This is a genomic window from Arthrobacter sp. OV608, assembly GCA_900110595.1.
Lineage (GTDB): Bacteria > Actinomycetota > Actinomycetes > Actinomycetales > Micrococcaceae > Arthrobacter.
This window is the reverse complement of sequence record FOEZ01000019.1, coordinates 1-55,894: the sequence shown is the minus strand read 5'-3', so window position 1 is coordinate 55,894 and position 55,894 is coordinate 1. Positions and strand designations below refer to the sequence as shown.

Here is a 55,894-nt window from a genome sequence, read left to right as displayed (position 1 = left end):
CTGCCGTGTTGTCCTGCCGGACTCCACGCCCACCGCGGTACCACCTCACTTACCGGCGCGCTTCCGGCTCCCTGGGGAACCGTCCTGCTCCGGCCGCTCATTGACTGCTGTGACGGGCTTACCCGTCCGGTTCTACTGACGCCGTCCGCGTGTGTGGCGGTTGGTGCGTTCTTCCGGAAGCTCGCCGGTGATAGCCGGGTCGTAGCCGCTTCCGAGTCTACTATTTCCATGGCCGGGCCACCAATAATGGAGCGTATGCAGAAGAACGGCACCGGATGGCGTGACGGACCGCGTCCGCGCAAGGTGTCCTGGTGGTCGGTGTCCGCCGCCGTCCTGGCAGCGCCGGGTGCCGTCCTGCTGGCTCTGCGCCTGGTTCCGTGGGACATCGGGACCCCGTGGATCCAGCTTTTGGCCGTCTTTCCCGCTGCGCTCATCACGACGACGGCCGGGCTGGCCGCCGCCGTCGTCGCACTGCCCGCCAAGCCCCGCCCGGGCCGGACGTTGGTGGCCGCACTGGCTGCCGTGGTGCTCGCGGCACAGTTCGGCCTGGTGGTGGACCGTGTCCTGCCTTCAGCCGCGGTAGGCCACCTGGAGTCCGCGGCTCGCGCGGGCGGGCAAGCTGCTGGAAACCCGCCTGCCGGCAAGCGGACACTCACGGTGATGGCGGTCAACGTGGGGTCCACCGGCATAGACACCGCGGCCCTGCTGGCCGAGATAAGAAACCGGAACATCGATGTCCTTGCCCTGCCCGAACTGGCTCCTGCCGGTTTGGAGGCCCTGGATGATGCGGGTCTGGCAGCCGTTCTGCCCGGCCGGGCGCTCGACGTGGACTCTGCCGGTACCGGAAACGCCCTCTTTGCACGCTTTCCGCTGGAGCAGGCTGAACGGGTACCCGGGTGGGTGTTCTACCAAAGCCGGGCAGTGGCCATGATCCCCGGGGTAGCGGCGCCGCTCCACCTGACAGCCGTCCATATCGATTCCCCGCGCCCGGGACACACGCCCATGTGGCGGGCGGAACTGCAGCAGCTGGGCATGCTCTGGCAGGGCGCGCCCGGGCACTCCATCCTGCTGGGCGACTTCAACGCCACCGGGGACCACCGGGAATTCCGGGACCTCCTCGCCCGGGGGTTGACCGATGCCTCGCAGGCAACCGGCAAGGGGCTGGTGCCCACCTGGCCGGTGAACTCACCGGCACCCGCGTTCGCGGCCCTGGACCATGTGCTGGTCAGCCCGGGAATAGACGTGGCGGGGGTGGACGTCGTCACCCTGCCCGGAACCGACCACGCCGCGGTGGCGGCCCGCCTGGTCCTGCAGTGAAAGTGGTCCTGCAGTGAAAGCAGGCTCTGCCCGTGCGTCAGCCCTTGCGGATCAGTTTGTGGTTGGCGGCCTGTGCCACCGGCCGGATCACGATCTGGTCCAGGTTCACGTGGTGGGGGGCGCTGACGGCGTACTTGACAACATCCGCCACGTCGGCAGCGGTGAGCGGTTTTTCCACTCCCTGGTACACCTTTTGGGCGGCCTGTTTGTCACCGAGCCGGTTCAGCGCGAACTCCTCCGTGTACACCAGCCCCGGAGCCACTTCGATGACGCGGACGTTGTTCTCCGCTTCCTCCAGCCGAAGCGCACCGGTCATGGCCTGCTGGGCAGACTTCGCAGCGTTGTAGCCGCCTCCGCCTTCATACGGAGCCAGCGCGGCAGTGGAGGTCAGGTTCAGCACGGTTCCCTCGCCGTGGGCGCGGAGCATCGGCAGGAACGCCCGGATGAGCTTCATGGTGCCCAGCACGTTGACCCGGTACATCCATTCCCAGTCCTCGGTGCTCGCCTGGCCCACGGTGTCGGCGCCCCGCGCGCCGCCGGCGATATTGACAAGCGTGTCGATACCCCCCGCTTCTGTGACCCGGGCAAGGAGCCGGGACACGTCGTCGTCCGCGGAAATATCCGCAGGAATGGCGACGGCGCCGGTCTCGGCTTCCAGCTCGGCGAGCCGCTCAGCGCGGCGGGCCACAGCATAAACTGTCCACCCTTCCGCCGTCAGGGCGCGGACGGTTGCCTCCCCGATTCCGCTGCTCGCACCGGTCACCAAAGCTGCATTTTTCCGGAAGTCAGAAGTCATGGCACCACACTAACCTTCCCTGCCCGAAGACCACCCCGGCGTGTTTCCCCGGATGAACCGGCCCTTCCAGTCTGCTGCCGGGCAGGGAGACACGCGCGGCCATGAAACAATTGGCAAATGGCTGAAGACAAACAGGGTACAGACACGCCCAACACCGCCCCCATCAACGTTCCGGACAAGCCGGCCCTCGAAGGCCTCGAAGCCGCCTTGACGCAGCGCTGGCTTGCCGAGGGGACCTACAAGTTCAACCCGGACACTACCCGGGAGCAGGTCTACTCGATCGACACTCCCCCGCCCACCGCCTCCGGATCGCTGCACGTGGGACACATGTTCTCCTACACACAGACCGATGTGCTGGCCCGCTACCAGCGGATGATCGGCAAGAACGTCTTCTACCCGATGGGCTGGGATGACAACGGCCTGCCTACCGAACGCCGGGTGCAGAACTACTACGGTGTACGCTGCGACCCGGCCATCCCGTACAACGCGGACTACCGTCCTCCGGCCCAGCCTGCCAAAAACCAGCGGGATTTCGACGTGGTCTCCCGCCGGAACTTCATTGAGCTGTGCGAAGAACTGGCCGTCGAGGACGAGAAGGTCTTCGAAAACCTCTTCCAGACGCTTGGCCTGTCCGTGGACTGGGAACTGACCTACCGCACCATCGACGACAATTCCAGGGCAGTCTCACAGCGGGCATTCCTGGCCAACCTTGCCGCAGGCGACGCCTACATGGCCGAGGCGCCCACCCTCTGGGATGTCACCTTCCGCACCGCCGTGGCGCAGGCCGAGCTCGAGGACCGCGAGGTGCCGGGCGCCTACTACCGCTACCCGTTCTTCACCGAGGACGGCGAGCGGATCTACATCGAGACCACCCGTCCCGAACTGCTGGCCGCCTGCGCGGCCCTGGTGGCAAATCCCGACGACGAACGGTACCAGCCGCTGTTCGGCAAGAAGGTCACGTCCCCGGTGTTCGGCGTCGAGGTGGAAGTGAAGGCCCACCCGCTCGCCAAGGCGGACAAAGGCTCCGGCATCGCGATGGTGTGTACCTTCGGCGACCTGACCGACGTCACCTGGTGGCGCGAACTGCAGCTGCCCACCCGGGCCATCGTGGGCAGGGACGGCCGGATCGTCAGCGAGGCCCCGGAGTGGATCACCACCGACATCGGCCGTGAAGCCTTTGCCGCCATCGCCGGCAAGACCGTGTTCAGCGCCAAGGAGGAGGTGGTGAAGCTCCTCACCGCCGCCGAGCTGCTGGACGGCGAGCCGAAGAAGATCATGCACCCCGTGAACTTCTACGAAAAGGGCGACAAGCCGCTCGAGGTTGTCACCTCCCGCCAGTGGTACATCCGCAACGGCGGACGGGACGAGGACCGCCGCGAACGGCTCATCGCGCGCGGGCAGGAAATCGACTTCCACCCCGCCTTTATGCGCTCCCGCTATGAGAACTGGATTTCGGGCCTGAACGGCGACTGGCTCGTATCGCGCCAGCGCTTCTTTGGTGTGCCCATCCCGGTCTGGTACCCACTGGATGCCGACGGCAACCCGGACTACGACTCCCCCATTGTTCCGTCCGACGAGCAGCTGCCGGTTGACCCGGCAGCGGATGCCGCCCCGGGCTTCGACGAGGCGCAGCGCGATGTTCCCAACGGGTTCACCGGCGACGCCGACATCCTGGACACGTGGGCCACGTCCTCCCTGACGCCGAACATTGTGGGCGGCTGGAAGCGTGACGAGGAACTGTTCGCCAAGGTATTCCCGTTTGACGTCCGCCCGCAGGGCCACGACATCATCCGCACCTGGCTCTTCTCCTCGGTGGTCCGCGCCGATGCCCTGGAGAACAGTGCGCCCTGGAAGCACGCCGCCATCTCGGGCTGGATCCTGGACCCGGACCGCAAGAAGATGTCCAAGTCCAAGGGCAACGTGGTGGTCCCCACCGATGTGCTGGAGGAATACGGCTCCGATGCCGTCCGCTACTGGGCAGCCTCAGCGAAGCTCGGCGCGGATACCGCCTACGAGATTGCCCAGATGAAGATCGGCCGGCGCCTGGCCATCAAGCTGCTGAACGCCTCGAAGTTCGTGCTGAACCTCGGCGCCACCGAAGCATCAGTGCTTTCCGGTGACCTCTCGGTGCTGTCCAACCCCCTGGACCGGGCCGTCCTGGCCCAGCTCGCCGAGGTTGTGGCGCAGTCCACGAAAGCGTTTGAGAACTACGACTACGCCCGCGCACTGCAGATTACCGAAAGCTTCTTCTGGCAGTTCACGGACGACTACGTGGAGCTCATCAAGGACCGGGCCTACGGCGCTGCCGGCGAAGCCGAACAGGCTTCGGTCCTCGCGGCCCTGGCCACCAGCCTGGACACCCTGCTGCGCCTGTTCGCGCCCTTCCTGCCCTTCGCGACCGAAGAGGTCTGGGGATGGTGGCGGAACGGTTCGGTCCACCGCGCCCATTGGCCTGCTCCGCTGGACGTGCCGGGCGGGGACACCACCATGCTGGCAACCGTGGGCGTTGCGCTCAGCGGCGTCCGCAAGGCCAAGTCCGAAGCCAAGGTCAAGCAGCGCACAGAGGTCCTGTCCGCCACCATCACGGCCTCGGAGGCCCTGACCACGCAACTGAAGGCTGGGCTTGCGGACCTGAAGGCTGCGTCAAACGCCCGCGAGATCACCCTGGTGGTGGGCGACGGCGAACTCACCGTGAGTGATGTGGCCCTGGCTGCCACCGAGGAGCCCGCACAGGCCTGACAGGGTGCGCCCCCTGTTGGGCGCTCCCTGCTGCAGGGCAACCTGTTTCAGGGCAACTTGTCTCTGGGAAACTTGTTTCAGGGCAAAGGGGAAGCCCCATCAGCGTTTTGCCGTTGGTGGGGCTTCGACTTTTCGGCCATCTGGTGACGTCTTTGATGGTCTGGCAAGATCCTAGGAAATTTCAGGTCTTCCTACCTCGTCACTGGTAGCTTGTATCCGGCTTTGCCGATGGCTGCGTCAAATACATATCACTGAATCTTCGGTTCCTGCGTCTCTCTTCTTTCGAAGAGGGTAAGAACCATCATTGTCCTGCCCGTCCGGATGCGCAAGAGCTCCGGCAGAACTACAAACGAGTAGTTCTGCCGGAGCTCTTCGGCTTTCCTGCCGGACCGCCGGCAGGGCATGTCTCAGCTGAACTCAGGGCGTTCTGTGCGGCTGCGCTTCAGCTCGAAGAAGTGCGGGTAGGAGGCCAGGGCGGTGGTGGCGTCCCACAGCTTGCCTGCCTCTTCACCGCGTGGAATCCGGGTCAGGACGGGGCCGAAGAATGCGGTTCCATTGAAGGCCACCACGGGTGTGCCAACATCCTGGCCTACCAGCGAGATGCCTTCCTCGTGGCTGGCCCGCAGCTTTTCGTCGAAGGCGTCTGTGGTGGCCGCTTCAGCCAGTGAGGCGGGGAGGCCGCATTCGGCGAGGGCCTTGGTGATGACCAGGGCCCTGTCCTTCTCGCCGCGCTCGTGGATCAGGGTGCCCATGGCGTCATAAAGGGCCTTGACCGTTTCCTGGCCGTGCTCCTGCTGGGCCGCGATAATCACGCGGACCATGCCCCAGGCGTTGTCCATGGACTCGCGGTAGGCGGGCTCCAGGTCGCGGCCCTCGTTGAGGACAGCAAGACTCATCACGTGCCACACCGTTTCGATGTCGCGGACGTCCTCCACTTCGCCGATCCAGCGCGAGGTGATCCACGCGAACGGGCACAGCGGGTCAAACCAGAAATCGGCCTTGTTTCGTGCAGTGTCAGTCATGGGTGTGCTCCTTCAGGTGCAGGCGGCTGCGCAAGGGGCAGCCGCCTCTGACGGTGTATAACGGAAGGTTTTCAGGCGGTCTTACGCCGCTTCGTGACGTGCGGGATCATGGTGGGTTCCGCGCCCCGGAGGACCACGTCCTCGGTGATCACCACGCTGGCCACATCCTCGCGGCTGGGGAGATCGAACATCACGGGAAGGAGCACTTCCTCCATGATGGCTCGCAGCCCGCGTGCGCCGGTGCCGCGCTCCAGGGCCTGCTCGGCAATGGCATCCAGGGCGGTGTCGTCAAACACGAGTTCGACGCCATCGATCTGGAACATCTTCTGGTACTGCTTCACCAGGGCGTTCTTAGGCGTGGAGAGGATCTGGATCAGGGCGTCCCGGTCCAGGTTGGAGACCGTGGTGATTACGGGGAGGCGGCCAATGAATTCCGGGATCAGACCGAATTTCAGCAGGTCCTCCGGCATCACTTCGCCATAGGAATCAATCTTTTTGCTGGCCTCGTTCAGGGGTGCACCGAAGCCAATCCCCTTCCGGCCGGAGCGGGAACCAATGATCTCCTCCAGTCCGGCGAACGCACCGGCCACGATGAACAGGACATTAGTGGTGTCGATCTGGATGAATTCCTGGTGCGGGTGCTTCCGGCCGCCCTGCGGAGGAACGGAGGCAACAGTGCCTTCCAGGATTTTCAGGAGCGCCTGCTGGACGCCTTCGCCTGAGACATCGCGGGTGATGGAGGGGTTTTCGCTCTTGCGGGAAATCTTGTCGATCTCGTCGATGTAGATGATGCCCTGCTCGGCTTTTTTGACGTCATAGTCCGCGGCCTGGATGAGCTTGAGGAGGATGTTCTCCACATCCTCACCCACGTAGCCGGCCTCGGTCAGAGCGGTTGCGTCGGCCACCGCGAACGGAACGTTCAAGCGGCGCGCCAGCGTCTGGGCCAGGTAGGTCTTTCCGCAGCCGGTGGGACCGATCAGGAGGATGTTGGACTTGGCGATCTCGACGTCGTCGTGGTGGCCGCCGTCGGCGAGGCTGCCCGACTTGGGGGCGTGGCCGGCCTGGATCCTCTTGTAATGGTTGTAGACCGCGACGGCGAGGGAGCGCTTGGCAGGCTCCTGGCCGATGACATATTCCTGCAGGAAGTCGAAGATCTCCCGCGGCTTGGGCAGTTCGAAGCTGCCAAGATCGGCGACTTCGGCAAGTTCCTCTTCGATGATTTCGTTGCAAAGCTCAATGCACTCATCACAGATGTAGACACCGGGCCCGGCAATGAGCTTGCGCACCTGCTTCTGGCTCTTTCCGCAGAAAGAGCACTTCAGCAGATCCGTGCTCTCGCCAATCCGAGCCATATGTGAACCCCTTAGTATCTTGCTGCCAGGCAGCCTTGCACCGTTGCTGGAATCTCCACCAGCCTGCGTGGGCCGGTTGTGACAACATCCACTCTAGGTCACATTCGCTTCCGAGGGTGGAAGGAAAAGGCCGGTGGAGCCAAATGATTGGCGCCACCGGCGCTTTACTTTACCGCTACCTGGTAATTGCCTGCGGTTTGATCTTGCGGGAATCCAGGACCTGGTCGATCAGGCCGTACACCTGGGCTTCTTCCGCGGTCAGGATCTTGTCGCGCTCGATATCGTTGTTGACCTGCTCGGACGTCCGTCCCGAGTGGTGCGCCAGGGTGTCCTCAAGCCAGGACCGCATGCGCATGACCTCGGCCGCCTGGATCTCCAGGTCGGAGGCCTGGCCGCCCTGGCCGCCGGAGAGCGCGGGCTGGTGGATCAGGACGCGGGCGTTCGGCAGTGCCAGGCGCTTGCCGGGCGTTCCGGCCGCCAGAAGGACAGCGGCAGCGCTGGCTGCCTGCCCGAGGCAGACAGTCTGGATCTCAGGGCGGATGTACTGCATAGTGTCGTAAATTGCCGTCATGGCGGTGAAGGAACCACCCGGCGAGTTGATGTACAGGGTGATGTCGCGGTCCGGGTCCGTGGATTCCAGCACCAGCAACTGCGCCATGATGTCGTCCGCGGAAGCGTCGTCCACCTGGACGCCGAGGAAGATGATGCGGTCCTCGAAGAGCTTGGTGTATGGGTCCTGGCGCTTGAAGCCGTAGGGCGTGCGCTCCTCGAACTGGGGCAGGACGTAGCGGCTGGACGGAAGATTACCGGCAGACCACCCGAAGTTGTAGTTCATTTTTATTGCTCCTGATCTGAGTGTTCTTGTGCCGGTTAGTTCGCGGAGGGGGTCTCGCCCGTGGCGCCGTTGCTGTTCGATGTACCGCCGCCGCCGGCAACCGAGCCTGCGTGGGCGGCGATCTTGTCGAAGAACCCGTATTCCAGGGCTTCGGTGGCCGTGAACCACTTGTCGCGGTCGTTGTCCTTGAGGATGGTGTCCACGGTCTGGCCGGTCTGCTCGGCCGTCAGCTCCGCCATCACCTTCTTCATGTGCAGGATCAGCTCAGCCTGGATCTTGATGTCCGAGGCGGTGCCGCCAATGCCGCCGGAGGGCTGGTGCATCAGGACGCGGGCGTTCGGGGTGGCGTAACGCTTGCCCTTGGTACCCGAGGAGAGCAGGAACTGGCCCATCGAGGCGGCGAGGCCGGTGGCGACGGTGACGACGTCGTTGGGGATGAACTGCATGGTGTCGTAGATGGCCATGCCTGCGGTGACCGAGCCGCCCGGGGAGTTGATGTAAAGGTAGATGTCCTTTTCCGGGTTCTCGGCGGACAGGAGCAGCAGCTGCGAGCAGATGGCGTTGGCGTTCTCGTCACGCACCTCTGAGCCCAGCCAGATGATCCGCTCTTTGAGGAGGCGGTTGTAGATGTAGTTGTCCTGGGCTGCAGGATCGACAGTCGCCATCCGGGGGGCCTCTGCGTGCTGTGACATGTGTACTTACCTCTCACTGGTGACGGTGACATCACTGAAAATCTCTACTTGGACACTAACCGGTTTCACTGACGTTTTGTTCGCGCGCCGTGGGCTGTTCGCTGACGGCGCACGATCGGCCGGCCCCCGGAGGGACCTCCAGAGGGGCATTCAGTTGGGCCTGCGGCCGGACATGCGGTTGGGCATGCTGGCGCAAAGCAAACGGCCCCCGGATCCTGGGATCCGGGGGCCGTTCAATTCTGGATTACCGCGTGGCTAGGCCTTGGCCTCTGCCTTGTCTTCCTCGCCGGCAGCCTCGGGTGCTTCTTCGGCTGCTGCTTCTTCGGCCTCGACGGCGGGAGCTTCCTCTGCCTCCACGGCGGGAGCTTCCTCTTCGCCGCCGGGACGGACGAAGTCGCTGAGGTCAACGGTGTTGCCCTCAGTGTCGGTCACCGTGGCCTGGCCCAGGACTACAGCCAGGGCCTTGCGGCGGCGAACCTCGGACACCATCATGGGGACCTGTCCGCTCTGATCGATGATCTGGGCGAACTGGTTGGGGTCCATGCCGTACTGGCTGGCCGTGCTGACGATGTAGTCGATCAGCTCGTTCTGGCTGACGTTGACTTCTTCCTTTTCGGCGATGGCGTCAAGGATGATCTCGTTCTGGAAAGCGCGGGCCGTGTTGGCGCGCACCTCTTCACGGTGTTCCTCGGTGTCGTGCTCACCTTCGCCGTGGCCGTTGCCCTCCTTGAAGTGGGCTTCGAGCTGCTCTTCGACGACGGAGTCCGGAACCGGAACCTCCACCAGCTCAACGAGCTTGTCCAGGACCTTGTCGCGGGCCTCGACGCCCTGCTCAACAACCTTGGAATCGGCAGCCTGCTTGGCGAGGTCCTCGCGGAGCTCGGCAAGGGTGTCGAATTCGGAGGCGAGCTGGGCGAAGTCGTCGTCCGCCTCGGGGAGTTCGCGCTCCTTGACGGCCTTCACAACCACCTTGACCTGGGCTGCTTCACCGGCGTGGTCGCCACCCACCAGGGTGGTGTTGAAGATGGCGTCTTCGTCGGCGCTCAGGCCGGTGACGGCTTCGTCGAGGCCTTCGAGCATGGTGCCGGCGCCAACCTGGTAGGACAGTCCGGCAGCGGAGTCAACCTCTTCGCCGTCGATGCTGGCGGTGATGTCGATGGTGAGGAAGTCGCCATCGGCGGCGGGACGGTCAACGGGCTTCAACGTGCCGAAGCGGCCGCGCAGTTCGTCCAGGGCCTTGTCCACGTCCTCGTCGGAGGACTGGGCTGCGGCAACCTCGACCTGGATGCCGGCGTAGTCCGGGAGTTCGATCTCGGGGCGGACGTCAACCTCGGCGGCGAACTTCAGGCCACCGTCGGTGGCGGAGGGGTCCGGAACCTCGGTGATTTCAACCTCGGGACGGCTCAGGGGGCGGATGCCGGATTCCTGGACGGCAGCCTGGTACCAGCCGTTGAGGCCTTCGTTGATGGCCGTCTCCAGGACGTAGCCGCGGCCGACGCGCTGGTCGATGAGCTTTGCGGGGACCTTGCCCTTACGGAAGCCAAGGACCTGGATCTGCGAAGCAACGGTCTTGTAGGCCGAGTCGATGCTGGGCTTCAATTCCTCAAAGGGGACCTCAACATTGAGCTTGACCCGCGTGGGGGTGAGGTTCTCGACAGCGCTCTTCACGGTCTAAGTACTCCTGGGATTGTGGGATGGGTTTCTGCAAACGCAATGTTTTGTCCAGGCCGAGAGGTCCGGGCCGCAGAGTCGGGGTGACAGGATTTGAACCTGCGACTTCCTGCTCCCAAAGCAGGCGCTCTAGCCAAGCTGAGCTACACCCCGTAAGTGCACAGGCAAGTCTACGGTGATACGCGCCGTCTTTGCACATTTGACACGTAGCCCATGGATTAGGTTTAGTTATATCCGGCTTGAACAGCCAGCCCGAAGTTCCCATCAGTGAAGGCCTGAAGTACTAGGCTTACAGATGGATCTTCCTTCGGGGACGTAGCTTAATGGTAAAGCCTCAGTCTTCCAAACTGATTACGCGGGTTCGATTCCCGTCGTCCCCTCCATAGCAGAAGGCCCCTCTCCGGAGGGGCCTTCTGCGTTAAACCACGTTTTGCTTTAGTCCACAGAGCCGGTGGCGTTTTGGCTCAGCCCGGATGCTGGCACTTCGGGCACCAGTAGAGTTTGCGGCCCACCAGTACTGCCATCAGTACCGTGGTCCGGCAGACACGGCAGGGCAACCCGTGGCGTTTGTAGACAAAATGGGCGTCTTCGCGGGCAGGGTAGGAATCGGTCCTGACGACGGCGGCACTGACCGCAGCCGGGGTGGTGACCGGGGTGCGCGCGGCGGCTTTCCCGTTGCCGCCTAGCCCGTTGTCCGTCCAGTAGCGCGGCGTGGTGGTGATGATCCGGCCGTCGGCTACTCCGTCGTTCATCAAGGAGACGACGTCGCGCCACAGCTTGCGTGCCTCGGCGTCCGGAACGTCCCTGCCAGGCAGCCAGGGGTCCAGCCGCCGCCGGAACAAGACTTCGGCGCGGTACACACTGCCCACCCCGGCGATGATTTTCTGGTCCATGAGCAGGGCTGCCAGCGGTGCTGTACGGCTTTGCAGGTTGACGGTAAACCGGCCGGCGTCTCCCCGCCGGTTCCGCAGCGGGTCCGGGCCCAGCCGGGCAAGCACGGCTTCTGCTTCCGCGGCGGTGATGGTTTCGCAGGTGGTTGCCCCGCGCAGGTCCGCCCACCCGTTGGTGCCCACCAGCCGGACACGCACTGCTCCAACGGGCTCGGGGGGACCCGCGTAGGGGCGGCCGCCGTCGCCATCGTCGAAGCTCTCCTGCTCCCCCACCCGGCGCGGCGCTCCGATGCTTGATGACCCGGCAAAGGTGCTGTCCCCGCCGAAGCTCCATGCTCCGTAGAGGCCCAGGTGGACGTGCAGCACCAAAGAGTGGTCAAAGTGCAGGAACAGGTGTTTCCCGTGGGCATCCGCGGCAACCAGGACACGCCCGTCCAGGAGCGCCGCTCCCCCGCTAAACCGGCCCTGCGGGCTGGAGACGGCCAGCCGCTGGCCGCCGAAGACGTCCGAGAACTGCCGCGCCAGGCGCCGGAGTGTATGGCCTTCCGGCACTACTCGATGACCTCGCCGGTGGTTTCGTAGGCGGCGATCTTGCCGATGCGGCGCACGTGCCGCTCGTCATTGCTGAACGGCTCGGCCAGGAATGCCTCGATCAGCTCAGTGGCTTCCTCTACCGTGTGCTGGCGGCCGCCCACGGCCACTACGTTGGCGTCGTTGTGCTCACGGGCCAGGGTGGCGGTGGAGTGGTTCCAGGCCAGGGCCGCGCGCACACCTTTTACTTTGTTGGCGGCGATCTGTTCACCGTTGCCGGATCCGCCGAGCACGATGCCCAGGGCGTGGACGCCGGCCTGCTGGTCCGCGACCACGGCCAGGGCGGCGTTGATGCAAAACGACGGGTAGTCATCCTGGGCGTCGTAGACCTTGGGGCCGTGGTCCACCACGTCGTACCCCTTGGCAGTCAGGTGGGTGACGAGGTGGGCGCTGAGTTCCATGCCTGCATGGTCGGTGGCGATGTGGACCCGCGGGAAGGCAGGGGAAGAAGTCACGAGCAGAATCCGTTCGGTGGGCGCTGGCGGCCGGCACGGACGGTGCAGGCCGGGGTCAGGACAACACGGACAAGGATACTAGGACTCAGCCTGCCCTGCCGCGGGGTTCCCGCCGCCCCGTGCCCTCGCCGCCACCCGGGTCAAAACCTCCGCGAGCCGCGCTGCCGAGTCGTGGCTCCCGCCGCTGACCGCCAGCCGCTGCCCGTCGGTCTTCTTAACCACGACGGCGGGGCCGCTGCTGACGAGCATCGCGGCGGTTCCGCTGTGGTGCCGGTAGCCCCACCCGCCAAAGTCCGCGGCGCGGATGTCGGCCGCGCTGGCTGCGGAAATCGCCCCGGCGGGCACGTCCATCACCGGCACCACGCCGGCCAGCAGCACCCGAAGGCCTCGGCGGTCCGCTTTGATGCGGGCAAACAGGAACGCAGCACCAATCACTGCCAGGACCACAAGCAGGGCTCCGAGCCAGGGCACGGCGATGGCAATCAGCATGGCAGGAAACACCGAGGCAATGCCGATCATCACAAAGACCGAGCTGCGGGCATGGACCCAGAGCCTGATGCTGTCCCGTGACAGGTCCGGATCCAGTTCCCTGGCAATGGCAAGCTGCAGGGCCCGGTCGTCATCGGGCGACCATTGCTGGTCCGCCTTGTAGACCATGGCGATCGTCACGCCTAACGACACGGCCGCCCCGCTTCCCAGCGCGAGCACTGTCATGTCCACCCGGGATTCCCGGGCGTCCGCCAGTCCGGCCTGGCCAATCAGCCCTGCCGCAAGGGCGCTGGTGACGAAAAGCGTCAGGAACAATCCTGCTCCCATCATGATCCGCCGCATCAGCACCGGCCTGCGGACCGGCAGCGCCTGCGACAGGACCAGCCAGCCCGCAACCACGATCATCAGCGCGCCGACCGTCACATAGGCGGCAAAGGGCGCGAAGGAGGCACCGCCGTCGGCCGTCCACCGGACGGCGAGCGGCTCCGGAAGGTCCGCCCGAATCAGGAAGGCGGTCACCACGAAGGCGACCGCAACCATCACCGGGAACCCTGCGACGAAACGCAAGGCTCTGGTGTCCACCGACTCCATGAACTTGCCCATGTTTTAACGCTACTCCCGCCGCCGGCAACTGGCCTCCCACCTGACTCCTACCCACTGTGACCCGCGCTACTTGCAGCCGCGAAGGAATGCAAGAATGAACAAACGCCCCGCTGGGCACCCCCAGCGGGCAGTCGCCATCCTTCGAAAGGCCCCACTTTGCCTGGTTTGAACCTGACGCGCGCTGAAGCCAGCGGGCGTGCCGAACTGATCTCTGTCGAGTCCTACGACGTCAGCCTGGACCTGACCCGGGGCGGGAAGGTCTTCGGCAGCACCACCACGGTGAAATTCAGCGCGAGTCCCGGGTCCGCCACCTTCATTGACGCGGTCACCTCGGCCGTGCACAGCGTCACCCTGAACGGCCGCAGCCTTGACCCGGCCGCGGTGTCCGACGGCGTGCGGATCCAGTTGCCGGAGCTCGCGGAACACAACGAGCTCACCGTTGTAGCGGACGCACCGTACATGAACACCGGTGAGGGCCTGCACCGTTTCGTGGACCCGGTGGACAACGAGGTCTACCTGTACACGCAGTTCGAAGTTCCCGATTCACGGCGGATGTTCGCCGTGTTCGAGCAGCCTGACCTGAAGGCCACCTTCACTTTCACCGTCACTGCCCCCTCGCACTGGGACGTCATCTCCAACTCCCCCACCCCCGCCCCGGTGGAAACCGCACCCGGCGGGGACGGCGGTGCCAGGTCCGTCTGGTCCTTCTCCCCCACCCCGCGGTTGTCCTCCTATGTCACCGCGCTGATCGCGGGCCCGTACCAGTCGGTGCGCAGCGAGGTCACCAGCTCCGACGGGCGGGTCATCCCGCTGGGCGTTTTTGCCCGGAAATCGCTGATGCAGTACCTGGACGCGGAGAACATTTTTGAGCTGACCCGGCAGGGCTTCGCATTTTTTGAGGCGCAGTTCGGCTGCCCGTACCCGTTCGAGAAATACGACCAGCTGTTCGTGCCGGAATTCAACGCCGGCGCCATGGAGAACGCCGGCGCGGTGACTATCCTCGAGGGCTACGTTTTCCGCAGCAAGGTCACCGGTGCCCAGATCGAACGGCGTGCCATTACCGTGCTCCACGAGCTCGCCCACATGTGGTTCGGCGACCTCGTCACCATGCGCTGGTGGAACGACCTGTGGCTCAACGAGTCCTTCGCCGAGTACATGTCCCACCTTGCAGCGGTGGAGGCCACCTCGTTCACCAGCGCCTGGACCACCTTCGCCTCGGTGGAGAAGTCCTGGGCCTACCGCCAGGACCAGCTGCCCACCACGCATCCGATCTTCGCCGAGATCAACGATCTCCAGGACGTCGAGGTGAACTTCGACGGCATCACCTACGCGAAGGGCGCGTCCGTGCTCCGCCAGCTGGTGGCGTGGGTGGGACCGGAGCAGTTCATGGCCGGTGTGCGGGAGTACTTTGCCAAGCATTCCTGGCAGAACACGGAGCTGCGGGACCTCCTGGTGGAACTGGAAAAGGCCAGCGGCCGCGACCTCGATGTGTGGGGACGGCAGTGGCTTGAAACGGCGGGCGTCAACACCCTCAAGCCCGAGCTGGAGGTGGACGGCGACGGCAGGCTCACATCGTTCGCCATTGTGCAATCGGCCGTCGCAGAGTGGCCCACCATCCGTCCGCACCGGCTGGCCGTGGGGTTCTACGACCTCAATGGCGACGGGAAGCTGGAGCGGGTGCACCGCGAAGAGCTGGATGTCGACGGCGAACGGACCGAAGTGCCCGCGCTGGCGGGCCTGGCGCAGCCGGACCTCATCCTGGTCAACGATGACGACCTCGCCTACGCCAAAGTGCGGCTGGACGAAAAATCGCTGGCCACCGCCACAGCGCACCTGAAGGACTTCAGCCACAGCCTGCCGCGGACCCTGGTGTGGAACTCCGCCTGGGACGCTGCCCGCGACGGCGAGACCCCGGCGCGGCGGTACGTGGAGTTGATCCTTGCCAACGTGGCGGCCGAGACAGATTCTTCCGTGATCCTGGTCCAGCTCCGCCAGTTGGCCACCACCCTGAACTTTTACGTGGCCGAGGAGCACCGGAAGGCGACGGCTGTGGCTGCCGCGGACAAGCTGTGGGAGCTGGCGTCCGAGGTGGTGCCCGGCGGCTCGGACGCGCAGCTGCAGTTCGTGAAGTCCTTTGCCCTGCTGGCAGGCAGTGAAAGCCAGCTGGACCGGATTGGCGGCCTCCTGGACGGCTCGCTGGTCCTGGACGGACTGGCTGTTGACCAGGACCTGCGGTGGGAGCTGGTGACGTCCCTTGTGGCAGGCGGCCGGCTGGGCCAGGACGGCATCGACGCCGAGCTGGAGCGGGACAATACCTCCAGCGGACAAAATGCCGCAGCGCAGGCGAAGGCCGCCATCCCCACGCCGGAGGCCAAAGCCGCGGCCTGGGAATCGATCGTGGTCAAGGGCGAGCTGTCCAACGCCCTTCAGGGCTCGGCGGTCAACGGCTTTATGCGGGTCTTGGACCGGTCACTGCTGGAACCGTACGCCGAGAAGTATTTCGAGGCGGTGCCGGGGATCATGGAGACCCGGACGCACGCACTTGCCCAGCAGATCGTCGTCGGGCTCTACCCCTCCCTGCTGACCACGCAGGCCGTCGTGGACCGGACGGATGGCTTCCTGGCGTCGCTTCCGCCCGAAAGCGCCGCGCTGCGCCGGCTCATGCTGGAGAACCGCGACGGCGTGGCCCGGGCCTTGCGCGCCCGCGCGGCTGACGTCCTTCCCGGCGAAGCAGTTTCCGCGGTATGAGCCTGCATGAACACCGTTATGCGCTGACTGTCCAGTGGACCGGCAACCTGGGCGAGGGGACGTCGTCCTACCGCGGCTACTCGCGCGACCACGACGTGCTCATCGCGGGCCTGCCGGTCCTTCAGGGCTCGGCAGATCCCACCTTCCATGGAGACCGGGAGCGCTACAACCCTGAGCAGCTGCTCCTGGCCGCCCTGGCCCAGTGCCATATGCTCTCCTACCTCCATGTGGCGGTGAAGCACGGTGTGGTGGTGACCGGCTACCGGGACGACGCCACCGGGCTGATGCGCCTGAACCGGGACGGCAGCGGCCAGTTCGAAAGCGTCACGCTGCACCCGCACGTGACGGTTGCGGACGCGGGCCAGGGGGACCTCGCGGCCCGGCTGCACCACGAGGCGAACCAGGTCTGCTTCATCGCCCGGAGCGTGAACTTTCCGGTGCACCATGAGCCCGAGACTGTGGTTGGCTGACCGTATTGTCCGCCGGCTTAGGCAGTCTCGGGGCTTAGGCGGCCTACTGCAGGGCGGCGAGCAGGCGCGCCTCCGTTTCCGGTGAGAGCCCGGCCTTCCTGGGCCGGTCCAGCCCGCGTTGGCGCTCGTCGGCCAACGTGTCCGCCAGTGTCTCCTGCCAGGGGCGGAGCCGCAGGCCGGCGTCAACCGCCGCCTGGTTGCTCCGGGCCATAAAGCCCTCGTGCCCCGGCGGGAGCCAGAGCGGCAGCGAGTCCGGGCCGGCCCAGTAGTCCACGCCCTGCTCCGCAAGCCAGGTCTCCGCCGCGGGAACCACCGCGCCGCTGTGACCCGCCGCCTGCCGGGCCGCCTCGATGTAGTCGCCGAACCGGATTTGGTCTCCCAGTGCGTTCATTGCACCGGTAATGCCCCGCTTTGCGGCCAGCAGGATCCAGGCGGCGAGGTCCCGGACGTCGATCACCCGCATCGGGGCGTCGTCGATGTCCGGTACCAGAACGGGCCTCATGTCCCGGGCAAAGCGGGCAGGCCAGTAGCCATACCGGTCCGAGCCGTCCCCCGGACCGCCGATCAGGCCGGCACGGCAGAGATGGGCTTTGCCGTCGGCAGCCTGGAGAGTTGCCTCCTCGATGGCAACCTTCGACTCGCCATAGTTTTCCGGCGTGGACGGCGTACCAGGGGCAAGGGCGGGAAGCAGGGCGGCATCCTCCCCGGCATCGGGAACCGAAGCGTCGGCGTACACGGAGCAGCTGGAGACGAACGTCCAGTGCGCTGCCCGGTGCGCGAGGGCGCGCAGCGCTTCCGATGCCGGCACCGGGTCCCTGGCGACCTCGATAACAGCGTCCCAGTCGCCTTTGGCCACGTCCGTGTAGGCGTTCACCCCCAGCGAACGATCGGACTTGAGCCACGCAACACCCGGCGGCGGCGCGGCCACGGATCCGCGGGCCAAGCACGTGACATCATCCCCGGCGGCCACGGCCTGGCGGGCGATTTCTGCGGACAGGAAGGCGGTTCCGCCAAGGACAAGAATGCGCATGCCGCCACGTTACGGCGCTAGGGTTGAAGGAGAACAGAGCCATCCGCGCCGGGCTTAACCGGCGCTCCGGTATCCGCATCCCGGCCGCAGCCGGAGAAACCCCCAGGAGTATTTCCCCCAAATGGTCAGTACGTTGTCGATCCTTCCTACCGCCGCCAATGATCCGGACGGTATCAACATCACCGGCATCGTGATCAGCCTCGGCGTGGGCGTCACGGTGTGGCTGGTGGCCACTTTCGTCATTTCCCGCATCACGCGGCAAGTTGCTTCCGGCAGCAGCCTCTTCAAGAAGCCCACCTTCAAATGGGTGGCGCCGGCGTTGCGGGCCCTGGACCACGAACGGCGGGTGCAGCGCGCTGAGACCATAGGCTCCCTGCTGAACAGCGTGGTGGGAGTGCTGGTGGTGATCATCACCGGCATGTATGTGCTGCAGAACCTGGACATCAACATCGCCCCGCTGCTTACCAGCGTGGGCATCCTTGGTGTGGCCATCGGCTTCGGTGCCCAGCAGTTGATCCGGGACTTCCTGGCGGGAATTTTTATTACCATTGAAGACCAGTACGGCATCGGCGACGTGATCGAGACCAGTGAGGTTGTTGGTGTGGTGGAGTCCATGGGCCTGCGCATCACCCGGGTACGTTCTGACGACGGCGCCATCTGGTACCTCCGCAACGGTGAGATCCTCCGCGTCGGCAACCGGTCCCAGGGCAACTACGTGCCCCTGCACGAGTCACCGGACGGGACCACGGACCAAGGCAGCGACCACGGCGCCGTCGAGACCAAAAAGACTGACCAGAAAGCCGGAGACTAGCGATGACCATCCCCATCGAACCGCAGCGGCCCCGCCAGCTGATGCAGAACGATCCCTTCAGCCAGCCCGGCTACACCGATAACTTCTATGACGCCGTGGGCGGCCACGAAACGTTCGTGAAGCTGATCGATGTCTTCTACGACGGGGTGGCCACGGATCCGCTGCTACGGCCGATGTACCCGGAAGAGGACCTGGCACCGGCCAAGCGCCGGTTCCTGATGTTCCTCGAACAGTATTGGGGCGGTCCCACCACATACGGGGAGGAGCGCGGCCATCCCCGGCTGCGCATGCGCCACATGCCGTTCCAGGTGACGCCGGAAGCCAAGGACCGCTGGCTGTTCCACATGCGCAAAGCCGTGGACGCACTTGAGCTGCCGCCGCTGTATGAGGGCACCCTGTGGGATTACATGGAGCGCGCCGCCCTGTCGATGGTGAACAGCCCGGCCGGGCAGTGAACCCGACACTGCCCAAACAGAGTTTTTGCGCTTAGCGCAGGGTTCTTGCGCTTAGAGCAGTCCGCTTCCGGTCCGTGCCAGGACGTGCCCGCGCGGACCTGATAGCCGGAACCAGCGCCCTGTCCGGTAGAGCTTCTGGTCGCCGTCACCCAGGAAACCAAGGGCCAGGGCAGCGAAGGCGGCCCCTGCCGGCAGCCCGGTCTCATCGAGCTCCCTTCCCCAGACTGCGGCCCTGGCATTGTTAACGATTAGCGCGCCGGGTTTGTCCGGCACAATGCCGGCCACTTCGGCGATGCCGGCCTCGGCGGCCTTACGCAGGGCGGCGTCGCTTCGCGGGCCCATGAGCTCCCACCCGCTCCTGGGAGCGCCCACCCCGGTCCAGGACTCGGTGACGGTGGACGGCGGAACCGGCAGTTCGACGTCGTCCTCCCCTGCCCTGGCAAGGCGGTCCAGCACGGCGGCCAGGGGAACGGTGACATCCGTTCCGGACGGCTCGGCCAACGCCATGGTGCGCAACCCCAGGATGGTGGGAGTCGATTCACCCAGCACACGCGGGCGCAGCACGCAGACGTACGCGGCGAGAACGGAACCTGCCGCCTGAAGCCGGATGGCGCCGTCGTCGATTGCTTTTGCCCGCGTGGCGAAGGTCTTCAAATCAGCGAGGTCGCGGGGATCGGCGAAACGGAAGGACGAGGTGAGGAGATCAGACACACCAAGAACACTACCGGCTCGACCTTTGTTGAGCAGTGCCCGGGTGCCGTCTAGAGTCAAACCATGACTGAAGCCGACGCCGGACTCCTCGCGCTCCCCAACGAAGACCCCACCCTTTCGCTCGTTTCCCTGCTCGACCTTGGACAGCTCGAGGGTGCCCGCACGGATGAGGACATCTTCCTGGGCCCGTCCCAGCAGCAGCCGCACCACCGGGTGTTCGGCGGGCAGGTGCTGGCACAGTCGCTCATCGCCGCCATCAGGACCGTGGCCGCGGACCGATTTGTGCATTCGATGCACGGCTACTTCCTGCGCCCCGGGGATGCGAACAAGCCCATTACCTTCGGTGTCCAGCGCCTCCGGGACGGCAGGTCCTTCTCGGCCCGCCGTGTGCATGCCTACCAGGAAGGCGTGCCCATCCTGTCGATGATTGCTTCCTTCCAGGGCGAGGACGAAGGTATTGAGCACGAATCCGTGATGCCCAGCGGGATTCCTGATCCGGAATCGCTGCCCACCGCAGCTGACCTGCTGGGCAAGTTCGATCACCCCGTGGCGCGGCACTGGGCCTATGAACGGCACTTCGACATCCGGCACGTTGATCCGCCGCTGTATCTTTCGGCGAAGGGCGAGCGGGAAGCACGCAACGCCGTGTGGATGAAGACCTTCGGCCCCATGCCGGACAACCCCAACCTGCACCGGGCGGCGCTGGCGTACGCGAGCGACTACACCCTGCTGGAGTCCATCCTGCGGCGGCACGGCCTGAGTTGGATAACCCCGGGGATGAATGTCGCCAGCCTCGACCACGCCATGTGGTGGCACCGCCCGGCACGGGTGGACGAATGGCTGCTGTATGTCCAGGAATCCCCCAGCGCGCAGGGTGCCCGCGGGCTCGCCACCGGCAAGATCTTTAACCAGGCGGGCCAGCACGTGGCGTCGGTGGCTCAGGAAGGGATGGTCCGCGTGCCCACCGACCTGAAGAACAAAGTGGTCGGCGCCTTCCAGTCCAAGGTCATGGAGCACCAGATCCGCCAGGCGGCCACGGAGTAGCTCCTGGCTTGCTTCCGCCTGCTCCTGTAGCTGGGACGCCAACAGGCCGGCACCCTTCCGGGGCCGGCCTGTTGCTTTTCGCTTGTGCCGCGGCTTACTAGTCGCGGGTGAGGCGGCGGTGCGTGACGCGGTGCGGCTTTGCCGCATCGGGGCCGAGCCGCTCCACCTTGTTCTCCTCGTAGGATTCGAAGTTGCCCTCGAACCAGTACCACTTGGAGGGGTTCTCCTCGTCACCTTCGTAGGCGAGGATGTGGGTGGCCACCCGGTCCAGGAACCACCGGTCGTGCGAGACCACCACGGCGCAGCCCGGGAACTCCAGCAGCGCGTTTTCCAGGCTGCTGAGGGTTTCGACGTCGAGGTCGTTGGTGGGCTCATCCAGGAGCAGCAGGTTTCCGCCCTGCTTGAGGGTGAGGGCGAGGTTCAGGCGGTTGCGCTCACCGCCGGAGAGCACGCCGGCCTTCTTCTGCTGGTCCGGGCCCTTGAAGCCGAAGGCGGCGACATAGGCCCGGGACGGCATTTCCACGTGGCCCACCTGGATGAAGTCCAGGCCGTCCGAGACAACTTCCCAGAGCGTCTTGTTGGGGTCGATGCCCCCGCGGCTCTGGTCAGCGTAGGAAATCTTGACCGAATCGCCGATCTTCAGGTCGCCGCCGTCGAGCGGCTCCAGGCCCACGATCGTCTTGAACAGCGTTGTCTTGCCGACGCCGTTGGGGCCGATGACCCCCACGATGCCGTTGCGGGGCAGGCTGAAGGACAGTCCGTCGATCAGGGTCCGGTCTTCAAAGCCCTTCTGGAGGTTCTTGGCTTCGAGGACCAGCCCGCCCAGGCGTGGGCCCGGCGGGATCTGGATCTCTTCGAAGTCAAGCTTGCGGGTCCGGTCCGCTTCGGCAGCCATCTCCTCGTAGCGGGCCAGGCGGGCCTTTGACTTGGTCTGGCGGCCCTTCGCGTTGGACCGCACCCATTCGAGTTCCTCGGAAAGACGCTTGGCCTGCTTGGCGTCCTTCTTGCCCTGGATCTCCAGGCGGGCGCGCTTCTTCTCGAGGTACGTGGAGTAGTTGCCCTCGTACGGGTAAAGGTGGCCGCGGTCCACTTCAGCGATCCACTCGGCCACGTGGTCCAGGAAGTACCGGTCGTGAGTGACCGCCAGGACGGCGCCGGCGTAGGAGGAGAGGTGCTGTTCAAGCCACAGCACGCTTTCAGCATCCAGGTGGTTGGTGGGCTCGTCGAGAAGCAACAGGTCAGGCTTCTGCAGGAGCAGCTTGCACAGGGCTACGCGGCGGCGCTCACCTCCGGAGAGGTTGGTGACGTCGGCGTCGGCCGGCGGGCAGCGGAGGGCGTCCATGGCCTGCTCCAGCTGTGAGTCCAGGTCCCAGGCGTCTGCAGCGTCGATGGCTTCCTGCAGGTGCCCCATCTCCTCAAGGAGGGTGTCGTAGTCAGCATCGGGGCTGGCCATTTCCTCCGAGATTTCGTTGAAGCGCTGGATTTTGCCGTAGATCTCGCCAACGCCTTCCTGGACGTTGCCCAGGACGGTTTTTTCTTCGTTCAGGGGTGGTTCCTGGAGGAGGATGCCCACGGTGTAGCCAGGGCTGAGCCGGGCCTCACCGTTGGAGGGGGTGTCCAATCCGGCCATGATCTTCAGGATGGTGGACTTACCGGCACCGTTCGGGCCCACAACACCGATCTTGGCGCCGGGAAAGAAGGATATGCTTACGTCGTCAAGAATGAGTTTTTCGCCAACGGCTTTTCGGGCCTTGGTCATTGTGTAGATAAATTCCGCCATGGTTCCAAATCTAGTGGGTCGGCGGGCATATCTCACATTCGGTGCGGCAAGGTCAGGAGCCTACAAAGCACTTGCCGCTGGCCAGTACGGGCAGGACCGTTACCGTGACTGCACCGTCGCGGACCTGGCCGATGACACAGTCCTTTCCCTGCAGCACTGCCGCTTCGATGGCATCGGCTTCGAGGCCGGTGGGGGTACGGCTTTGCGACACCTGCAATGCTGCCGGCGCGATTCCCGCGCCGGTGAGTGCATCTGTTACCTGGGCAGTGGCCGGTTTGGGCGATCCTGCGGCCAGGCGTCCCAGCGCATCCGTGACGGTCTGTGTCACCGTTGCGGTGGCGGCGGCGTCCGCTGCCGGGGCCGATGGCGCCCCGGAGGTGCCGGCCAGCGGTTCGGTGGAGCCGCTTTCCGTTGCTGCCGGACCTGCACCGGCTGATACTGCGGCAGTGGATGCTGCCGCGGTTGCCGGCCCGGATAAAGCAGGCTGGACTTGGGGCGATCCGCCAACGCAGCCCGATAGACCCGCCAGCAGCGCGGCGGCGGTCGTTGCCACGACCAAACAGCGTGGGGCGGTGGGCCAAACAGCTATGGAAGCGATGGCCGTACGCGCGGCAGTTGCGGGGGCGGCCGATACTGCACCCGCCGGAGTCTTCTGCCGGTGGTCAGGGGTAAGCCGCATGGTGCCATTCTGCCACGCCTGCAAGAGCCAACTTTCCGCCAAGGGCTTCATGACCTTGGCGGACAGGGGTGCAGCCGGGGGGTGCTGCGACACTGCCCGCCAAGGAACCAAGAGGGCCGAGAGGCGTTGACAAGAGCATCCTCAAACTGGGGAGTCGGCGAGCTCCCCCGTTTCCAGGTTGAGGGCGAGCAGGTCGCCATTGGTGTCCTCAACGTAGGCGGCAGCCGGATCTCCGCCGTCAGCGCCCTCATCGCCGTCTTCGGGTTCGTCGAAAGGGCCTTCCGGCCCGGCCGGGCGGCCGGCGTCAAGGGGCGGCTCCGGTTCCACGAGCGAGAGGAGCGGTTTCCTGGAGGACCGGGTGAAGTTGGCGGTCCCCAACGTGAGGTCATGCCCAACGGCGTCAGCATCGATGGTGTGCGAGTAATAGACCCTGCCGTCCCTCTCCCAGCTGCGGATCCTCAGCGTGCCCACCACGATGACGGGCTGGCCTTTCCGGATGCTGCAGCCCATGTTGCCGGCCAGATGGCGGTAGCCCTGGACCGTGAACCAGTTGGTGTGGCCATCCACCCACTGGCCGTCCTTGTCACGCCGACGCGAGTTCGAAGCGATCCGAAATTCGGCGGTGGCCACTCCCCCCGGTGTTGTACCGCTGGTGATGTCGGTGGCAACAAAGCCTTTGATCGTTATGGTGTCGTTCATCTCTATGTCCTGTCTCCTTATGGTTCTGCCTAGCAGGCAAGACCAGCATGGCCCTGGCGCAATCTGCCGGCGAGGCAGGAGTTTGCCTATGTGCAAAACCCGGCCCGCGGCTGCCTGTGGAGGATCAGTGGGTGCCACGCACATCAATGACGGCGCCCGGACGGCGGACAATGTAAACTTTTTGAGGCGCCGGAATTCATCTCCGGAACTGCCTCAGTAGCTCAGGGGATAGAGCAGCGGCCTTCTAATCCGCCGGTCGGGGGTTCGATTCCCTCCTGGGGCACAAAAAAGAGCGGCCCTGACCAGTGGAAAAGCTGATCAGGGCCGTCTTTATTTTTACAGTCGGCTCAGCCGATTCAACATGTACCGCCGGAACCATGTCCGGATGCGGTGGCGGACTCAATCCTGTTGAGTGGCAGGTTCGTCCCCATCGTCGTCGCCCGGGTCGTCGTGGACCTTTCTCGGGATCTTGCCCTCAACGTCGGCGGGAACAGGCGGATCCTTCTCATCATCAGCAGACATGGCGCCAAGTCTAGAGGCCGGGGACACAAGCCAACATCTTCAAACGGCGGGGACAGCACCCGCAGGTGATGGCGCGACCGCGGGTAGCGGGGGTCAGTGCTGCAGCCGGTGCGGCGCTTCCACCAGGGACCGGACCACGCTGCCGGCGGCACCCAGCAGTGCGCCGCCCTCTTCCACGGCTGCGATGGTGATGTGCTCCGGAAAAACCTTGCCGGGCGCGTACCGTGCCAGGCTTTCGGCCAGGGAAGGGCGCAGCCACCGTTCCAGGACAGCGAAGTGCCCGCCGAGCACCACGGCCCCGATGTTCAGCACACGGGCTGTGGATGCCACCGCCACCCCCAGTGACGTCCCGGCACGCTCAACGGCCCGCAGTGCGCCCGGCTGATCCTCCGCGAGCGCGGCCACCAGCGCGGACATGCTCTCCAACCTGGACTTCCCTTTGCCGGCGATACCAGCAGCCGCGAAGATCGCGTCCTGCCCGGCAACAGTCTCCAGGCAGCCCGTGCCTCCACAGGAGCAGCGGCTGCCCGCGGGGTCCACCACAACATGGCCCACTTCCCCGGCGTGCCCTTCCGGACCCGTAAAAAGCTCCGACCTGATGACCAGTCCGCCACCGACCCCCACCTCGCCGGACACGTACAGGAAGTCGTGCCGGCCCGCGGGTCCGCGCGCCAGTTCCGCAAGGGCAGCAGCATTGGCCTCATTAAAGAGGGTTATACCCAACGGCAGGCCGGGCAGCAGCCGGTCAAGATCGAGTTCTACGTCCAGCCAGCCGAGGTTGGGGGCCGCAAGGACAGTGGCGCTGCCGGCATCCACAAGCCCGGGAACGGCAAGTCCTCCACCCAGGACTTCCACACCCTTGCCGAGGGCAGCCGTCCGCACCTCCACCGCAAGGGCGGCCAGGGCCGCCAGAACTGGCGCGCTTTCACTCCCACGGTTATCCCGCTCGCGGATCTCCTGCACCACCACCGCTCCGGACAAGTCCGTGACGCCGGCGGCAATGTAGTCGACATTAATTTCCATACCCATCACCCCGCGCGCCGGATTCAACTCCAGGCCTACTCCGGGCCGGCCGCGCTCCCCCTGGGGATTAAGCCCTATTTCCCGCAGGATGCCGGTCTCGAGAAGATCCAGGACGATGCTCGATACCGAAGCCTTGGTAAGCCCCGTGGACGCGGCAATCTGCGCCCGCGTCAGGTGGGAGCCGGATGGAGCCTGCGCGATCCTGCCCATCACCAGGGCGAGGTTGCTCCTGCGGACGTCGCCCATGTTTCCTGGCGATCCGGCATCGGGCAGGGCAGGTGCTGGTGCCGTGTTCGCCATGGCGGCCTCCTTAGATAAGCCGGGCCGTCCCAACATGCCCTTGGCTATTGACCCTAACGTAATCACGATTATATAGTTCAAGCGATAAACTAACTCGCCCGCAAGGGGCACACTGACTGCAAGGACGCATCATGACTCTCTCCCCCACCCCCGCTGACAAGTTCACCTTTGGTCTCTGGACCGTGGGCTGGACCGGTGCGGACCCGTTCGGTGTCGCAACCCGCGCCGCCCTTGATCCCGTGGAAGCGGTACACCGGCTGGCCGAGCTCGGCGCCTACGGCATCACCTTCCATGACAATGACCTGGTCCCCTTTGACGCGACAGCTTCCGAGCGGGAGCTGATCCTGAAGAACTTCAAGGCAGCACTGGCCGAGACGGGCCTGAAGGTGCCCATGGTGACCACCAACCTCTTCAGCCACCCCGTCTTCAAGGACGGCGGCTTCACCTCCAACGACCGCTCCATCCGCCGCTTTGCCCTGTCCAAGGTGCTGCGCAACATCGATTCCGCCGCCGAGTTCGGCGCCGAAACCTTTGTGATGTGGGGCGGGCGTGAGGGCAGCGAATACGACGGCTCCAAGGACCTCGCCGCGGCCCTGGACCGGATGAAGGAAGGCGTGGACACCGCCGCCGCGTACATCAAGGACAAGGGCTACAACCTGCGCATCGCACTCGAGCCAAAGCCGAACGAGCCCCGCGGCGACATCTTCCTGCCCACCGTGGGCCACGGCCTGGCCTTCATCGCCCAGCTCGAACACGGCGACATCGTGGGCCTGAACCCCGAAACCGGACACGAGCAGATGGCCGGGCTGAACTTCACCCACGGCATCGCCCAGGCCCTCTGGGCCGGCAAGCTCTTCCACATCGACCTCAACGGCCAGCGCGGCATCAAGTACGACCAGGACCTGGTCTTCGGCCACGGAGACCTCACCAGCGCGTTCTTCACCGTGGACCTGCTCGAAAACGGCTTCCCCAACGGCGGCCCCCGCTACGAAGGCCCCCGCCACTTCGACTACAAGCCCTCCCGCACCGACGGCTACGACGGCGTCTGGGAATCCGCCAAAGCCAACATGGCCACCTACCTGCTCCTGAAGGAACGCGCCCTGGCCTTCCGCGCCGACCCCGAAGTCCAGGCCGCCCTCGCCGCCTCCGGCGTCGGCGAACTCGCCGAACCCACGCTGGCCGCCGGCGAAACCACCGCCGACCTGCTAAACGATGCCGCAGCGTTCGAGGACTTCGACGCCGACAAGGCTGCCGAACGCTCCTTCGCGTTCGTCCGCCTCAACCAGCTCGCCATCGAACACCTCCTCAACGCCCGCTGACCATGGCGCTGGTAGCAGGGATCGACAGCTCTACCCAGTCCTGCAAAGTGGTGATCCGCGATGCGGACACCGGAGCACTGGTCCGCCAGGGCAGGGCCAGCCATCCGGACGGTTCGGAGATCCATCCCGACCATTGGTGGGACGCACTGCAGGAAGCACTGCAACAGGCCGGCGGCCTGGCCGACGTTGCAGCTGTCTCGGTGGGCGGGCAGCAGCATGGCATGGTGTGCCTCGACAGCGATGGCCGGGTGATCCGTCCGGCACTACTGTGGAATGACACCCGCAGTGCCGGCGCCGCCCAGGAGCTGATCAGGACCGCGGGCGACGGCGATAGTGCTGCCGGCGCCCGCTACTGGGCCGGTGCCACGGGCACCGTCCCGGTGGCCTCGCTGACGCTGACCAAGCTGCACTGGCTGGCCGCACATGAGCCGGAGAACGCCGCGAAGGTCGCGGCCGTCTGCCTCCCGCACGACTGGCTGACGTGGCGGCTGATGGGCCATGGCCCCGGCAGCGGCCCGGAAAACCTTGACGCCCTGGCGACGGACCGCTCGGACGCTTCGGGCACCGGCTATTTTTCGACGGCGGCCGGCCGGTACCTGCCCGAGGTGCTGGAGGCATCGCTGGGCCATGTGCCGCTGCTGCCTGAGGTGCTGGGTCCCCTGGACGTCGCCGGCAAGACCCCCGATGGCGCCCTCCTGGCCGCCGGCGCCGGCGACAATGCGGCAGCAGCGCTGGGAGTGGGTGCCGGCGTCGGGGATGTGGTGATGTCCCTGGGCACCTCGGGAACTGTCTTTGCCGTCTCGGACACCCCCGCCGCCGATCAGTCCGGGCTGGTGGCAGGGTTTGCCGACGCTTCCGGGCACTACCTGCCACTGGTGTGCACCCTCAATGCCACGCGCGTTTTCGATGCCACGGCGGCCCTGCTGGACGTCAGTATCGAGGAGTTCAACGAGCTGGCGCTGAGTGCTGAGCCAGGGGCCGGGGGCCTCACGCTCGTGCCCTATTTGGACGGCGAACGCACGCCCAACCTGCCGGATGCCACCGGTTCCCTGCATGGCATCACCCGCGCCAACTACACGCCGGCGAACCTGGCGCGTGCCGCCGTCGAAGGCGTAGTCTGCTCGCTCGCAGACGGCCTGGCCGCCCTGCAGGAGCAGGGAGTCCAGGCCCGGCGCATCGTCCTGGTGGGTGGCGGGGCGCAGTCCACTGCGGTCCAGTCTGCGGCGGCGCAGCTGCTGGGAGTCAAGGTCACCGTGCCACGGCCGGGCGAATACGTGGCCGACGGCGCAGCCCGGCAGGCTGCCGCGGCACTCACCGGACAATTTCCGCAGTGGGCCCTGGACGCCGTCGACCTTCCTGCCGGGCAGGACGACGGCGGGGTGCTGGCCAGGTACCGGCGGTGCGCTTCGATGTACGCCTGACCGTTGCCACGCAAAAGGACCGGACCGCGAGCGCGGTCCGGTCCTTTTTGGTGGGGCTCAGGCTCCTGCCTGCCATGTTGGGAAGCGTGGCAGGAGCCCGAGGTCTTCATCAGGTCAGGCGTACGGGAGCACAAGCTCGGCGTAGCGCTCCTTGACTGTGGCCAGGACAGTGTTGCCGTCCGTGTCCCAGATGTCCTGATTGAAGATTTCTACTTCGATGTCCCCGGTGTACCCGGCTTCACGCACCCAGGTGCCGATAGTGGCAAAGTCCACCACGCCGTCGCCCATGTAGCCGCGGGACAGCAGCGGATCGGCCGCAATGGGCATGTTGAAGTCGCACACCTGGTAGCTGGCGATGCGGTTTTCCCGCCCGGCGCGCTCGATCTGCGCCTTGAGTTCGGGATCCCACCAGACATGGAAGGTATCGACGGCGACGCCTACTGTGGATGAGTCGAACGGAGCTGCAAGGTCCAGGGCCTGCCCCAGGGTGGAGATCAGGGCACGGTCCGCCGCGTACATCGGGTGCAGCGGCTCCAGGACCAGGCGGACGCCGTGTTCCTCGGCGAAGGGAACGAGGTCCGCGAGGCGGTCCGCAACGCGCTGGCGTGCCGCCACCACGTCCTTCTCCCCCGGCGCCAGGCCGCCCACCACCAGGAACAATTCCTTGGTGTCCAGGGCAACGGCCTCCAGGATGGCGGCGCGGTTGTCAGCGAGCGCGGCGGCCTGCCCTTCAGCGTCGGGTGCAGTGAGGAACCCGCCGCGGCACAGGGATGAAACGCGGAGTCCGGCGTCCTTGATCAGGCGGGCGGCCTTGTCCAGGCCGGCTTCCTCCACCCGGTCCCGCCAGGGACCGATCGAGGGGATGCCGGCGTTGACGCAGCCGTCAACCACCTGGGCGAGGGTCCATTTCTTCGTGGTGGCGCTGTTGATGGAGAGGCGCGAGAAGTCGCTCACACGCCCACCCCGTTGATCCGCAGGTAATCGGACATCCGGAAGGCGGCCAGAGCCGGGTCCCGCAGCAGGCCGGCCTGGTCCGCCAGTTCGAAGGTCTTGGCCAGGTGGCAGACCGAGCGGCCCGAGTGCAGGCCGCCCACCATCTGGAACCCGGGCTGCTTGCCGTTGAGCCAGGACATAAAGGCGATCCCGGTCTTGTAGTAGAACGTGGGGGCGCTGAAGATGTGCTTGCCCAGTTCCCGGGTGGAGTCCAGGATTTCGCGCGCCTTGGCCGGGTTGCCGGCGTCGTAGTTCTGCAGTGCCACCGAAGCGGCGGGGTAGATTGCCGCGAAGATGCCCAGCAGGGCATCGGAGTGGTGGCTGCCGTCGCCGTCGATCAGTTCGGGGTAGTTGAAGTCGTCCCCGGTGTAGAGGCGGACGCCTTCGGGAAGGGCCGCGCGCAGGGCAACCTCGTGGCTGGCATCCAGCAACGAGACCTTGACGCCGTCCACCTTGGCCGCGTTGTCCTTGATGAGGCCCAGGAACGTTTCGGTGGCGGTTGCGACGTGGTCCGAACCCCAGTAGCCGGCGAGGGCGGGATCGAACATGGTGCCCAGCCAGTGGAGGATCACCGGCTGGTCCACTTCCTGCAGAAGGGTGGAGTAGACCGACAGGTAGTCTTCGGGTCCACGGGCCACCTTGGCCAGGGCGCGCGAGGCCATGATGATGACCTTGGGTCCGGCTTCGGTGATGACGGCGATCTGCTCACGGTATCCCTCGAGGACCGCTTTGAGGCCGGCCTCTCCCACGGGCAGGGAGTCGATGTCCAGCTGGTCCGTGCCGGCGCCGCAGGATACGAGGTCGCGGACCGATTTTCCGGCCGTTGCTGCATTGCCGGACGAAACCACCGAGGCTGCCTCCACGCCGGTGCGCTTGATGAGCTGCTGGGTGGCTGCCCAGTCCAGGCCCATGCCGCGCTGGGCGGTGTCCATGGCATCAGCGACACCCAGGCCGTAGGACCACAGCTCGTGGCGGTAGCCCATGGTGGCGTCCCAGTCGAGCCGGGCAGGCGCGCCCGGGGTGTTGTCTGCCAGGACCTCGGGGATCACGTGGGCTGCTGCATACGCGCGGCGCGCCGTCAGAGGGGCGGTGGGGCGGGCCCAGGACGTGCCGCCCTGGAGCCGGTATTCCCGGGTGCCGCCGTCGTGGGAGGGAAGGATGAGTGAGGTCATTAGAGGGTGATCTCCGGGATGTCGATGGTGCGGCGTTCGTCGTTGGACTGCAGGCCGAGCTCGGCAAGCTGGACGCCGCGGGCTGCGGAGAGGAGGCCGAAGCGGTGTTCGCGGCCGGCCACGACGTCGCGGAGGAACTCTTCCCACTGCAACTTGAAGCCGTTGTCCAGCTCAGCGTTGGCCGGAACTTCCTGCCACTGGTCGCGGAAGGACTCCGTGACGGGCAGGTCCGGGTTCCAGACGGGCTTGGGGGTGTGGGCGCGCTGCTGGGCGACGCACTTGTTCAGTCCGGCGACGGCGGAACCGTGCGTGCCGTCCACCTGGAATTCCACGAGTTCGTCGCGGTATACGCGCACGGCCCAGGACGAGTTGATCTGGCCAACGACGTCGTCTCCACCCGGAGTCTCGAGTTCGAAGATGCCGTAGGAGGCGTCGTCTGCCGTGGCCTTGTATTCCTTGCCTGACTCGTCCCAGCGGGCGGGGATGTGCGTTGCAGTCTTGGCGTTGACGCTCTTGACCTTGCCGATGATGCCTTCGAGCACGTAGTTCCAGTGGCAGAACATGTCCGTGGTCATTCCGCCGCCGTCTTCCTTGCGGTAGTTCCAGGACGGACGCTGGGCTGCCTGGATGTCGCCTTCGAAGACCCAGTAGCCGAACTCACCGCGGATGGAGAGGATGCGGCCGAAGAAGCCTTCGTCCACCAGGCGGCGGAGCTTGACCAGGCCGGGCAGGTAGAGCTTGTCGTGAACAACGCCGGCGGTGACGCCGGCTTCCTTGCCGATCCGGGCCAGCTCAATTGCTTCCTCAAGGGTCTCGGCGGTGGGCTTCTCGGTGAAGATGTGCTTGCCGGCCTGCATTGCCTTCTTCAGGGTGGCGGCGCGGAGGCTGGTCATGGAGGCATCGAAAACGACGTCGACCGTGGGGTCGTTGATCACCGCATCCAGGTCGGTGCTCCACTCCGAAACCTTGTGCTTTTCGGCCAGTTCGCGGATCTTGGCTTCGTTGCGGCCCACCAGGATGGGCTCAACCTGGATGCGGGTGCCGTCCTCCAGGGTGAAGCCGCCGGCGTCCCGGATGGGGAGGATGGAACGCAGCAGGTGCTGGCGGTAACCCATCCGGCCGGTGATGCCGTTCATGGCGATGCGGATTGTTTTTGTCTCGAAGCCCATAAGTCCTCCACGGTGAGTGAGCAGTTCTACTCAAGCTGTATCGGGAAAGCGCATTCCCACTGCTTCAATGATGCACCCGGAACGACTTATTGGCAAGCGCTTTCCAGCAACAGCTTAAAACTGCCATAATGTGGTTACGCTGGATGACCCTACAAAGCCGATCAGGAGACGCTGTGGCTGCAAGTACCCTTACCGAGGTGGCGCGGCTGGCAGGGGTATCACCGGCCACTGCCAGCCGGGTCCTCAATGGTTCCGCCCGCAAGCCGGGACAGGACATCGCGGACCGCGTCCGCCAGGCCGCGGACTCGCTCGGCTACATCCCCAACGCCCAGGCCCAGGGCCTCGCGAAGTCCAGTTCGGGACTGATCGGCCTGATCGTCCACGACATCGCCGACCCCTACTTCGCCGCCATCGCCAGGGGTGTGCAGGAGGCGGCCCGCGAGCAGCGCAAGATGGTGCTGCTGGCCACCACAGGCGGCGCCCCGGCGGAGGAAAGGGAAGCCGTTGCAGCTTTCGCCGCACGCCGCGCTGATTCGATCGTGATCGCCGGCTCCCGCTCTTCGCAGCCGGAAAACCAGGAAGGCAACGCTGAACTGGCGGCTGAACTGGACCGGTACTGCCGCAATGGCGGCCGGGTAGCGGTGGTGGGCCACCCGGTGGTGGGGGCGACAGCACCGGAGGGCTACCACGTTGTGGCCGTGCCCAACCAGGAACTCGCAGCGGCATTGGCGGGAAAACTCGCTTCCGGCCAGGATGGTGATTTTGTGATCATCGGCGGTCCGGATGGGCTCTTCACGTCCGACGACCGGATCCGCGGGTTCCAGGAGGGCCTGGCAGCCGCCGGACGCAAACCCGCCGAAGTCCTTCGCACGGCCTTCAACCGCGCCGGCGGCTACGAGGCCGGCCTCAAGCTCGCTGACATGATCAAGGCCCGGCAGGCAGAGTCCCGCCAGGCAGACTCCGGGGAGGAAGCCGGGCGCGGGAAGCTGTGCATTTTCGCCGTCAATGACGTGATGGCCATCGGTGCAGCCGCAGCCCTCCGCGAACAGGGGCTGCGGATTCCGCGGGACGCCACCATCGCAGGCTTCGACGACATCGAAACACTCCGGGACTTCCGCCCCGCCCTCTCCACGGTGCGCCTGCCGCTGGAAGAAATCGGGCGCCTGGCTACCCGTGCCACGGCTCCCGGCGGAGCCAGTGCCCGCGAGCCCGGCGAAAACGGTTCCGGTTCAACTGAGGCAGGGCCCGACGGCGGGCGGCAGCAGCCCATTACCGGTGAAGTGACGCTCCGGCGCAGCACGGAAACGACAGCCTGACCGTGGCGTTGCAATTGACGGCGGTGCCGTCCCGCGCGGGCTCGGGAGAGCGTCCCGCCGTCCTGGTGCTTCCCGGCGGCGGCTATGGCCGCCAGGCAGACCATGAGGCCGAGCCCGTGGCCGAATGGCTGGCCGGACTGGGCATTCACGGTTTCGTCCTGCGCTACCGGGTTGCTCCGGACCGGCATCCCGCACCGCTGGAGGATGCAAAGCAGGCAATGCTCCAGATCCGGGGCGGTGCGCACGGCCTGGCGGTGGATCCCCGGCGCGTGGGCGTCCTCGGGTTTTCCGCGGGTGGACACCTTGCGGCGACGCTTTCCACGGCTGTGGCCACCGGCAGCGCTGACCTGGACGTTCCGTCGGCAGTCCCGGATCTGACGGTGCTCTGCTATCCGGTGGTGTCTTATACCCGGGCGGTGCACCAGGGTTCCGTGGACAACCTTCTTGGCGGGTCGCCGTCGGCGGATCTCCTTGCCGAACTGTCCGCCGAGCAGCAGGTGACAGCTGCAACGCCGCCCGCGTTCGTGTGGCATACGGCCGATGATGCCGCAGTGCCCGTCAGCCACAGCCTGGACTACACCGCGGCCCTGCTCAACGCCGGCGTGCCCGCGGAACTCCACGTCTTCCCCGAGGGCCGCCACGGGCTGGGCCTGGCGGACGGGCAAGCCGGCGCAGACCAGTGGCCGGCCCTCTGTGCCGGCTGGCTGGACCGCGCAGGCTGGACGGTTTCCTAGCTAGCCAAGGGCGCGGATGGTCCATTCAGCACTGTGCGCCTGGCCGGGCTGCAGATGGACCACGTCGGTTCCTGAGTTGAAAGCGTCCGGCGGGCAGGTCATCGGCTCAACTGCCAGGCCCAGGCGGTCCGGTCCTACCGGCTTGTCAGCCGTGTGGATCTGGACCCAGGGCCACTCGGCGCCCCATTCCAGCTCGACGCCGGTTCCTGCAGGATCCTGCACGCGGACGCGTGCGCGCCCGTCAGCCCCGCGGTTGATGCCGGTAAAAGCATGGTCGATCTTGACCGGCCCCAGGCGGCGGGCGGCCCTGAAGTCGAACTCGTGCCCGTCGACGCTGCGCATCCCGACGGGAAGCAACCGGTCCTCGGTCACTTCAAGGAAATCGGCAGCGGGCAGCTCCAGCGACCATTCGTCGAGTCCCGACGGGCCCGCCACCAGGTAGGGGTGCGGACAGACACCGTACGGCGCCGGTACGGCGCCGACGTTTGCCGCCCGCACAGTGCTGACCAGCCCGTCCTCAGTCAACCTGTAGGCAATGGAAAGGTCCAGCTCCCCGGGATATGCCTCGCCCGCGGCCACCCGGCAATCCAGCACCACCTCGTCCGGGGAAGTTTGCCGCACGATCCAGAGGCGGCCTGTTGCCAGACCGTGCAGGGCAGAACCCCGTTCAGGTTCATTGATAGCTGCCTCGAATGTCCGGCCAGCGTAGGTGTAGGTGCCGTCCGCAAGGCGGTTGGGCCACGGCGCGCAAATGACACCTCGGTAGTCGGGAATCGTTCCGTCAGCGCCAAAGGCCACCACCAGGTCCCTCCCCTTGTGGCGGAGTTCCCGGAGGGCTCCTCCCCGCGCGGTGATCACCGCAGTGTAGTCGCCGGCGGCGATGCTGTACTCGGTGCCCGGCATGGGAGTCCTCCATCGATTATTCGGCCGTGTTAGCGCTAAACATCGTATCGCCAAAGTTGCCGCTGGAGCGGCGGAGGGCAGGCCGCCGTCGTCATAAACGATGGCTAGAGTTGCAGGATGGTGAACCGGGAACTCCTTGAGGCTATCCGCAGCCAGCTCCGGGACATGGCCGACCCGGAGAGGGCAGCCGGAGCGCAGGCGTACATGAAATCCGCCATCCCTTCGCTCGGTGTCCGGGTGCCAGAGGTGCGCCGGCTGGCTGCCGGGGCAGTTGTCCGCTATCCCTTCGACTCGGCGGAGCAGGTCCGTGATACCGTCCTGGAGCTTTGGCGCACCGCCGGCTTCCGCGAGGAACGGTATGCCGCGATCGATTTGACCGCCGGCAGGCTGGTGGCCACGGATCTGCAGATGCTTCCGGTCTACGAGGAAATCATCCGCGATGGCGCGTGGTGGGATTTTGCCGACGGTGTTGCCGGCCGCATTTGTACACTGCTGCAGGCCAACCGGCAGGAGATGACTGCCGTGATCCTGGGCTGGAGCACGGATCCTGACTTCTGGATCAGGCGCGCTTCCCTCACCGCACAGCTCAAGGCCAAGGCCAACACAGACCGCGAACTACTCCGCCGCGTCATCGAAGTGAACCTGGCTGACCCTGAGTTCTTCATCCGGAAGGCTATTGGCTGGGCGCTCCGGGAGTATGCGAAAACAGCACCTGACTGGGTGGCGGAGTTTGTGGCCACACACCAGGGAAGCATCAGCCCGTTGTCCCGCCGGGAAGCGCTGAAGAACCTGCCTAAATGACCGGACGCTCGAGGACCGGTTCACCGGTCTTCCGGAACAGGCTGCGCGTGCGGGGGTCCCAGAAAATCAGGTAGAGGCCAAACAGCAGCCCCGTGACCGCAGCGGCAACACGTGCCAGGGCAAGAGCCAGCCCGAGGTCCGCCGTCTGGAGGTACGGGAACACCTCCAGCTGGTCCGAAATGGCATAGATCATAAAGAACGAGACCACGAAGTACAGGGCCTTGACCTGCCAGTCGTTCCGGATGCCGGTCACGGCGAACAGCGGAATAAGCCACACCACATACCAGGACTGGATCATGGGGGCCAGCACAACGATCGCCGCAAACCCAAGGGTGAGGCGGCGGATAAGCCGGTCATGCTCACCCCGGAATATCTGCCAGGCGAGGATACCCACCGCCAGCAGCTTCCCGGCGTCGAACACCCAATCGGCAAGGACGCGCCCGTCCAGTCCGAAAGCGTTGGCCAGCGAGGCCACCACCATGCCGATCAGCCCTACCGGCGCGTACCAGATGAAGATGCTGCCCGGGGCGGACAGCCCGTTGATCCAGCCGAACCCGAACCCGTTGACCAGACTCATCAGCACCAGGATTCCCAGGCTCAACCCGGCCGTCAGGCCCCAGAAGGCGAACTTCCGCAGCCAGCCGGCGTTTTTCCCCGCCCAGAGCAGGCCAATGAAGGGCAGGAACACAATGGTGATCGGTTTGACGGCAATGGACAGGGTCACCAGGACGATGCCACGGACCACGCGGCGGGTGGCGGAGTAGTAAAGGCCGGCAAGCGCCAGCCCGATCATGAGGGCATCGTTGTGGACGCTGGCGATGAAGTTGGTCAAGAACAGTGGATTGGCAGCCGTCAGCCACAGTGCCCGGTTCGGGTTAACTCCATGCAGCGCTGCGAGCTTGGGCACGTAAACCACGCACAGCACAACCCCGGCCAGGGACACCAGCCGGAACATCATCACGCTGGCCTCCGGCTGGACATTGGTGGACCACACCACAAACTGTTCGATCCACAGGAACAGCTGGCCATACGGAACCGGAGCCTCGGTCCACATTTTGTCCGCACCCAGCTGGAAGTAGTTGGACAGCGCGGAAATGCCGTTCTCGTACGGGTTGAAACCCTCCACCATCAGGCGGCCCTGCCCGATATAGGCGTAAACGTCCCGGCTGAACAGCGGGACGCTGAACATCATGGGCAGCCCCCAGGCCACCACAGCCATCAACGTCGCCTGCCGGGCCTGGTCTCCCCAGACCCGGATCCGCTGGCCAAGCCGCAGCCAGGCGCGGACCAGGAGCATCCCGCCCACTGCGAGCAGGATGATGGAGAGCGCAACGCCGGCCGCTTCGGCCCGCATCCAGATGAACAGCGGCACCCTGCGGAGTTCAGAAACGGGGGCCAGCCAGCCCACGCCCAGGGACCCGATCAGCATAAACATCGAGCCCACAAATCCGGCCAGGAGCGGAGAGCGGGGATTATCGACGTCGGCCCCGTCTGCTGCAGCAGAGTCCGCGGCCGCCAGTTCCCCCGCTGCAGGCACAGGCGCCGTCATCTCAGGATGGTCCAATCTCTTGCGTTTGCGCGATTCTGCCCGGCGGGCTGCGTGGCCGGCACAGGCGGGTGACAACGACAGCAAGTGGTCCCGCCGCGTACCCGAAATCCTAACACCGGCAGGCAGTCCGGAGGTGTAACGGTAGGCTGGTCCGGTGCCTATATCTAACGAACGAATCGTCTGGATCGACTGCGAAATGACCGGCCTGGACATCAAAAACGATGCCCTGATCGAGGTTGCCGCACTGGTCACCGACTCGGAACTGAACATCCTCGGCGACGGCGTGGACGTCGTAATTAAACCGGACGACGCCGCCCTAGCCCAGATGAATGATTTCGTCCGGGACATGCACACCAAATCCGGCCTGCTCCAGGAACTCCCCTACGGAACCACCATGGCCGCGGCCGAGGCGGCAGTAATGGAATACATCTCAAAGTGGGTGCCGGATCCCCGCAAGGCTCCACTGGGCGGAAACTCCGTGGGAACGGACCGCGTCTTCCTGTCCCGCGACATGCCGGCCGTGGTGGAGCACCTGCACTACCGCGTGATCGACGTCAGCACCATCAAGGAACTCTCCCGCCGCTGGTTCGCCAGGGCCTACTTCCAGTCGCCGGCGAAAAAGGGCGGCCACCGCGCCCTGGGGGACATCAAGGATTCCATCGACGAACTGCGCTACTACCGGGACGCGGTGTTCGTTCCGGCGCCCGGGCCGGACAGTGCCACGGCCCAGCGGATCGCCAAGCGCATTACCGGTTCCCCGGACGGGCAGCCGCAGGAAGCGTAATCTGCGCCACGTTTGCGGGAAATTTCGGTGAAATCGGCAAAAGTGGACGAAGCACCCCTGAAGAGCAGGTAAGCTATTTGAGTTGCCTTCCCAGGGAGCCGGTCAGCCGGTAGATCTGCAGGGCACATGGTGGGCTTAGCTCAGTTGGCAGAGCGCCTGGTTGTGGTCCAGGAGGTCGCGGGTTCAACCCCCGTAGCTCACCCTCACAGTAAGGAGGCCGTACCGGATATCCGGTGCGGCCTCCTTTGCTTTGCATCAACTGCTTCTGCACTGGATACCGCCGGAGGACCGCGAGATGACTGTTCTGCCAATCACCATCTGGGGAGAGCCCGTCCTGCACCGCAGGGCGGCCGAAGTTGAAGTCTTCGACGACGAACTGCGGGCCCTGATCGCGGACATGTTCGAAACAAATGACGCCGCCAACGGCGTGGGCCTCGCTGCCCCGCAGGTGGGGGTCGGCAAGCGGATCTTCGTCTACAAATACGCCAACGACGACGGCGCTCCCCCCACCGGGGTGCTGGTGAACCCCGTGCTCACGCTGTCGAAGATCTCCGGCGCCGTCCCCGATCCTGACGAGGAGGAAGAGGGCTGCCTGTCCTTCCCCGGCGGTGCGTATCCGCTCAAGCGTGCCGAGTGGGCGCGGGTGGAGGGTTTTGACGGCTTCGGCGAGCCGGTGAAGTTCGAGGCCACAGGCTGGTTCGCCCGGGTCATCCAGCATGAGTACGATCACCTGGACGGAAAACTGTACGTCAACCGGCTCATGGACCGCTATGCGCGCAAAGCGCTGAAGCAGGCCAAAAAGAGCGGCTGGGGGGTTCCCGGGCTGACGTGGATGCCGGGCGTTGACCCGGACCCCTTCGGGCATTAGGCCCGACGGCGGGACGGCGTCTGGCTGCCTTTGCCGCCCCAGCACACGGTCAGGAAAGCGGCCCGGGATTTAGCGGGCTGATACGGTCCGCTGGTCCGGACATGACCCCAGGACGCGTTTCATCGCTTCCTTTTCGGCTTCCGTGACCCATAAGCCATAGGCTGCCTTCACGGAAATCTGGCGCGCCACGTAGTGGCAGCGGATCGAAGTGTTTTTCGGCAGCCAGGTGGCGGCGTCACCGGCGCTCTTCTGCTGGTTCGCCGGTCCGTCCGCGGCGATGAGGTTCAGCGGATCGTTCGCCAGGCTCTGCCGCTGCGCCGCCGTCAGTCCTTGGGCGCCCTTCTGCCAGGCGTCCCCCAAGGCGACCACATGGTCAACCTGGACTGCACGGCTGCTGTCGGAGCCCCGCCGGAAGTCCACGAACTGGCCGGTATAGGGTTCGTGGAAAGAGCCGGCCGCGACCCGGCACTTCGAGCCTTCAACGAACAGCACGCCGGCAAGGTCCCGCCGCAGGATGTCGTTGCGTGTATCGCAGCCGTTCCGGTCAACGTCCTGCCAGGCCTGTCCGAACGCTTCGCGGTTGTACGTGTCCTTGGCCGCGCGTCCTTTGACGGCAAGGCCGTCCAACGCGGAAAGGGCGGTGCCTTCGGGCACGGCATGCACGGGTACTACGGGATTCATCCAGGCCGGATCAAACACCGGCGCCGCGGTGGGCCCGGACGCGGCCGGCTCCGCTGCGGCAAACTGGCCGGCGGTAAAGAACCAGAACAGGGCTGCGAGTGCTGAGACCGCAGCCAGTGCGAGCACTGCCCAAGCCTGCCGGGAACGACGGCGGGCACGCCGGTAGGCGGACCAGCTCACGGTCATGGGGCCTCGGCCCGTCCAGTACTGTTATGCACCAGAAGAGCCTAGGGCACCCGCCCGCCCTCCTTGCAGATATCCACACTGTGGAGGGCGGGTGAGAGGTCATCCCGGGCGGCTATTGCTCCCGCATCACGCGCCGGAGGTCCTCCTCGGCAATGGCCAGGAGTCCCTCAAGCTGCCGTACCCGGTCAGCGCTGACGTCGCCGGTCGCATGCCCGGCGCGGGCGCCTTCGAGCAGCCGGACGGCTTCTTTGTGATTGGCCTTGGCCACGTCCAAGGCGTGTTCCAGGGTGGTCTCGTGCTCAAGCGTCGAATCTTTATCCATGGCACCAGTGTGGTCCCGTTTCCCGGCTGATTCCAGCGAATCAGCCGGGAAATCCCTGATGTCCGGGTTAGCGGGTCAGACGGCGATTGCGGCCAGGGCGGACGCCGTCTCCTTGGCGGGGAAGGACGGCGGGTTGACTCCGGCCATCTCTTCCATCACGCGGACCACCTGGCAGCTGTAACCGAACTCGTTGTCGTACCAGACGTAGAGCACGAGGTTCTTTTCGTTCGAGATGGTGGCAAGGCCATCCACGATGCCTGCACGGCGGGAACCGACGAAGTCCGTGGAAACAACCTCAGGCGAGTCGATGTAGTCGATCTGCTTGCGCAGGTCCGAGTGGAGCGACATCTCCCGCAGGTATTCGTTGACCTCGTCCTTGGTGGTCCCGTTTTCCAGGCTCAGGTTCAGGATGGCCAGGGAAACGTCCGGGGTGGGGACGCGGATGGAGCTGCCCGTGAGCTTGCCCAGCAGTTCGGGCAGGGCCTTGGCCACGGCCTTGGCTGCGCCGGTCTCGGTGATCACCATGTTCAGTGCGGCCGAGCGTCCGCGCCGGTCACCCTTGTGGAAGTTGTCGATCAGGTTCTGGTCATTGGTGAATGAGTGGACCGTCTCGACATGGCCGTGAATCACGCCGAACTTGTCGTTGATGGCCTTCAGGACCGGGGTGATGGCGTTCGTGGTGCATGAAGCCGCGGACACAATCTGGTCCGTGTCCTCGATGGTGCGGTGGTTGATGCCGTGAACGATGTTCTTCAGCTCGCCCTTGCCCGGGGCGGTCAGCAGCACCCGCGCCACGCCCTTGCTCTGCAGGTGCTGGGACAGGCCCTCAGCGTCACGCCAGCGGCCGGTGTTGTCCACCACAAGCGCGTTGTTGATGCCGTAGGCGGTGTAGTCGATGGTGGCGGGGTTGTCCGAGTAGATGACCTGCACCCGGACGCCGTTGGCGGTGATGGTGTTGGCTGCCTCGTCCACGCGGATGGTGCCTTCGAAGGAGCCGTGGACCGAGTCGCGGCGCAGCAGGCTGGCGCGCTTGGACAAGTCGTTGTCGGAGCCCCTGCGGACCACGATGGCGCGCAGGCGCAGGCCGTGGCCGCCGCCTGCCTTTTCGATCAGGAGGCGCGCCAGGAGCCGGCCGATGCGGCCAAAGCCGTAAAGCACCACGTCGGTGCTGGTGCGGTCGTCGCCGCCCCTCTTGCCCACGATCTCAGCCAGCTCTTCGCGGAGGAACTCCTCCAGGGTGGCGTCGCCGCCCTCCTCCTTGAACTTCTGGTTCAGCCTTGCGATATCGATCGCGGCGGCACCGAGCTCCAGCCCGGCCAGGGTGTTCAGCAGCGGAGCGGTTTCCTCCAGCAGCAGTTCGTCCTTGCTCATCCTGCGCGCGAAGCGGTGCGCCTTGAGGATGTTCATGGTGGACTTGTTGATCAGGCTCCGGCCGTGGATGCTGGTGACCACGTTGTTTTCGCGGTACAGCCGGCCGATCACCGGAATCATGGCCTCGGCGAGGGCCTCGCGGCCCATCCACGTATCAAGACAAGAATCTGACGTCTGGCTCACAGAAATACCTTCCTCGGTTCAGCCGCGTACGTCCTCGTACACGGATGTCGGCCACCTGATGGTGTCCAGGGGCACCGGCACCTGCGGGGATTGTTCCCCAGGCACCTGGATCGTATGCAAAAGAAAACCGCCGGCTGCAAACGCAACTTTCGGCGGAAGAACTCCTGCGTCCGGTATCCATTCTAATTTGGCAGACTGCCCCGGGACGGCCCGAGCCGCGTGAAATCACTCACACAGGACCGGTGTGCCGCTTAGTTGTGCAGGGCCGAATAGAGATTGAGGCTGGCGGAGAACACCACCCACGAAAAGTAGGGCAGAACCAGCAGCCCTGCCCAGGTATGGGCCGGGCCCGCTTCCAGAATCAACAGGACCAGGACACACGTCAGGGCGCAGATGATGGCGAAAGCCAGCCACAGTGCAGCGGAACCCATCATGGGGAACATGGCAAAGAACATCAACGGCCACGCCAGGTTCAGCACCAGCTGCAGCCCGTAGTACCCGAGAACGCGGCCCCACAGCGCTCCCCTGCGCCACACCAGCCATCCCGACAAGCCTATGCAGGCATAGAGCCCGATCCACACTGTACGGAACATCCACCCGGCCGGCATCCATGGTGCCTGTGTTGAGCTGGCGAACCAGCCGTTGGAGTGCAGGATGATCGGGATCGACGCCAGGATACAGACGGCATAAGAGAGTGCCAGGAATCCGGCCAGGGCGGCCACCTGCCGCCCCGCTGAGGGGACGCGCCGCCACGTGGTTCCGGGGGAGGATTGTCCATCAGTATTCGCGGGCACGGTTCAGCATCCCCAACACCGCTTCCAAGGTCAAACCGGACTGGGTGGATGGGTTGACCGATACGCCGGGTTCTGTGCTCCCGCCCCGTTGCCGGTGCGGGAGTAGCGGCCATCCATCTACGAACGCCGTTGCCGGCGCCCTCCAGCGGCCTACCCGGACACTCGGGCGAGCAGCCCTCGAACGTGCCCTGTCTGGCCTTGCTCCGGGTGGGGTTTACCTAGCCTTCCCGGTCACCCGGGAAGCTGGTGGTCTCTTACACCACCGTTTCACCCTTACCTGCTTCGTGCCGCTTTCAAACCGGCGCGACCCAGGCGGTCTGTTTTCTGTGGCACTGGCCTGCGGGTTACCCCGAGTGGGCGTTACCCACCACCCTGCTCTATGGAGCCCGGACGTTCCTCGAGCCACTTGCGTGACGCGCGGCCGCCTGGTCAACCCATCCAGGTCCAGTCTACCGGCGGCCGGCAGGTTTCCCTGCCCCGGTAGGATCGGACGGTGCTGATTCTGCTTCCCCCCTCCGAAGGCAAGACACCCGCGGTCCGAGGATCCGCCGTCGACTGGCCTTCCCTCAGCTTCCCGCAGTTGAACACCCACCGGGCTAAAGTGCTGGACGCGCTCGGTACGGTGAGCGCCCATGAGGACGCCCTCGCGTTGCTGGGCGTGGGAGCGTCACTGAAGGACGACGTCGAGCGGAACACCCGGCTGCATGCGGAACCTGCCGCTCCGGCGCACCAGATCTATTCCGGCGTGCTCTATGACGCGCTCGGCTATAAGACGCTGACCCCGGCGCAACGGCGCAAGGCGGACGAGTCGGTGCTGGTGGTTTCGGCGCTGTGGGGCGCCATCCGTTTCGCCGACAGTGTTCCGGCCTACCGGCTGTCCATGGGCACTGCCCTGCCCGACGTCGGCCGCCTCGCCTCGTTCTGGAAACCGCAGCTCTCGGATGTGCTTGCCGAAGCCGCTTCCGGGCATCTGCTGGTGGACTGCCGGTCAAGCACTTATACGGCGGCCTGGGCTCCCCCGGCCGCACAGACCGTCACCGTCAATGTCTTCACCGAGGTCAACGGAGTCCGGAAGGTAGTCAGCCACTTTGCCAAGCACACCCGGGGCGAGCTGGCCCGGCACCTGCTGGCTCGCCGGGGCAAGGCGCCCGCAACGCCGTCGGACCTCCTGAAAGCCGCCCGCGAGAAGTGGGAGGCTGAACTCCTGGCCGGTTCGGCGCGGAAACCCCACGCGCTGAACATCATCCTGCCGGGCTGACTCCCACGCCTCTCCCCAACTAAGTAGCGCTAAGTGTCGTTATGGCGCTCCAAAACGACACTTAGCGCTACCCAGTTGGGTCAGGCCCACTCCTCCGAGCGGACCAGGATGGCGCCGGAGTCAGGGCAGAACACAATGTCGTCCGCTGCTGCGGCCTTGATTTCGGCGAGGTCGCCGGGGCTCAGCTTCATTCCGGAGGCCTCGGAGGTCCCATGGAACAGCCGTGCCGCGCCCACTCCCCGCTTCGCCAGGGTCTTTTCGTAAACAGCAAGCATTCCGGCATCGAGCCCGGCGGCGAATTCGGCCCGCTGGGTGCGCAGCCCGGCAGCTTCGGTCTCCACCTCGGCCAGCGCGGCATCCAGTTCGGCCCGGATGCCGCCAAAGGATCCCTGGATGTCGTCCACGATGGCCTGCTGTGCCGCCTGTTTGGCGCGCAGTGAGTCAAGCCGCTCAAGAACTTCGAGCTCCACGTCCTCAAGGTCCGAGCGGCGCTTGTTAAGGGAGGCGATGTCCTTCTGCAGCGCGACCAGGTCCTTGGAGAGGCCGGTGCCGCTGTTCAGCCGGGCCTCGTCCCGTTCGATGCGGGTGGCAACCTGCTCCACATCGGCCTCGGCGCGCTTCAGTTCGGTTTCGGCGTCGTGCACAGCAACTTTTGCTGCGCCCAACTCACCGTTGGCCACGGACAGGGCGGCTTCGAGGTCCTTGATGCGGGGGTCGTTCTCGAGCGAGCGGCGGCGGTTTGCAAGCGACTTCACCCTGGCGTCCAGCCCCTGCAGCTCAAGCAACTTCAACTGTTCCGCCGGTGCTGCCTTCGCCACTGTTACCTCCGCTTGCTTCCTGCCGGCCGAAGCCGGGCACCGTACCGGCGCTTCCTAGACTCTAGCGCCTGGCCTGCTCCCCTGCCCCGAACGGCAGGCTTACCCCGGAGTGAGGATGAAGTCCCAGGGATCGCTGTTGGTGGTGCTGACCTGGATTTCCACCTCATGGCCCTGGTCCGCGAGGACGTTGCCCAAGGCGGCAGCCGCAGCAGGAAGCCACAGCCACTCGCTGGCGAAATGCGAGACGTCCACCAGGTACGGGCGGCCGTTCAGTGCAGCTTCCCTTGCCTCGGAGGCGGGGTGGTGGCGCAGGTCAGCGGTAACGTATACGTCTGCATTGCTGGCGCGCACCTCGTTGAACAAGGAGTCCCCGGCGCCGCCACACACGGCAATCCGGCGGACCAGGCCGTCCTTGTCCCCGGAGACGCGCACTCCCCCGGCGACGGAAGGCAGGATGCCGAATACCCGGGCGGCGAAGTCACCCAGCGTCATGGCGTCCGCCAGGTCTCCCACCCGGCCGATCCCTTCTTCGGGAAGGCCGTTCGCGGCAACGGTGAGCGGAGCGACGTCCTGCAGGCCGAGGGCGTCGGCGAGGACATCGGAAACGCCTCCGACGGCGGAATCACCGTTGGTATGGACGGTCAGGAGTGCGGTGCCCGACTCGATGAGCCGGTGGACGGCGCGCCCTTTGGGCGTGGTGGCGGCCACCGTGGTGACACCTTTCAAGAGCAGCGGATGGTGGGTGATCAGGAGCTCAGCACCCCATGCCACGGCCTCGTCGATGACTTCCAGGGTGGGATCCACCGCAAACATGACCCGCGTGACCGGGGCGGAGGGGTGCCCTGCGACCAGGCCCACTTCGTCCCAGTTTTCCGCCAGGGACTCCGGCCACAGTTCCTCAACTGCCAGGAGCAGCTCGCCCAGCGTGGGAGCCTGCGGCTGCTCAACCGCCTCCCCGCCGGAAGGGGCCTCGCCGTCGTGAGGTTCGCCGTCGTGTTTCTCCGGTCCGGTAACGTCGGTGTCCACAGGTTCCATAGTCTTAGTTTTACCCCATTGCACGGCCCGGGCAGCGCCTTTGCTGCCCGCCCCCGGACGGCCGGGGAATCATCCGGCGCCGCCAACCATTGAAGAGGTCATGAAAACTTTTGTTTTAGGTGGAGGCTGCTTCTGGTGCCTCGACGCCGTTTACCAGAAGACCAGGGGCGTCAGCTCCGTCGTATCCGGCTACACGGGGGGCCACGATCCGAACCCGGACTACTACTCGGTCTGCAACGGCACCACCGGACATGCCGAAGTGGTGGCAGTGACGTTCGACGAGGACATCATTCCGGCGGAGGTCATCCTCGACATGTTCTTCGCCCTGCATGACCCCACCACCCTCAACCGCCAGGGGTACGACGTGGGGACGCAGTACCGGTCATCCATGTTCTACGAAACCACTGAAGAGAAGATCCTGTTCGAGGAAGCCATCGAACGGAACCAGGCTTTGTGGGCGCATCCCATCGTCACCGAAGTCAGCCGGCTCCCCCGGTTTTACGTTGCCGAGGAGTTCCACCAGAACTACTACGCCAAGCATCCGGAGCAGGGGTACTGCCAGGTGATCATCAACCCCAAGCTCGCAAAGGCCAGGAAATATTACTCTGCATGGCTTAACGCTTAGCGGGTGTTACGCGGCCTCGTTAGGCTGACCTCAGTATTCACCCCTAACCAGATAGGCGTATCTACATGGCACGGATTTATGACGACGTGACGCAGCTCGTCGGCGGCACCCCGCTGGTCAAGCTCAACCGGCTCAGCGAGGGGCTGGATGCCACCGTTGCCGTCAAGCTCGAGTTCTACAACCCGGCTAACAGCGTGAAGGACCGCATCGGCGTGGCCATCGTGGACGCGGCGGAGAAGTCCGGTGCCCTGAAGCCCGGCGGAACCATCGTGGAAGGCACCTCCGGCAACACAGGCATCGCCCTGGCCATGGTGGGTGCTGCCCGCGGTTACAAGGTCATCCTCACCATGCCGGAGACCATGTCCACCGAGCGCCGCGTGATGCTGCGCGCCTTTGGTGCCGAGATTGTCCTGACCCCCGGCTCGGAGGGCATGCGCGGCGCCGTGGAGAAGGCCCAGGAGATTGTGGCCAACACCGAGAACTCCATCTGGGCCCAGCAGTTCGCCAACGAGGCCAACCCGGAGATCCACCGCACCACCACGGCGGAGGAAATCTGGGCTGACACCGAAGGCCAGGTGGACATCTTCGTCGCCGGCATCGGCACCGGCGGAACCGTCACCGGCGTCGGCCAGGTCCTGAAGGAACGCAAGCCCGGCGTGCAGATCGTTGCGATCGAACCCAAGGACTCCGCCATCCTCAACGGCGGGGCACCCGGCCCGCACAAGATCCAGGGCATCGGCGCCAACTTCGTGCCCGAAATCCTGGACACCAACGTCTACGACGAAGTCCTGGACGCCACCCTTGAGGACTCCGTCCGCGTCGCCCGCGAACTCGGCGTCAAGGAAGGCATCCTGGGCGGCATCTCCTCCGGCGCCATCGTCTGGGGTGCCCTGGAACTGGCCAAGCGCCCGGAGAACGCCGGCAAGCTGATCGTTGCAGTGGTCTGCGACTTTGGCGAGCGTTACATCTCCACGGTGCTCTATGACGACATCCGCGGCTGATTAGAACCGCCGTCCGCCCGTTTCCTGTAGAAAGAACTTTGTGGGCTTTTTCGCAAGACTAAAGGAAGACCTCGACGCCGCCCGGTCCCACGACCCGGCGGCTCGAGGTTCTTTCGAGAACTTTTTCGCTTATTCCGGCCTGCACGCCATCTGGGTCCACCGGCTGACGCACCGCATGTGGCAAAACCCGGCGCTCCGGTTCCCGGCGCGCCTCCTGTCCCAGCTGGGCCGGTCCTGGACCGGTATTGAAATCCATCCCGGCGCCACCATCGGCCGGAGGTTCTTCATCGACCACGGCATGGGCGTGGTGATCGGCGAGACCGCCGAGATCGGCGAGGACGTGATGATCTACCACGGTGTCACGCTGGGTGGACGTTCGCTGGCCAGGATTAAGCGGCACCCCACCATCGGGGACCGCGTCACCATCGGCGCCGGCGCCAAGATCCTGGGGCCGATCACCATCGGCCGGGACAGTGCCGTGGGCGCCAACGCCGTAGTGGTCAAGGACGCACCGCCGGAGTCCATCGTGACTGGTGTTCCTGCCAAGTGGCGGCACCGGGACGCGCAGCGGGAAACCAAACCTGCCGTCGACCCGGCCGAATATGACATCGAATACCGGATCTAGGCTTTAGCGTCCGGCTCCAATGGCCCGTCGATGCCGCCTATGGGGCAGCATCGACGGGCCTTTTGTGTTAAACAAAGCGGCCGGCAGTTCCTGGAAGAAGAGTCCAGGAACTGCCGGCCGTTCGCTTGCCGCGGAGACGCTAGTGCGTGTCCACTGCTTCGATTTCGGACTTGTCCTCGCCCCAAAGGGTGTGGAACGTGCCCTCGGCGTCAACGCGGCCGTAGGTGTGGGCGCCGAAGAGGTCGCGCTGGCCCTGGATCAGGGCGGCAGCAACGCGCTTGCGGCGCAGGCCGTCGTAGTAGGCCAGGGAGGAGGAGAACACCGGAACCGGGATGCCCAGCTGGACGGCGGTGGCAACCACACGGCGCCAGGCGGGCAGTGCGTCGGCGATGGCCTTGGTGAAGGCCGGGGCAAACAGCAGGTTGGCGGGCTTCTCGTCCGCAGCGTAGGCCTTGGTGATGTCCTTGAGCAGTTCGGCGCGGATGATGCAGCCGGCGCGCCACAGGGAGGCGATCTCGTCCAGCTTCAGGTCCCAGCCGTATTCCTTGGCGGCGGAGGTGAGCATGTCCAGGCCCTGGGCGTAGGAGACCAGCTTGGAGGCGTACAGCGCCTGCCGGACGTCTTCTACGAAGGTCTCCGGGATTTCAACGGATGCTTCGTTGCCGGCGAGCAGTTCCTGGCCGAGCTTGCGCTGGCCTGCCTGGGAGGACAGGGCACGTGCGAACACGGATTCGGCGATGCCGGAGACCGGGGAGCCCAATTCCAGTGCGGAGATGACCGTCCAGCGGCCGGTTCCCTTCTGGCCGGCCGCGTCCACCACGACGTCCACGAACGGCTTGCCGGTCTTGGCGTCAACGTGGCCCAGGACCTCTGCCGAGATTTCGATCAGGAAGGAGGACAGCTCGCCCTTGTTCCACTCAGAGAAGATCTTGGACTGCTCGGCTGGTTCGATGCCGGCACCGGAGCGCAGCAGGTCGAAGGCTTCGCCGATGACCTGCATGTCGGCGTATTCAATGCCGTTGTGCACCATCTTGACGAAGTGGCCGGCGCCGTCGGTTCCCACCCAGGCGCAGCACGGTTCGCCGTCCACCTTTGCAGAGATCTTTTCCAGCAGCGGGCCGAGTGCCTTGTAGGACTCCTTGGAACCGCCGGGCATGATGGACGGGCCGTTCAGGGCGCCTTCCTCGCCGCCGGATACGCCGACGCCCACGAAGTGCAGGTCCTTCTTGGCCAGCGCGGCTTCGCGGCGGCGGGTGTCCTCGTAGTGGGAGTTGCCGGCGTCGATGATGATGTCGCCGGCTTCCAGCAGCGGCTCCAGCTGTTCGATGACGGAGTCCACGGGCTTGCCGGCCTTGACCATGATCAGCACGCGGCGCGGCTTCTCGAGGGAGTCCACGAGCTCCTGCAGGGTTTCCGTCCGGACGAAGTCGCCCTCGGAGCCGTACCGTTCGAGCAGGGCGTCGGTTTTCTCGACTGACCTGTTGTGCAGTGCGACAGTGAAGCCGTTCCGCGCGAGGTTGCGGGCCAGGTTGGCACCCATGACCGCAAGGCCGGTGACACCGATGTGTGCAGACATCAAAACTCCAATTCATACTGTGCGATGGATGTGCAGCTGCTTCCTTGGCGGAAGTACATTGCAGACCGGGGGTCCGAATAAAGCATATATATTCGGGCGGTCACAAAAAAGTAACGCCCACCTATTGGAACCCTTTGTGTCTCCGGCCGTCCACCACAAAGGCAGTCCGGGAGGGCAGTCCCACTAGGCTTGACTCCATGACCACCAGCCTGCACCACCGTGCCATCGAGAATCTTGGCACCCGGATTGTCTCGGGCAACCTGCCCGCCGGGCACGTGATGCTGGCCGAGCAGCTGGAGGTTGAACTGAAGGTTTCGCGGTCGGTCATCCGCGAGGCGGTGCGCGTCCTGCAGTCCCTTGGCCTGGTGGAAACCACCAAGCGGGTGGGCATCAGGGTGCTGCCGCCCAGCCGCTGGAATCCCTTTGACCCGCAAGTCATCCGGTGGCGCCTGGCCAGCGACGCCCGGGGAGCCCAGCTGCGCTCACTGGCGGAGCTGCGCGCCGCCGTCGAACCCGCGGCGGCAGAACTTGCCGCCCAGAACGCGCCGGCGCCGCTGCGCCTCGAGCTGGTGGACGTTGCCTATGCAATGCGCGACGCCGGGCACAACGGTGAGGTGCCACGCTTCCTGGAGCTGGATATCCAGTTCCATTCGTTGCTGCTCTCCGGCTCCGGCAATGAGATGTTCGCCAACCTGATGGGCCAGGTGGCCGAGACGTTGACCGGACGCACCGTTCATGGCCTCATGCCCGACCACCCGCACGAGGCTGCCCTGCAATGGCACGTGGATGTAGCGGAGGCCATTTCCAGGGGTGACAGCGCCGCGGCGCGGGAGGCCTCGGACCGGATCATGCGCCGCACCATGTCCCAGATGTCGGATACGTGGACGGAGCAGCCGAGGGTGTTTATCCCGGTGCGGCGCTGACACACGCCGCAGAAGCCATCAGACCACTACGGTCATTCCGCCGTCGATGAAGATGGTCTGCCCGTTGACGAAGTCGGACCCGCTGGAGGCCAGCCATACCGCGGGCCCGGCGAGGTCCTGCACGGTCCCCCACCGGTTGGCCGGGGTGCGGCCCAGGATCCAGGAGTTGAACTGCTCGTCGTCCACCAGGTTCTGCGTCATCTCGGTGTGGATGTAGCCCGGAGCGATGCCGTTGATCTGCAGCCCGGACGCCGCCCACTCAGCGGTCATGGCCCGGGTCAGGTTCCGCAGCCCGCCCTTCGCCGCAATATAGGGCGCGATGGTGGGCCGGGCGAGGTCGGTCTGGACCGAGCAGATGTTGATGATTTTCCCGTGCCCGCGCCCGATCATGAACCGGGCAGCCTCCCGGCCCACCAGGAACGCGCTGGTCAGGTCCGTGGAGATCACCCGTTCCCAGTCCTTCACATCCAGGTCCAGCATGGGCACCCGGTGCTGGATCCCGGCGTTGTTTACCAGGATCTCCAGCGGCCCCACATGCTCTTCCACCCAGGCGACACCGCGGGCGGCCTCGGTGTCGCTCGTGACGTCGAAGGCGACACTGTGCACCTGGCAGGGCGCGAAGTCCGCCGCCATGGCCGCCGCGGCGTCCTTGAGCCGCTCCTCATTGACGCCGTTCAGCACCACTGTTGCACCGGCGTCGGCCAATGCCCTTGCCAGGGCGTTGCCGATCCCGCGGCTGGAACCGGTGACCAGCGCAACCCGGCCGGTCAAATCAAAAAGAGAACTCATGATGCAACCGTTCCTTCCGCCAGTGCTTCCGGCGCCGGCCGGCTGAGCCGGGAGATGGTCTGGCGGACCACCGCGAGATCCTGGTCGCCCAGGCCCTGGCGCTTGAGTTCCGCGTAAAGTTCGACGCCGGCCGTCGCCATGGGGACGGCGGAGCCTGCAGCGCGGGCTGCTTCCACAACAAATGAGAGGTCCTTGTGCATGAACTTGGCAGGCCCGGTGGGCGTGTAGTCCTTACTCACCAGCCGCGGGCCCACGATGTCCAGCACCCGGCTGCCGGCCAGTCCGCCCGAGAGAACCTCAAAGAGCGCGCCCGGATCCAGCCCGGACCGCTCGGCGAGCTCGGCGGCTTCGGCGAGTGCCGCCGTCGTCGTTCCCACCACCAACTGGTTGCATGCTTTGGCGAGGGAGCCGGCTCCCAGCGGACCCAGATGGCGCACCGTGGTACCCATGCAGTGCAGCAAGGGTTCAACACTGCGGACGGCCGCTTCTTCCCCACCGGCCATGATGGCCAACATACCGTCTGCTGCTCCCCTGGTTCCGCCGCTGACCGGCGCGTCCACCACGCGGGCATGACCGGATGACACCGCTGCCACACGGTGCCCGAAGTCCTGCACCCCGGTGGGAGAAACACTGCTCATAACCACGACGACGGTACCGGGGGCGGGTGGATGGCGTTCCCAGCTCTCCATCAGCCCCGCCGCGGCCTCCTCAATCTCGGGAAGGTCCGGAAGCATAAAAATGATCACCGGAAGATCGCGCATGTCCGCGATCAGCGCGGCGGCTTCCCCGCCGAGCCGCTGCAGCTCCCGGAGCGGCCCGGGCGATCTGTTCCAGGCCGTAATGTGCCACCCCTTCATGAGGGCATTCGTTGCCATGGGCAAGCCCATCAACCCCAGGCCCACAAAGCCTGCCCTCTTGTCCTGCATTTTCGCCAGCCCCTCCTAATACCTACAAAGTGTTCAATATCCTAGCCTCTATTCAGTATGATGAACAGCATGACCTCTCCTCTTACTGTGGCCATTGCCGTCCCTCTCGAAGCTGAGCTCGTGGACCGCATCCGTGCCGTCGACCCGTCCGTTACCGTGCTGTACGAGCCCGAACTACTGCCGCCGGAGCGGTATCCGGCCGACCATGCCGGTGACCCCGCTTTCCGGCGGTCCCCGGAGCAGGAGGAGCGCTACTGGGCCATGGTCAACCAAGCACAGGTCCTCTACGGCATGCCCAACGAAAGCCCAGCAGGGCTTGCCCGCGTGGCAGGCGAAAACCCGCACCTCCAGTGGGTGCATGCCATGGCGGCGGGAGCCGGCGGGGCGGTCAAGGCCTCCGGCCTCGATCAGGAAAGGCTGCAGAAGTTTAAGGTGACAACCTCCGCAGGAGTCCATGCCCTGCCGCTGGCCGAGTTTGCCACCATGGGGATCCTCAACGGATTCAAGCGCAGCGCGGAGCTGGTCCGTGACCAGGAAGCCAAGGTCTGGCCTGAGCTGCGCACCCCCACGCGCCTGGTGAGCGGTTCCACGCTCGTTGTTTCCGGCCTGGGCGAGATCGGCCTGCAAACAGCGCGCCTTGCCCGCGCCCTGGGCATGAAGGTCAGCGGCACCAAACGAACGGTGGAACCGCTGGAAGGCATCGAGGAGGTCGCCACCAATGATGGCCTTCCAGCTCTCCTGGCCGCGGCAGATGCCGTAGTCAACACATTGCCGGGAACGCCGTACACGGAAAAGCTCTTTGACCGCGACGTGTTCGCTGCCATGAAGCCGGGCACCGTCTTCGTCAACGTGGGCAGGGGAACCGTGGTGGACGAGGAAGCGCTCCTCGAGGCCCTGGACAACGGCCAGGTCTCCTACGCCTGCCTTGACGTTTTCGCAGTAGAGCCACTGCCGCAGGACAGCCCGCTGTGGAGCCACCCGAACGTACTGGTCTCGCCCCACACCTCCGCCCTCAGCGCAGCGGAAAACCGCCTGATCACCGAGCGCTTCTGCGGAAACCTCCGGATCTTCCTGGACGGCGGGGAACTCCCCCACCTCGTGGACACCGTGCATTTCTACTAAACCTGACCGGACACGCAAAAGGGCGGCTTCCCCACCAGGGGAAGCCGCCCTTTGGCGTTGACCAACGAGTACCTAGCTGGCGTCCTCCACCAGGACCAGGTCCCTGCCCACGGTTTCAGGCGTGAAGAACGTGGCCACAAACGAGATCGATGCCAGGACCAGTGAATAGATGGCAGGAACCAGCCACGAGTGGTTGGTCGCGGCCAGAAGGGCCACACCGATCATGGGGGCAAAGCCTCCGGCGAGTACGGCGGACAGTTCCCGGCTCAATGCAACGCCCGTGAAGCGGTGCTGGGAGCCAAACAGTTCCGGCAGCAGGGCGCACTGCGGGCCAAGCATTGACTGCACGCCCAGGGCGATGCCCACTACCATAACCGCCCAGACCAGCGTGACGTTTCCAAGGGTCACCAGGTAGAACGCCGGCAGGGCAATGACTGCCTGGAACAAGGCGCCATACCTGTAAACGGGGACGCGGCCAAAACGGTCGGAGAGGGCGCCGAACGTCACCACCATCACAGCGGCGAACCCGGCAGCAATCAGCAGACCGGTGGGGCCGATGAACTTGTCGCCGGCAAACACACCGGCGGGCATGCTGATGAACGACACCAGGAGCGCGGAGTAGATGGAGGAGTTGCCGTTCTCGCCCATCCGCAGGCCGATGCCCACCAGGACGTTCTTTTTGGAGTGCTTCCAGATCTGGCCCACGGGGTTCTTCACCACTGCCTTGTGCTTTTCGAGCTCCTGGAAAACCGGGGTTTCCTTCAGGCGGAGGCGGATGAAGACAGCAATGACAATCAGGATGAAGCTGGCCAGGAACGGCACCCGCCACAGCCAGCCCTGCAGGACGGCCTTGTCAGCCAGCGCCATCAAGGCAAAGGTTCCGGCGCCCAGGAGGGTGCCCAGCTGGATGCCGACGAACGGCAGCGAGGCGAAGAACCCGCGACGGCGGCGCGGGGCAACTTCCGAGATCAGCGTGGTGGCGCCGGCCTGCTCAGCGCCGGCCCCCAGCCCCTGGATGATGCGCAACGTCACCAGGAGGACTGCGCCCAGCATGCCCGCCTGTTCAAAGGTGGGCAGCAGGCCGATGGCGAAGCTCGCCATGCCCATCAGCCCGATAGTGAGGATCAGGACAATTTTGCGGCCGAACCGGTCCCCGATGTAGCCAAAGACGACGCCGCCGAAGGGGCGGGCCGCAAAGCCCACACCGTACGTGGCAAAGGAGGCGATGACTGCCCCGCTTTCGCCGAGCGGGGCAAAAAACAGCGGTCCGAAGATCAGCGCCGAGGCCAGGCCATAGATGTAAAAGTCGTAGTACTCCAGCGCGGAGCCAACGGAACTGGCAAGAGTTGCCCTTCGCAGCTGGTCCGGTTCGACGACGGCGCCGTCCGCGGCCTGCGGTGCTTTAGTACGAGTTGTCACAAGAACTCCCTCATCACACTCCAGGCCCCCGTTGGCCTGGTGGGTCAGTGAAGGCACATGTTGTGCGAATCACTATGCTGAACAGCGTACAGTAAGTTGAACAGCTGGCAAACGCCTTGCCGAAATAATCCCGTTGGCCGGGGTTTCGCCGCTAGCCCATCGGGTTTCCGAGGGAACGGGCCAGCTCCCGGAGCTCCTTGACCATTTGGGATCCCTGCTCCTCGGTGTAGGTGGCCTTGAGGGCCGTGACGGATAGTCCCAGGCTGGGACCGTGGGCACCCCTGGTGGGTACTGATACCGCAAGGCACACCACCCCGGTAGTGGACTCCTCATCCTCAAAGGCGTAGCCCTGGTCGCGGATGGTGCGGAGCTGGGCTTTGAGCTCCGCCCCGGTTCTGAGGGACTTTGGCGTCATAACGGGCAGCTCGGCGTCGTCAGGGAACATGTCTTCAATGTCGTGAACGTTCAGGCGCGCGATCAGCGCCTTGCCCACCGCGCACAGCGAGACCGGCATTTTGTCGCCGATGTTGGAGGTCAGCCTGACAGCGGGATGGCCTTCATAGCGGGCAAGGTAGATGACGTTCGTTCCGTCCAGCATGGCAATCCGTACCGTCTCCCTGGACAGCATGGGAGCCTGTTCGCAGTACCGGTAGAACTCCTGCACCTCATCCAGCCGGCTCAGGTAGGCGGCACCGAGTTCCACGAGCTTACGGCCCAGGGTGAACTCCGCTCCCTGCCTGCTGATCAAGCGCGCTTCTTCCAGGGCCAGCAGGAGGTTGGACGTGGAGGACTTCGGGATGCCGAGCTCGCGGGCGAGATCGCTCAGCGTCAGTCTTCCGGTTGCCGATGCGGCGAGGGCATCCAGCACCGCGGCTGCACGGGTAACGGCGGGCGCCGGCGAGGCGCTTCCCAGGCCGTCGGATGATCGGGAGTTGCGGGAATCGGCCATGATTCTCCTTATATAGGCGCCTGCGCTGGTCATGCTGTTCATCCAGCTGAACAGCAACCATCATAATGGCTGGAGGAGTGCTCGAGACTTGGCGCCCGCGGGCTTTCCGGTGCCCCCGACACACTTCCGGGATGACTTCATGTTTCCGGCAGTTCACGGTATATTCATCTCAGACCCTCCACCGCGGCATCCCCCAATAGTCGCGGTGGAGGGTTTTCCAATGCCCGGCCCCTGCTGGGTTAGCGGCCAAAATGTGTGTACGGCTTGGGCGTGTCATCTGCGTCGTCCGCCCCATCCTTGTTGGATTCCGTTTCCTTCCTCGGCGCTGAAGGCTGTGTCATAGAGGGCTGGACCGATGGGTTCATCGGCGCGACTGGGGTTCTTTCTTTGAGGTTGCCAGTGGCGGGGTTGTACCAGTTGCCAGGGGTCTTGAGGTTGCTCGGTGCGCAGGTAGAGGTACCAGTCGACGGCGCGGGCGGCGTGGTCCGGGGTGAGCCCGCGGTGGGTGCGGAGCAGGTCTTTGAGTCCGGCGTTGATC

At 65.4% G+C, this 55,894-nt stretch carries 52 protein-coding genes, 4 tRNA genes, 1 other RNA gene and 1 pseudogene; 23 read left to right on the top strand and 35 right to left on the bottom strand.

From position 1 onward, the window contains the following. Positions 1–255 precede the first annotated feature (255 nt). The gene (locus BMX78_RS18960) at positions 256–1,317 is read left to right on the top strand and encodes an endonuclease/exonuclease/phosphatase family protein (RefSeq protein WP_170850880.1); all 1,062 of its coding nucleotides are present in this window, start codon (positions 256–258) and stop codon (positions 1,315–1,317) included. Positions 1,318–1,354: 37 nt separating this feature from the next. Here BMX78_RS18960 and BMX78_RS18955 read toward each other — a convergent pair whose 3' ends face one another. Next, positions 1,355–2,113, bottom strand: a complete 759-nt coding sequence (locus BMX78_RS18955; RefSeq protein WP_091422849.1) for an SDR family oxidoreductase — start codon at positions 2,111–2,113, stop codon at positions 1,355–1,357. Positions 2,114–2,230: 117 nt separating this feature from the next. Here BMX78_RS18955 and valS point away from each other — a divergent pair, with 117 nt between their 5' ends. Further along, complete coding sequence (valS, locus tag BMX78_RS18950; RefSeq protein WP_091422842.1) at positions 2,231–4,852, top strand: valine--tRNA ligase; 2,622 nt, start codon at positions 2,231–2,233, stop codon at positions 4,850–4,852. A gap of 407 nt (positions 4,853–5,259) precedes the next feature. Here the strand turns inward: valS and BMX78_RS18945 are convergent, their stop codons facing one another. From BMX78_RS18945 to BMX78_RS18920, 6 genes are all read right to left on the bottom strand, one after another. Then, a complete protein-coding gene (locus tag BMX78_RS18945; RefSeq protein ID WP_091422839.1) occupies positions 5,260–5,874 on the bottom strand; it encodes a mycothiol-dependent nitroreductase Rv2466c family protein in 615 nt (204 codons plus the stop codon). Between the two features lie 71 nt (positions 5,875–5,945). Beyond that, positions 5,946–7,226: an ATP-dependent Clp protease ATP-binding subunit ClpX gene (clpX, locus tag BMX78_RS18940; RefSeq protein WP_091422837.1), complete on the bottom strand. Its 1,281-nt coding sequence runs from the start codon at positions 7,224–7,226 to the stop codon at positions 5,946–5,948. 175 nt (positions 7,227–7,401) lie between these two features. Further along, a complete protein-coding gene (locus BMX78_RS18935) occupies positions 7,402–8,061 on the bottom strand; it encodes an ATP-dependent Clp protease proteolytic subunit (RefSeq protein WP_013601337.1) in 660 nt (219 codons plus the stop codon). A 35-nt stretch (positions 8,062–8,096) separates the two neighbouring features. Further along, the gene (locus tag BMX78_RS18930; RefSeq protein WP_050054828.1) at positions 8,097–8,726 is read right to left on the bottom strand and encodes an ATP-dependent Clp protease proteolytic subunit; all 630 of its coding nucleotides are present in this window, start codon (positions 8,724–8,726) and stop codon (positions 8,097–8,099) included. Between the two features lie 282 nt (positions 8,727–9,008). Beyond that, positions 9,009–10,421, bottom strand: a complete 1,413-nt coding sequence (gene tig, locus BMX78_RS18925; protein WP_091422832.1) for a trigger factor — start codon at positions 10,419–10,421, stop codon at positions 9,009–9,011. Positions 10,422–10,502: 81 nt separating this feature from the next. Further along, a tRNA-Pro gene (locus tag BMX78_RS18920) sits at positions 10,503–10,577 on the bottom strand. Between the two features lie 156 nt (positions 10,578–10,733). On the opposite strand from BMX78_RS18920, the gene BMX78_RS18915 reads away from it, so the two are divergent. Further along, positions 10,734–10,807, top strand: a tRNA-Gly gene (locus tag BMX78_RS18915). Positions 10,808–10,888: 81 nt separating this feature from the next. On the opposite strand, the gene BMX78_RS18910 is transcribed toward BMX78_RS18915, so the two are convergent. The 3 genes from BMX78_RS18910 to BMX78_RS18900 all read right to left on the bottom strand — a co-directional run bounded on the left by BMX78_RS18910 (position 10,889) and on the right by BMX78_RS18900 (position 13,452). Beyond that, positions 10,889–11,866 (bottom strand): Fpg/Nei family DNA glycosylase, encoded by a 978-nt coding sequence (locus BMX78_RS18910; RefSeq protein WP_091422830.1) that lies wholly within the window; start codon positions 11,864–11,866, stop codon positions 10,889–10,891. Then, positions 11,866–12,360 (bottom strand): ribose-5-phosphate isomerase, encoded by a 495-nt coding sequence (locus tag BMX78_RS18905; RefSeq protein ID WP_091422826.1) that lies wholly within the window; start codon positions 12,358–12,360, stop codon positions 11,866–11,868. The genes BMX78_RS18910 and BMX78_RS18905 overlap by 1 nt, the downstream gene beginning before the upstream one ends. 78 nt (positions 12,361–12,438) lie before the next feature. After that, complete coding sequence (locus tag BMX78_RS18900) at positions 12,439–13,452, bottom strand: hypothetical protein (RefSeq protein WP_091422819.1); 1,014 nt, start codon at positions 13,450–13,452, stop codon at positions 12,439–12,441. 156 nt (positions 13,453–13,608) lie between these two features. Here BMX78_RS18900 and pepN point away from each other — a divergent pair, with 156 nt between their 5' ends. Further along, a complete protein-coding gene (pepN, locus tag BMX78_RS18895) occupies positions 13,609–16,200 on the top strand; it encodes an aminopeptidase N (RefSeq protein ID WP_170850879.1) in 2,592 nt (863 codons plus the stop codon). Next, positions 16,197–16,670: an OsmC family protein gene (locus tag BMX78_RS18890; RefSeq protein ID WP_091422814.1), complete on the top strand. Its 474-nt coding sequence runs from the start codon at positions 16,197–16,199 to the stop codon at positions 16,668–16,670. Before pepN ends, BMX78_RS18890 begins: the two co-directional genes overlap by 4 nt. A gap of 43 nt (positions 16,671–16,713) precedes the next feature. On the opposite strand, the gene BMX78_RS18885 is transcribed toward BMX78_RS18890, so the two are convergent. Beyond that, a complete protein-coding gene (locus tag BMX78_RS18885) occupies positions 16,714–17,700 on the bottom strand; it encodes a Rossmann-fold NAD(P)-binding domain-containing protein (protein WP_091422811.1) in 987 nt (328 codons plus the stop codon). Between the two features lie 121 nt (positions 17,701–17,821). Here BMX78_RS18885 and BMX78_RS18880 point away from each other — a divergent pair, with 121 nt between their 5' ends. Further along, positions 17,822–18,511, top strand: coding sequence for a mechanosensitive ion channel family protein (locus BMX78_RS18880; protein ID WP_091422808.1), 690 nt, complete (start codon positions 17,822–17,824; stop codon positions 18,509–18,511). 2 nt (positions 18,512–18,513) lie between these two features. Next, on the top strand, positions 18,514–18,966 hold the full coding sequence (locus BMX78_RS18875; protein WP_091422806.1) for a globin: 453 nt from the start codon (positions 18,514–18,516) through the stop codon (positions 18,964–18,966). Positions 18,967–19,017: 51 nt separating this feature from the next. Here the strand turns inward: BMX78_RS18875 and BMX78_RS18870 are convergent, their stop codons facing one another. Continuing rightward, positions 19,018–19,677, bottom strand: a complete 660-nt coding sequence (locus BMX78_RS18870) for a DUF8185 domain-containing protein (protein ID WP_091422803.1) — start codon at positions 19,675–19,677, stop codon at positions 19,018–19,020. A gap of 63 nt (positions 19,678–19,740) precedes the next feature. On the opposite strand from BMX78_RS18870, the gene BMX78_RS18865 reads away from it, so the two are divergent. Then, a complete protein-coding gene (locus tag BMX78_RS18865; protein WP_091422801.1) occupies positions 19,741–20,721 on the top strand; it encodes an acyl-CoA thioesterase in 981 nt (326 codons plus the stop codon). A gap of 97 nt (positions 20,722–20,818) precedes the next feature. On the opposite strand, the gene ettA is transcribed toward BMX78_RS18865, so the two are convergent. The 3 genes from ettA to BMX78_RS18850 all read right to left on the bottom strand — a co-directional run bounded on the left by ettA (position 20,819) and on the right by BMX78_RS18850 (position 23,879). After that, positions 20,819–22,501, bottom strand: a complete 1,683-nt coding sequence (gene ettA / locus BMX78_RS18860; RefSeq protein WP_091422798.1) for an energy-dependent translational throttle protein EttA — start codon at positions 22,499–22,501, stop codon at positions 20,819–20,821. Positions 22,502–22,553: 52 nt separating this feature from the next. Continuing rightward, positions 22,554–23,054, bottom strand: a complete 501-nt coding sequence (locus BMX78_RS18855; RefSeq protein WP_286139156.1) for a DUF6993 domain-containing protein — start codon at positions 23,052–23,054, stop codon at positions 22,554–22,556. A gap of 267 nt (positions 23,055–23,321) precedes the next feature. Further along, the gene (locus tag BMX78_RS18850; RefSeq protein ID WP_091422795.1) at positions 23,322–23,879 is read right to left on the bottom strand and encodes a single-stranded DNA-binding protein; all 558 of its coding nucleotides are present in this window, start codon (positions 23,877–23,879) and stop codon (positions 23,322–23,324) included. A gap of 210 nt (positions 23,880–24,089) precedes the next feature. Between BMX78_RS18850 and BMX78_RS18845 the strand changes: the two genes are divergently transcribed. After that, positions 24,090–24,162 (top strand) — tRNA-Arg (locus BMX78_RS18845). Positions 24,163–24,278: 116 nt separating this feature from the next. Here the strand turns inward: BMX78_RS18845 and BMX78_RS23480 are convergent. Continuing rightward, complete coding sequence (locus tag BMX78_RS23480; RefSeq protein WP_286139155.1) at positions 24,279–24,401, bottom strand: hypothetical protein; 123 nt, start codon at positions 24,399–24,401, stop codon at positions 24,279–24,281. A gap of 93 nt (positions 24,402–24,494) precedes the next feature. Continuing rightward, positions 24,495–25,724, bottom strand: a complete 1,230-nt coding sequence (locus BMX78_RS18840; RefSeq protein ID WP_091422792.1) for an ROK family protein — start codon at positions 25,722–25,724, stop codon at positions 24,495–24,497. Positions 25,725–25,855: 131 nt separating this feature from the next. Between BMX78_RS18840 and xylA the strand changes: the two genes are divergently transcribed. After that, on the top strand, positions 25,856–27,043 hold the full coding sequence (gene xylA / locus BMX78_RS18835; protein WP_091422790.1) for a xylose isomerase: 1,188 nt from the start codon (positions 25,856–25,858) through the stop codon (positions 27,041–27,043). A gap of 2 nt (positions 27,044–27,045) precedes the next feature. Then, positions 27,046–28,464: a xylulokinase gene (xylB, locus tag BMX78_RS18830; protein WP_091422787.1), complete on the top strand. Its 1,419-nt coding sequence runs from the start codon at positions 27,046–27,048 to the stop codon at positions 28,462–28,464. Positions 28,465–28,578: 114 nt separating this feature from the next. Here the strand turns inward: xylB and BMX78_RS18825 are convergent, their stop codons facing one another. The 3 genes from BMX78_RS18825 to BMX78_RS18815 are packed head-to-tail and all read right to left on the bottom strand — an operon-like array spanning position 28,579 to position 31,798. After that, positions 28,579–29,418 carry a sugar phosphate isomerase/epimerase family protein gene (locus BMX78_RS18825; protein WP_091422784.1) on the bottom strand — a complete coding sequence of 280 codons (840 nt, stop codon included), beginning with the start codon at positions 29,416–29,418 and terminating at the stop codon, positions 28,579–28,581. Further along, the gene (locus BMX78_RS18820; RefSeq protein ID WP_091422781.1) at positions 29,415–30,629 is read right to left on the bottom strand and encodes a dihydrodipicolinate synthase family protein; all 1,215 of its coding nucleotides are present in this window, start codon (positions 30,627–30,629) and stop codon (positions 29,415–29,417) included. Before BMX78_RS18820 ends, BMX78_RS18825 begins: the two co-directional genes overlap by 4 nt. After that, positions 30,629–31,798 (bottom strand): Gfo/Idh/MocA family protein, encoded by a 1,170-nt coding sequence (locus BMX78_RS18815; RefSeq protein ID WP_091422778.1) that lies wholly within the window; start codon positions 31,796–31,798, stop codon positions 30,629–30,631. Before BMX78_RS18815 ends, BMX78_RS18820 begins: the two co-directional genes overlap by 1 nt. A 173-nt stretch (positions 31,799–31,971) precedes the next feature. Here BMX78_RS18815 and BMX78_RS18810 point away from each other — a divergent pair, with 173 nt between their 5' ends. Then, positions 31,972–33,114, top strand: a complete 1,143-nt coding sequence (locus tag BMX78_RS18810) for a LacI family DNA-binding transcriptional regulator (protein WP_091422777.1) — start codon at positions 31,972–31,974, stop codon at positions 33,112–33,114. Then, positions 33,111–33,848 carry an alpha/beta hydrolase gene (locus BMX78_RS18805; protein WP_091422775.1) on the top strand — a complete coding sequence of 246 codons (738 nt, stop codon included), beginning with the start codon at positions 33,111–33,113 and terminating at the stop codon, positions 33,846–33,848. Before BMX78_RS18810 ends, BMX78_RS18805 begins: the two co-directional genes overlap by 4 nt. Here the strand turns inward: BMX78_RS18805 and BMX78_RS18800 are convergent, their stop codons facing one another. Further along, on the bottom strand, positions 33,849–34,751 hold the full coding sequence (locus BMX78_RS18800; RefSeq protein WP_091422772.1) for an aldose 1-epimerase family protein: 903 nt from the start codon (positions 34,749–34,751) through the stop codon (positions 33,849–33,851). Between the two features lie 117 nt (positions 34,752–34,868). On the opposite strand from BMX78_RS18800, the gene BMX78_RS18795 reads away from it, so the two are divergent. Continuing rightward, positions 34,869–35,552 carry a DNA alkylation repair protein gene (locus BMX78_RS18795; RefSeq protein ID WP_091422770.1) on the top strand — a complete coding sequence of 228 codons (684 nt, stop codon included), beginning with the start codon at positions 34,869–34,871 and terminating at the stop codon, positions 35,550–35,552. Here BMX78_RS18795 and mptB read toward each other — a convergent pair. Then, a complete protein-coding gene (gene mptB / locus BMX78_RS18790) occupies positions 35,545–37,101 on the bottom strand; it encodes a polyprenol phosphomannose-dependent alpha 1,6 mannosyltransferase MptB (protein WP_170850878.1) in 1,557 nt (518 codons plus the stop codon). The genes BMX78_RS18795 and mptB overlap by 8 nt on opposite strands. 154 nt (positions 37,102–37,255) lie before the next feature. Here mptB and orn point away from each other — a divergent pair, with 154 nt between their 5' ends. The 3 genes from orn to def all read left to right on the top strand — a co-directional run bounded on the left by orn (position 37,256) and on the right by def (position 38,753). Then, positions 37,256–37,885 (top strand): oligoribonuclease, encoded by a 630-nt coding sequence (orn, locus tag BMX78_RS18785; protein WP_091422767.1) that lies wholly within the window; start codon positions 37,256–37,258, stop codon positions 37,883–37,885. A gap of 129 nt (positions 37,886–38,014) precedes the next feature. Further along, positions 38,015–38,087, top strand: a tRNA-His gene (locus tag BMX78_RS18780). A 93-nt stretch (positions 38,088–38,180) separates the two neighbouring features. Further along, the gene (def, locus tag BMX78_RS18775) at positions 38,181–38,753 is read left to right on the top strand and encodes a peptide deformylase (RefSeq protein WP_091422764.1); all 573 of its coding nucleotides are present in this window, start codon (positions 38,181–38,183) and stop codon (positions 38,751–38,753) included. 69 nt (positions 38,754–38,822) lie between these two features. Here the strand turns inward: def and BMX78_RS18770 are convergent, their stop codons facing one another. The 5 genes from BMX78_RS18770 to rnpB form a co-directional block, all read right to left on the bottom strand. After that, on the bottom strand, positions 38,823–39,620 hold the full coding sequence (locus tag BMX78_RS18770) for an HNH endonuclease family protein (RefSeq protein ID WP_091422761.1): 798 nt from the start codon (positions 39,618–39,620) through the stop codon (positions 38,823–38,825). Positions 39,621–39,732: 112 nt separating this feature from the next. After that, positions 39,733–39,942, bottom strand: a complete 210-nt coding sequence (locus BMX78_RS18765) for a hypothetical protein (RefSeq protein ID WP_091422760.1) — start codon at positions 39,940–39,942, stop codon at positions 39,733–39,735. A gap of 75 nt (positions 39,943–40,017) precedes the next feature. After that, positions 40,018–41,496, bottom strand: a complete 1,479-nt coding sequence (locus BMX78_RS18760) for a glyceraldehyde-3-phosphate dehydrogenase (RefSeq protein WP_091422758.1) — start codon at positions 41,494–41,496, stop codon at positions 40,018–40,020. A gap of 251 nt (positions 41,497–41,747) precedes the next feature. Further along, positions 41,748–42,290 carry a TspO/MBR family protein gene (locus BMX78_RS18755; RefSeq protein WP_091422756.1) on the bottom strand — a complete coding sequence of 181 codons (543 nt, stop codon included), beginning with the start codon at positions 42,288–42,290 and terminating at the stop codon, positions 41,748–41,750. A 45-nt stretch (positions 42,291–42,335) separates the two neighbouring features. Beyond that, positions 42,336–42,727: RNase P RNA component class A (rnpB, locus tag BMX78_RS18750), an RNA gene on the bottom strand. A gap of 56 nt (positions 42,728–42,783) precedes the next feature. On the opposite strand from rnpB, the gene BMX78_RS18745 reads away from it, so the two are divergent. Next, a complete protein-coding gene (locus BMX78_RS18745) occupies positions 42,784–43,548 on the top strand; it encodes a YaaA family protein (RefSeq protein WP_091422753.1) in 765 nt (254 codons plus the stop codon). 80 nt (positions 43,549–43,628) lie between these two features. On the opposite strand, the gene BMX78_RS18740 is transcribed toward BMX78_RS18745, so the two are convergent. Next, positions 43,629–44,366, bottom strand: coding sequence for a zinc ribbon domain-containing protein (locus BMX78_RS18740; RefSeq protein ID WP_091422752.1), 738 nt, complete (start codon positions 44,364–44,366; stop codon positions 43,629–43,631). Between the two features lie 99 nt (positions 44,367–44,465). Beyond that, positions 44,466–45,392 (bottom strand): Nif3-like dinuclear metal center hexameric protein, encoded by a 927-nt coding sequence (locus tag BMX78_RS18735; RefSeq protein WP_091422749.1) that lies wholly within the window; start codon positions 45,390–45,392, stop codon positions 44,466–44,468. 109 nt (positions 45,393–45,501) lie between these two features. Between BMX78_RS18735 and msrA the strand changes: the two genes are divergently transcribed. The 3 genes from msrA to epsC all read left to right on the top strand — a co-directional run bounded on the left by msrA (position 45,502) and on the right by epsC (position 47,652). Further along, complete coding sequence (gene msrA / locus BMX78_RS18730; RefSeq protein WP_091422747.1) at positions 45,502–46,026, top strand: peptide-methionine (S)-S-oxide reductase MsrA; 525 nt, start codon at positions 45,502–45,504, stop codon at positions 46,024–46,026. 65 nt (positions 46,027–46,091) lie between these two features. Beyond that, positions 46,092–47,027, top strand: a complete 936-nt coding sequence (gene cysK, locus BMX78_RS18725; RefSeq protein ID WP_091422743.1) for a cysteine synthase A — start codon at positions 46,092–46,094, stop codon at positions 47,025–47,027. Between the two features lie 40 nt (positions 47,028–47,067). Then, positions 47,068–47,652, top strand: a complete 585-nt coding sequence (gene epsC / locus BMX78_RS18720; protein WP_091422740.1) for a serine O-acetyltransferase EpsC — start codon at positions 47,068–47,070, stop codon at positions 47,650–47,652. 139 nt (positions 47,653–47,791) lie between these two features. Here the strand turns inward: epsC and gnd are convergent, their stop codons facing one another. Beyond that, on the bottom strand, positions 47,792–49,228 hold the full coding sequence (gene gnd, locus BMX78_RS18715; RefSeq protein ID WP_091422736.1) for an NADP-dependent phosphogluconate dehydrogenase: 1,437 nt from the start codon (positions 49,226–49,228) through the stop codon (positions 47,792–47,794). A gap of 197 nt (positions 49,229–49,425) precedes the next feature. Here gnd and BMX78_RS18710 point away from each other — a divergent pair, with 197 nt between their 5' ends. Next, entirely contained in the window at positions 49,426–50,151 is a 726-nt protein-coding gene (locus BMX78_RS18710; protein ID WP_091422733.1) for a FadR/GntR family transcriptional regulator, read from the top strand. An 18-nt stretch (positions 50,152–50,169) separates the two neighbouring features. Here BMX78_RS18710 and BMX78_RS18705 read toward each other — a convergent pair whose 3' ends face one another. Beyond that, positions 50,170–50,940, bottom strand: coding sequence for an SDR family oxidoreductase (locus BMX78_RS18705; RefSeq protein WP_091422730.1), 771 nt, complete (start codon positions 50,938–50,940; stop codon positions 50,170–50,172). Beyond that, a complete protein-coding gene (locus tag BMX78_RS18700; RefSeq protein WP_091422727.1) occupies positions 50,937–51,866 on the bottom strand; it encodes an NAD(P)-dependent oxidoreductase in 930 nt (309 codons plus the stop codon). Before BMX78_RS18700 ends, BMX78_RS18705 begins: the two co-directional genes overlap by 4 nt. 57 nt (positions 51,867–51,923) lie before the next feature. On the opposite strand from BMX78_RS18700, the gene BMX78_RS18695 reads away from it, so the two are divergent. Further along, positions 51,924–52,988 (top strand): D-2-hydroxyacid dehydrogenase, encoded by a 1,065-nt coding sequence (locus BMX78_RS18695; RefSeq protein ID WP_091422725.1) that lies wholly within the window; start codon positions 51,924–51,926, stop codon positions 52,986–52,988. A gap of 72 nt (positions 52,989–53,060) precedes the next feature. Here the strand turns inward: BMX78_RS18695 and BMX78_RS18690 are convergent, their stop codons facing one another. The 3 genes and pseudogenes from BMX78_RS18690 to BMX78_RS23190 form a co-directional block, all read right to left on the bottom strand. Continuing rightward, a complete protein-coding gene (locus tag BMX78_RS18690; RefSeq protein WP_091422722.1) occupies positions 53,061–54,407 on the bottom strand; it encodes an MFS transporter in 1,347 nt (448 codons plus the stop codon). Positions 54,408–54,558: 151 nt separating this feature from the next. Continuing rightward, positions 54,559–55,356 (bottom strand): IclR family transcriptional regulator, encoded by a 798-nt coding sequence (locus tag BMX78_RS18685; RefSeq protein WP_091422719.1) that lies wholly within the window; start codon positions 55,354–55,356, stop codon positions 54,559–54,561. A 273-nt stretch (positions 55,357–55,629) separates the two neighbouring features. Continuing rightward, positions 55,630–55,894, bottom strand: a pseudogene (locus tag BMX78_RS23190) (IS256 family transposase); the annotation flags it as partial.

Bases quoted from the DNA above. Each gene is read 5' to 3' on its own strand.
- xylB (WP_091422787.1), top strand. From the start codon at position 27,046: ATGGCGCTGGTAGCAGGGATCGACAGCTCTACCCAGTCCTGCAAAGTG.
- BMX78_RS18850 (WP_091422795.1), bottom strand. From the start codon at position 23,879: ATGAACGACACCATAACGATCAAAGGCTTTGTTGCCACCGACATCACC.
- BMX78_RS18770 (WP_091422761.1), bottom strand. From the start codon at position 39,620: ATGACCGTGAGCTGGTCCGCCTACCGGCGTGCCCGCCGTCGTTCCCGG.
- clpX (WP_091422837.1), bottom strand. From the start codon at position 7,226: ATGGCTCGGATTGGCGAGAGCACGGATCTGCTGAAGTGCTCTTTCTGC.
- xylA (WP_091422790.1), top strand. From the start codon at position 25,856: ATGACTCTCTCCCCCACCCCCGCTGACAAGTTCACCTTTGGTCTCTGG.
- def (WP_091422764.1), top strand. From the start codon at position 38,181: ATGACTGTTCTGCCAATCACCATCTGGGGAGAGCCCGTCCTGCACCGC.
- BMX78_RS18880 (WP_091422808.1), top strand. From the start codon at position 17,822: ATGGTCAGTACGTTGTCGATCCTTCCTACCGCCGCCAATGATCCGGAC.
- BMX78_RS23480 (WP_286139155.1), bottom strand. From the start codon at position 24,401: ATGTCTGCTGATGATGAGAAGGATCCGCCTGTTCCCGCCGACGTTGAG.
- BMX78_RS18935 (WP_013601337.1), bottom strand. From the start codon at position 8,061: ATGAACTACAACTTCGGGTGGTCTGCCGGTAATCTTCCGTCCAGCCGC.
- BMX78_RS18795 (WP_091422770.1), top strand. From the start codon at position 34,869: ATGGTGAACCGGGAACTCCTTGAGGCTATCCGCAGCCAGCTCCGGGAC.
- BMX78_RS18815 (WP_091422778.1), bottom strand. From the start codon at position 31,798: ATGGGCTTCGAGACAAAAACAATCCGCATCGCCATGAACGGCATCACC.
- BMX78_RS18705 (WP_091422730.1), bottom strand. From the start codon at position 50,940: ATGAGTTCTCTTTTTGATTTGACCGGCCGGGTTGCGCTGGTCACCGGT.
- BMX78_RS18960 (WP_170850880.1), top strand. From the start codon at position 256: ATGCAGAAGAACGGCACCGGATGGCGTGACGGACCGCGTCCGCGCAAG.
- cysK (WP_091422743.1), top strand. From the start codon at position 46,092: ATGGCACGGATTTATGACGACGTGACGCAGCTCGTCGGCGGCACCCCG.
- BMX78_RS18875 (WP_091422806.1), top strand. From the start codon at position 18,514: ATGACCATCCCCATCGAACCGCAGCGGCCCCGCCAGCTGATGCAGAAC.
- mptB (WP_170850878.1), bottom strand. From the start codon at position 37,101: ATGACGGCGCCTGTGCCTGCAGCGGGGGAACTGGCGGCCGCGGACTCT.
- msrA (WP_091422747.1), top strand. From the start codon at position 45,502: ATGAAAACTTTTGTTTTAGGTGGAGGCTGCTTCTGGTGCCTCGACGCC.
- BMX78_RS18900 (WP_091422819.1), bottom strand. From the start codon at position 13,452: ATGGGCAAGTTCATGGAGTCGGTGGACACCAGAGCCTTGCGTTTCGTC.
- ettA (WP_091422798.1), bottom strand. From the start codon at position 22,501: ATGGCGGAATTTATCTACACAATGACCAAGGCCCGAAAAGCCGTTGGC.
- BMX78_RS18865 (WP_091422801.1), top strand. From the start codon at position 19,741: ATGACTGAAGCCGACGCCGGACTCCTCGCGCTCCCCAACGAAGACCCC.
- BMX78_RS18840 (WP_091422792.1), bottom strand. From the start codon at position 25,724: ATGGCGAACACGGCACCAGCACCTGCCCTGCCCGATGCCGGATCGCCA.
- BMX78_RS18930 (WP_050054828.1), bottom strand. From the start codon at position 8,726: ATGGCGACTGTCGATCCTGCAGCCCAGGACAACTACATCTACAACCGC.
- BMX78_RS18885 (WP_091422811.1), bottom strand. From the start codon at position 17,700: ATGCGCATTCTTGTCCTTGGCGGAACCGCCTTCCTGTCCGCAGAAATC.
- BMX78_RS18700 (WP_091422727.1), bottom strand. From the start codon at position 51,866: ATGCAGGACAAGAGGGCAGGCTTTGTGGGCCTGGGGTTGATGGGCTTG.
- BMX78_RS18685 (WP_091422719.1), bottom strand. From the start codon at position 55,356: ATGGCCGATTCCCGCAACTCCCGATCATCCGACGGCCTGGGAAGCGCC.
- BMX78_RS18765 (WP_091422760.1), bottom strand. From the start codon at position 39,942: ATGGATAAAGATTCGACGCTTGAGCACGAGACCACCCTGGAACACGCC.
- BMX78_RS18800 (WP_091422772.1), bottom strand. From the start codon at position 34,751: ATGCCGGGCACCGAGTACAGCATCGCCGCCGGCGACTACACTGCGGTG.
- BMX78_RS18695 (WP_091422725.1), top strand. From the start codon at position 51,924: ATGATGAACAGCATGACCTCTCCTCTTACTGTGGCCATTGCCGTCCCT.
- BMX78_RS18710 (WP_091422733.1), top strand. From the start codon at position 49,426: ATGACCACCAGCCTGCACCACCGTGCCATCGAGAATCTTGGCACCCGG.
- BMX78_RS18945 (WP_091422839.1), bottom strand. From the start codon at position 5,874: ATGACTGACACTGCACGAAACAAGGCCGATTTCTGGTTTGACCCGCTG.
- gnd (WP_091422736.1), bottom strand. From the start codon at position 49,228: ATGTCTGCACACATCGGTGTCACCGGCCTTGCGGTCATGGGTGCCAAC.
- valS (WP_091422842.1), top strand. From the start codon at position 2,231: ATGGCTGAAGACAAACAGGGTACAGACACGCCCAACACCGCCCCCATC.
- BMX78_RS18955 (WP_091422849.1), bottom strand. From the start codon at position 2,113: ATGACTTCTGACTTCCGGAAAAATGCAGCTTTGGTGACCGGTGCGAGC.
- BMX78_RS18820 (WP_091422781.1), bottom strand. From the start codon at position 30,629: ATGACCTCACTCATCCTTCCCTCCCACGACGGCGGCACCCGGGAATAC.
- BMX78_RS18890 (WP_091422814.1), top strand. From the start codon at position 16,197: ATGAGCCTGCATGAACACCGTTATGCGCTGACTGTCCAGTGGACCGGC.